The following is a 57,671-nucleotide window of genomic DNA, read 5'->3' on the forward strand; positions in this document are numbered from 1 at the left end:
GCTATTGGAAAATTTATTAGTGAAGAGGCAAAATTTCCTTTAAAATACAACGATGCAAAAAATAGTGATGTAGAGTTTGATAAATTATTAACTTATGATCTTATCGAATCTGTTGGCGGTGGTTGGCTTGTATCCGATAGATTAGTCAATATTATTGATATGAATTTCCCGAAAGAAGTCCAATTTTTTAGATCTACCTTTAATTATAAGGATAAAATATGTGATAGTTACTCGGCCATAAATATTTATAACAGAGTGGACTGTTATGATCTGGATAAAAGTGAATTTGTAAAACATCCTGTTGATGGTTCATATAAATTTTCGAAAATAGCACTAAAAAAAGAGCCCCTTGAAGAATATGGAATGATGTACAACATTGTACGAAATTCTTTTGATAACAAAGTTGTGGCATCAGAGCTTTTTGTTGAACGTATAAAATCAAATAAAATAAATAGCATTACTTTTAAGAAGGCGTAACATTTTAAACTATGATTGAGGTTGTAAGCAATACCTGTAGTAATAATGAAAAGGGCTTTTTAAATTAAAACAAAAAAAATGGAAAAACAAAATCCTTACGAAGCTTTCCAAAAAGAATCTCCTGAAGTATTTGAAGGTTTTAATGGTTTGGTGGAATCACTCATGAATACCAAAGCACTTGATCAAAAAACTAAGCAGTTAATTTATCTTGGCATTAAGGTGGCTCAGGGAGATCAAACAGCAGTCATGTTTCACGTACCAATGGCAAAAAAACTTGGTGCCACTAGGGATGAAATAAAAGAAACGATTCTACTTACATTGACTGTATGTGGCTTGAAAGGTGTAAATACATGTTTGGCGCAAGCATTGGATATCTATGATAATGATTTACAAAATCCTATACTTTATTAAAATAGACCAGACATTAGAATTAATTATAATTAAAGGCGGCATTGAAAGGCTTCCTCCTGGGCCCTCGCTCAGAAAACCCATTATAACTTGATTTATGATAAGAGTAGGCTACATAAGAAAAAACGCAAAAAGAAACCAGGGAAGTCGTTAAAAAGGCTGGTGACAAATTAAAAGAATATTGGGATGAAATATTTTAGCCTTACTTTCTTATTGCTGGCCGTATTCTTTAGCGTGGAATCCTGCCAAAACAAAAAAACAAATAGGAGTTGGGAGTTAATAGATTTTAATAAAATACCGGGAGAAACACTCCTCAACAATTTCTTTGATGCGTTAAGTAAATACCGTTTCAACCAGATTTTAGTACTCAATAAAGACCAGGTCATTTTATTGGGCGATAACAGTGGTGATAGCGATGAAGATTATTCCGCTAAGGAAAAGGAAGCGGTTGTTTTTGTATCTGCGGATGGAGGAAAGACGCTGAAAAAACATGTTTTGGGTAAAGGTACGCTTAGGGAAGCCGTATCGGCGGGCCATATCGTAGTTTTAGTAAATGAAAACAAAGGCTCCAGTCAGCTGATTAAGGCACTCCCTTCATTTGATAAATGGGAAGTAACTCAGGAATTTAAAAACGAAGAAATCAATAATATCAACTTTTACTCCACAACAATTGGTGTGGCTTCATTTTACCGCGAAACTTCAGATCAGGAAGCGAAAAGCGAGATCAGGTATACTTTAGATGGTGGTAAAACCTGGAAAAATATGGGTCTGTATGTGTCAGATGGTTTTGGCGCGTATGTTTTTGCTTCAGCGAACGAGATCGAATACATCGAAGCAAACCAATTGATAAGGTTTAATTTCATTACCGGAGAACGAACCGTTTCCAGCCAGAAAATCGCTCCTGAAGGATATGTATGTGAGGGCAGTTATTTTAGGGATCCGGTAAGCAGGGAAACCTATACCTATCTGGAAAAGGCATCGAATAAGGAGCTGTCATTAAAAAATTTAAAAACTCAGGAAGTAACGCCATTGCCTAAAGGAAGTGATCATCTGGAAATTTTCGGTGATTATTACTATACGATGGTACAAAAAGGGGCTTACTATAATTATGTTTGGACAGCAGATAAAGGAAAAACCTGGCATACGGAAGAATTACGTGATTTCTTTGTGACTTCAGATCCGATAGGTTATTACGGCAAGGGCTATACTTATGCATTGGTTACGCTCTTTAATGCAAAAACTGAAGCCGAAAAAGGCGGCCGGTTTGCCATCCGGAAACCTAGTCAATAGCGATGCATTCCGTCCGAAGCCCAGATCTTCAAGCAGTTGTCGATTACGTATCCAATATTATAAAAGAAAGATTTATGTATTATAATAAATTGTTAACAGCGCTTTTTCTGATAGTCACTATAAATAGCTTCGCACAGGAAAAAGGGAAACAAAATAAAAAAGTGATGGAAAAAGAGATCATAGAATTTCAAAGCAGAATGTATGACAAAATAAAGAAATTTGATAAGAGACCGCTTTATTCTCTACAGGTAAACAAGAACAACTGCAGGGTATTGGTTTTGTGTAATGACATTCCACATTGGCTTACTTTTTACGAGAATTATGGAGAAAGTATGAGCCTTTACTTAAATAACTACATTCCAAAATCAGGTACGCAAATGATTACTGTACAGGTGTTTCCAAAGGAGGGAGAGGAGTATATTGCCGCGAATGCCGACCTTGATCTAAAAGTGCGGTATGCTGCTGATAAAGATGAAGGCGTAGACGCCCATCGTGTCCTGGCGGGCGCTGAGTTACCTGAAGACATTGGCGACAGAAAATTAAAGTACTTTGAAATAAAGATACCTTTTAAAGCAAAGGTCCCCTTTGATTTCAGCAAGGATCTGGAGAATGCTCAGGAGCTGAAAAATATAGCGGACATAGAACAAAAAGTGGTAAAAAAGTACCAGCTGCTTAAGGAACTTTTAGTAAAAGGTGATGGCTTGTCTTTTGCAAAAGAATTTGAATACAGTGATTTAAAAAGTTGCACCTATTTATATGCAAATAAAGCGGAACTGATCGCCGTAGATAAAAGTGATAATGCTGACATTAACAGAGCAAGATTGGATGTTAAAAATAGAAAGGTACATCCGATAGCAAATTATGAGATGGTATTTTTTGCTGGCGGGAAATTAGTGCTTCTAAGGACGGCTAAGGATAAGAAGGACATGCTAAGACTTGAATATGATACAGAAGCCGGAACAGATGGTGATGAAAAACCAGCTATTTTATACCTGCCGGCCGGAAGCACTGAATTGAAGGTCTGGTAACATATTGAACGTTTGGTAACATATATAAAAAAACTGTTTGAAGAAAGATACTGAAAAAGCGGGTATAGATTCGCTCGATAGAAATATTTAAAGCAATATCCTAACTACTTTTAAACTGATCAAGTACTGTAAACAGTATTGTGCCAACTATAAAAATGATATAGTATAACATAATTTAAAATTTGTTTGAATTATTTATTTGTTAGGAATGTAATTTACTAGGTTTGTTTCGGTTGTTGGAAAATGCATTATTCTAATTCCGAAACCAGTGTTTTTTTGACTTTCACGAACCAAAAAATGTATGTCTTAAATTTTTTTAATGGATCAACTAATCAGCTTCTTTGTTGCGGGAACAACATTATTACTGGCATTTTTAATCTTTGCCAATATCAATCAAGTAAACAGTAAGGCTAATCGATGGTTTGGTTCTTTTATTTTATGTATTTTTTTTATTCAATTTAATGATCTATTAGAAAAAACTGAGTTTTTGAAAATGAGAACACTCATAAATGATTGGCTGGGAATAACGGATTTTATAATCGCACCCGTTTTTTATTTTAGCGTAATTTATTTTGTTCAACCTGATAGAAAATGGAGGGCAAGAGATAATTTTCATTTTGCATTTGTTTTTATAATGTTACTTTTACTTTTGCTTTCTCTCCTGATTGAGGTGCCACCACCTAAGACTGTCGATAAAAAAAATGCCGATATAATTATTAATGTTTTTAACTTAATTTTTTACCTTCAGGTTATTTCATATTGTATTGCGGCTTGTAGAAAAATTGTTGCCTATCAAAAGAATCTGTTATTGTATAGTTCCAATACAGATGCAATCAACTTAAAATGGTTACAGAGAGTAGTCATTTGTGTGTTGTTCTTAGCAGTTCTTTGGTTAATTGATAATGTCTTTAAATTGGCAAAAACCAATGTTTTTTTTGACCATCTTGCCAGTCTCATTTATCTGTTCGGGATCTTTTTTATTGCATATTTTTCTTTAAAACAAAAAGAATTTTTTCAGTTTAATAAAAAAGAAAAAGAAGATATTGACCTCATTATAAATGAAACTTCAAATTTAGAACTAAACCGGAAAAAAATAGTTTCAGAGACAGATTTACAAGAAATTAAATCTAGCTTAATTCAACTAATGGAAAATAAAAAACCTTTTTTGGATGCTGAATTAAGCCTGTTCAAGTTGGCTTCTCAATTAGATGTTTCATCTCATACACTTTCTTACATCATTAATCAGGGTTGTAATGAAAATTTTTATCAATTTATCAATAGATACCGCATCGAAGAAGCAAAAAAAATGATTCAGGATCCTAACATGAAACATTTAAGTTTAATAGGAATTGCTTTTGAAGTTGGCTTCAATTCTAAAACAGTTTTTAATACTACTTTTAAGAAAATGACCAATCAAACTCCTTCTGAATTTAAAAAAGCAAATCTCCCTATGTCGCAAATTGTTTTATAATATTTTGTGTCTTTTTGTAAATAGTAAATTTGCGGGTTAAATTTTGTTTTTTAAATAGGTTCGGATTCATAAATCAGAACTTTAGGATGCTAAGAAATAGTAATATTTGTATCGAATTTACTTTAAAAAATTAAAATAGTCCTGATGATATTAAAAAACGCATTGCAAAAATTAAATCTAAACAAAGCCAATACAATTAGACTATTATATGTTTTCATAGTCACTATTTCTGCTCTCTTTTTTACCTCCTGCTCAGACGATGATAAAAATTATGCTTTAGAACATCCTGGAACTGAAGTAGATTTGGGAACGCACAGACTGATGGCATACACCATATCTAAAAAATCAAAATATTTGGTTGTTTTTGAATCTGGTCTCGGCAATGACCATACGTCTTGGTATAGTACCGGAAAATCCTCGGAAATTATATCCATATCTAATTTTTTAGATTCTGACGTTTTATTATATGATAGAGCTGGCTATGGGAAATCAGAATCTGATACTGAACCTAGAAATATCAATAAATTAAGGAGTGAACTTGAAACAATTGTAAATAAATTTGCAAATGGAAGAAAAGTACTGCTTGTAGGGCATTCATTGGGAGGATTGATTATTAGAGATTTTGCCATAAAGAATTCTAAGAAAGTTGCAGGCTTAGTATTTGTTGATGCTTCTCACGAAAAGTACAACCGTTTTTCGCAGCGTCAGATAGACTCTCTTTATAATGCTTTTAAAGCTGATTATGGCGCAAATTCGGGAATAGCGTCAGAAACCCTTCAATTAATCGAGGATTTTAGATACATGGCAGGACTGCCGAATTTGCCTGATGTTCCGGTTATCGCAATAAATAGCATGAAAATTGATCGTGAACATGATATAGCCGATAGACAACTATGGTACGATGCTCAGGAATCACTTAAGGCCGGAGTAACGGATTTCACACATATAACAACAATAAAGGCAGGACATTTTATCCAACTTGATGAGCCTGAACTTGTTTTAGGTAATATCAGACTAATGTTGTCAAAACTACCTTAAGATAACCTATTTGCTTAAGCCCGGCATAGGTCAGCTTATCCATAATGGCTCCGTCAAAGCAGACAGTTTTAAAGGCACGATAAGATCTGTTTGTTACGGAAAAAGGTAGACGGAATGATACGTTCCTGAGCGTTGCTCCCGTAAATGAAACGTCGTTCAGAGCAGACTTGTCAAACTGGACACCAATGAAGGTATGCCCGGCAAAATGCATTTCCCGAAGGTCGGAATATTTGAAATCCACGCCGTTAAAGACGCAATTCTCAAAGATTGTTTTTCTAAGGTCAATCATGGTTAACTTAACGTCGGTCAGTTCTACGTCTATAAATTTTGTTCCGGCCAACAATGACTTGTTAAAGTTGGTAATTACCAGAACGGATTTGTAAAAACTTGCACCCACAAGGTCAGTCATGGAAAAGGTACAGTCTGTCAGATTTGCACCGTCAAAATTGGCTTCACGTGCATCACTGACCTCAAACAAGCTGCCGGTCAAGTCAGCGCCAGCGAAGTTAGCTCTGCACAACGGGCTCGCTTTGAATTTTCCTTTGTGTAAAATAACGCCTGCAAAATCACTCTCTTCCAGATTGACCGCAGTGAGGTTTATCCGTAACTGTCGCTCCTGAGTGGGTGAGAGATTAGTAACCTCCTGTGTCGTTTGTTCAATGTCACTGGTACTATCAACTTTAAAAACCGTTTCATCATCATCAGATTGGGGATTTTCTGAAAAATAGTTCAGGTCAACACCCAGAATTTCTGCGAGCCGGTTAAAAGTAGTGATGTCCGGCATTGATTCTCCCCGTTCCCATTTCCCAACTGCTTGCGGGCTGATAAATAGAAACCCAGCAAGTTGCGCTTGAGAAATATTTATTTTCTTTCGTCCTTGGTAATTTTATTGCCGATCATTTTAGTATTTAACATAGACTAGCTTTTTATTGTTTTTTCGATACTGCAAAGGTATATGGGTGCATTTCCCGAATCAAAAAAACGCAAATACTTATGGTTGTATTTACGCTACTTATAGTGTATATTTAGTAAAATATAAGTACCTACCTGAAATATGGAAGGATGGCCATTGCCATATCCGGTTCTGTAATACTATAAAAGAGATGGAGGGTGTAGAATCATTAACAATTGATAGTTTAAGAATATCCAATAATGTAGTTTCGATAAAGTAAAATAGTGTAATTTTGATGCAAATTAATCACTATGAAAACCGATGCTTTATTAAAAACCTTACTGCTAACCTGCATTTTGTCTTTATTTATGGCAGGTTGCAGCGTTCATCATTCATCTTCACGATCTGGGAAAATCCCTCCGGGTCAGGCTAAAAAGATGTCGGGGAGCAAAAGCGCAAAACCTTATGCACCAGGTCAACAGAAAAAACAAAAATAGCTTTGACTATATTGATTTTGGGTTCTGTCTACAGGAATTCTAAGTGCTATATACAAGCCTTTTAAATGGCACATAGCATACCACAGAGATGGCACATTATCAAATCGTATTATAGTGTTCTTTTTAAATACAGTCAGCTTCGTGCAGAAGCCTATTAAAAATATAAGATGAGAATTGAAGACTAGGAACTGTCATCTTTCATTGCACGGTTGAAATTTGGGAGCTTACCAAGCTTTTAAACTGTTTGTGGCACCTTAAAACAGTCAAAAAGCGGCCTTAAAATTACTTTTGAGACGATAATTCGAATCCCTCTTCCTCTGCAAAATGCAATGCTACCCCTAAAAGGTGGCATTTTTGCATTAAATGAAAGTTTGTGGCAGAAACATGGCAGAATCACTTTTGATCAAAGCAAATAGCCGCTGGCAAGGGATTTAACCGCAAAGGTTCGATTCCCTTATCGCCCCAAACCAAGACAAACAATGCCATTGGAATCCAATGGCATTGTTTTTTGTTAATATACATTATAAACTGCTCCGCTTAATTGTTTATTGTCTTAAAAACAGAATACTACGATTTATTAAAAAAAATCAATCGTAGTATTCTGTTTTTTGTGTACTATTGTAAAAACTTGCACTTGATTACCAAGCGTAAATGCACCTATAATTAAGGTCGATATAAACTATAAGTAGCTTGTATATAAAGTTATAATTTGTTTCAGAAATCTTCGAGTATAAATCAAAGTTCTGATACTTTCTAAATTTAAAAATTATATTAAAATGAAAAATTTTTACGCAATTGCTAAAGAAGGTGATGAGCCACATGAATTTGAAATTAAATTTTTCGATGATAAAATAAAACATAACAGAGTTACCAATGAAGGTTTAGGAGCTATCAACATCGAATCTTATTTAAAGCCTGCAACTGATGCTGAGTACGACATGAAATTTCGTGAAGCAATGTATGCAATAAAACCAATTTATAAAGTTCCACATTTTTTAGATTACCAATTTTCTCGTTATGAAGGCGAAAAAACTGAATTTTTAGCACAAATTCGTTACGTAATTCTTCCTCGTTCAAAAAATGGAAAACCTGCCCATGCAGAAATCATTGAAAAGTGGTTGGAATCTAAAGAAGAAAAAAGCGCAAGTATTGGAACATATACCATTCAAACTGGCGACGTCCATGCTCCAATTCAAATTCAACAAAATTCAAATCATTCATCTCAAAAACAAATTATAAATTACACAACATCGGAAATTAATGATGTTTTTTCTGCTTTAAGAGTCGACATTGAAAAACTTGACAAATCAATTCGAGAAGATTTTAATCTAGAGATTAATTATGCAGTAAAACAACTTGAAAAGGAAAATGATATAAAACCACAACTTTTAAATATTGGAAAACTTATTTCGAATGTAGGTTTACCAATTTTTACAAATCTTATTTCGTCTGGAGCATTTGAAGCAATCAAGCCACTTTTTGGAATACAATGAAACGAATTGCATATTAAAAACACACATTTCTGTACTTATTTTAACTCATAAAAACTAAAAAATGACCAAAAATAGCATTAAAGAATCACTTGATTTGATTAGAAACGAATTTATAAACGACGCGATAAAACCTAATTTTAAATCGATAGCTCTAAAAGAAAAGTGTGAAATACTTTATGACATTGCACAAAAAGAATTACCTGAAGATCATGAACTTCTAAAGGAAGTACTTAAAACTAAAATTGCTTTAAGCAACAAATGATTAAAAAAGCAAATGCTTTTGAATTTCCAAATCTAACCAAAAGAAATTTATCCCGAATTTACTCTATCCTGTCATTTCAGATGTTTATTTTATATTTTCAAAAAATGTTAAAATAGGGATTAGGTGTTCGATTACAAACCCTGACAGCCCACGAAATTTATAAACCTCCAAAATCAAATGACTTTGGAGGTTTTTTATTTTTATACCTACAGCTAGAAAAGATTCAAGTTTTGACTTTTTTTGTCGCATTGCTGTGGTAATTTATATTATAAAAATTCATTCGGTCTTTTATTTAGTATTTGAAAGAAGCTGGAACTGAATGCGGGTAAACTTTTGTAACCCACAAGATAGGCTACCTGTGATACTGTATATTTTCCGGTACTTAAAAACTCAACTCCTTTTATGACCCGAACCAATTGAATATATTTTGACATTGTGATTGCTGTTTCTTTCTTAAATATCCTTTCTAAGGATCGCAACGACATATTGTTGCTTTCTGCTATTATACTCACCTGTAAATCACCACTAAAATTATCAATAATGAAATTACTTATTGCTAACAGTCGCTGATCATTTGGAACCGGAATATTTAAAGAAATGGCTTCTTTAAAAAAAGTAGGCAGACCTACCAAAATTGCATTTAGAAAGGCTTCTTCTTCAATAGAATGTTCTTCTATTTTATTCCACTTGGATGAGTACGAGATAATTTCCCGTAGTACGGGTGGAACAGAAAATATCCTTACTTTATCATAGAAGTTCCCTTCTTGAGTAATGGTGTAAAAAATGGTTCTCAAGTTTATATTATCTGAAACGGCTGTAGTTCTATGTGGAAGATTGGATGGTATCCATGCAGCATGGTTTTGAGGCAGCAGGTAGATATGCCCATCTACGTGCAGGTACTGAAACCCTTTTTCTACATAGACTAGCTGTGCTCTTTTATGAAAGTGCTCTTTAGTATCGTGTACCCAATTATCCTCAAACCAGACATAGGCTTTTTTTGCAATGTAATCTACTAATTCGTTTGCCTCTTCATACTGTAACCCAGGCTCCATAGATTGTCGTTTTAGATTAAATATATGGCAAATTTAATTATAGTATTCATTTTAAATTTGCAAAACAAAAAAAAGTATATGTATAAAATTAAAATAAAAAGTAAAAAAAATGCAGGATTTTCTTTTGGAATCTTGCTGCCTTTCCTGGGGATATTAGTACTTGGCTCTACATTACGTGCTCCAATAACGGCACTCGGGCCGGTAATGACCGAGATCAGTAAATCTTTGGATCTCTCAAATAGTGAGGCAGGATTACTGACAACGATTCCTTTAATGGCATTCGCATTACTATCGATTTTTGTGGGACAGCTATCGAGAAAACTCAATATAGAAAAGTTTATTCTATTTTCAATTATCTTACTGCTGGTTGGATTGTATGTAAGGGTAGTGGGTACTGTGACAACCTTATTTTTAGGATCGGCAATACTGGGTACTGCAATATGTATTGGGAATGTTTTAGCTCCCGGCTATATAAAGAAAATATTTCCTGATAGAGCTGGAATGATTATAGGATTTTATTCCGTTTTTATGAGTCTTACAGCTGCCCTTGCTTCTGGTTTAAGTATTACTATTGGTAGGGAAACAGGACTTGGTTGGAAAGGTTCTTTAGGAATATGGATATGGGTTAGCCTGCTTTGTTTGTTGTTATGGCTGCCTCTTGCATTAAAAAGATCGAAGGGTGTAGAAAAAAAAGGAATTGCAAAAAGAGATAAAAACATTTTTAAATCATCATTAGCATGGCAGATTAGTATCTTTATGGGACTTCAATCCTTACTGTACTATTGCATTGTGACCTGGCTTCCTATGCTGCTGCAGGATTTTGGTATGGCAAAAGAAGAAAGCGGATGGGTTCTGTTTTATATGCAAATGGCAATGCTTCCTATTACTTTTCTAGGGCCTATTATTGCCTCTAAACTTTCCAATCAAAAAATGTTGGTTTTAATTGTTGGGGCAGGAATGTTCAGTAGCATCTTATTGATACTGCTTTTTCAATTGCAGTATATTTATAGTGCGGTTATACTTTTTGGGATAGCTTCGGGATTGGCTTTCAGTCTTTCAATGATGTTCTTTGTATTACGTACCAGAGATAGCCACACAGCAACAAGTCTATCTGGTATGGCGCAATCGATCGGGTATCTCCTTGCAGCATTTGGACCTCCTGTATTTGGTAGCTTATATGAGTTTGGGAAAACTTGGGATTTCTCTTTGTGGTTTCTTTTAGTTGTTATAGTACTACTGATTTTTACAGGTTTGAAGGCTGCTGCAAACCGATTCATAGATTAAAGCTTCATCACTATAAAATTTATAAATTCAGAAAACTCATCGCTTAAATAAAAGGATAATCGAAAGGTTATCCTTTTATTTAATATTAAAATTGTAGAAAAGATTTTTTTTTAAAGTTAGAAAACAATTTAAATTCTATATTTATATTGAATAAAAATGAAATTAATTATAATAATAGTATATGGGATTATTTGATAAATTAAGAAATGAGTTTATTGATATTATTGAATTCATCGATAACAGTAACAATATAATTGTAGCAAGATTTGAACGATTTCAAAACGAAATTAAAAACAATGCTAAATTAATTGTCAGGGAAGGACAACAGGCTGTTTTTATAAATGAAGGTAAAATTGCAGATATTTTTAATCCGGGTACTTATACGCTTAATACTCAAAACTTACCAATATTAAGTACTTTACAAGGATGGAAGTATGGGTTTAATAGTCCTTTTAAGGCGGAGGTATATTTTATAAATACCCGTAATTTTATTGATCAAAAATGGGGTACTAAAAATGCTATTACACTTAATGATGACCGTTTTGGGATGTTGGAAATTCGTGCATTTGGAACTTATACTTTCAAGATTACAGATGCTGGAAAATTCATAAAAGAAATTGTAGGTACAGATGGACAGTTTACAACTGAAGAGATTGTTGAACAATTAAAAAGTATAATAGTAAGTCGTTTTACAGATGCTATTGGTGAAGCTAATATGCCAGTAGAGAGTTATGCCGCAAATTTGAATGAACTTTCAATGGCTATTTTTAGTTATATGAAAGATGATTTTGCTTCTTATGGTATGGAGGTCAGCAAGTTTTTACTTGAAAATGTTTCAATGCCGGAAGAAATCAAAAAAGAAATATTTGAACTTAGCAGGTTAAATAAAATTGATTTTAATAAGTTAACCCAATATAAAGCAGCTAAAGCAATAGAATTGGCTGCAAATAACCCTTCGGGTATAGCAGGAGCGGGCGTTGGAATGGGAGCTGGATTAGCAATGGGAAACCAAATGGGCCAAGCTTTTAATCAATCTCAACCTGCACAAACATTTAATACTGCACAAAATCAACAAATTCCACCTCCATTGCCAGTAGAAGCAAAATATTTTATTGCTCTCAATAACCAACAATCAGGACCTTTTAGTTTAATTCAACTTATAGAAATGACAAAAACCGGACAACTTACAAAAGAGACTTTAGTTTGGAGTCACGGAATGACCGGATGGGAAAATGCCGAAACAGTTACTGAATTGCAAAATATTTTCACACAAACCCCTCCACCTTTACCGGGCAACTAATTATTCTAATGGAATCGATTGAAATAAAAGAAAAAGAATTAAACATTTTTAAATGTTCAAATTGCGGAGCAGGACTTAAATATAAACCCGGGACTACAACTTTGATATGTGATTATTGTGCGACACAAAATGAAATTCATCAAGAAAAAACAATAATTGAAGAATTAGATTTTAATGATTATCTTGAAAAATCTGAATCTGAAAGTCTTGAATTAGAAAAAATAATTCGTTGTAAAAATTGTGGATCTGCTTCCTCTATAAATGAAAGTTTAAAGTCATTACATTGTCCTTATTGCAGTTCTCCTTTAGTTGAAGATGATATTAGCGAGGAACGATTTATAAAGCCGGGTTATGTACTTCCTTTTAATTTAGATACTCCAAAAGTTTATAATTTACTTGCTAATTGGGTAGACAGTCTATGGTGGGCTCCTAATGATTTAAAGAAAGCAGCTCTTTCTCCAATTGGACTGACTGGTATTTATGTTCCGTATTGGACTTTTGATGTGAATACCTTTAGTGTGTATGTGGGAGAAAGAGGCGAAAATTATCAAGTTACAACAGGAACTGGTGACAATAAAAGCACTGAAACAAGGACACGATGGTATACTGCTACGGGTACTATTTCTATTTTTTTTAATGATGTTATTACTCCTGCATCCGGAAATATTGATTTGATTTCTTTGAAAGAATTAGAACCATGGGATACAGATGCGTTAATAAAAGTTAATGATCAATTTTTGAGTGGTTTTATTACTGAAAAGTATAAGATTAAATTAAAAGAAGGCTTTCAATCAGCGAAAATTGTTATGGATGAAAAAATTGTACAAGAGATCCGTCATGATATTGGTGGAGATAAACAGCGTGTAAGTTCGGTTAACACACAGTACGATAACATACATTTTAAACACGTTTTACTACCGGTATATGTAAGTTCATATCGTTATAAAAATAAAATTTATAACTTTTATGTAAACGGAAGAAATGGGAAACTCATTGGAAACAGACCTTATAGTACGGTAAAAATCATTTTTACGATTATTACAGCTTGTATTTTAATTGGGATTTTAATTTTAATGTTTAATGGGAATTGATGTTTTATTCAATTGATTATAAGTAGAGGCGATAATTTAAATGTCGTCCTAAAACAAAAGAGCTTCAGTTTTAATTGAAGCTCTGCTTATGTCTATTTACTTTATACTTTCCGGAATATTCCTGTTCAAAACTATCTCTTTTTCGGATTGAAAATATAGAAGATTTGGACTACATTCTATATTTTAAACAATGTAAAGTAAATGGTTGCCAGGTAACCAAATTTATTATGAATTGATAGTTTGTAAGCTTTATTATATTTGCTGCTGAAAACGGCTCGAAAATTGTTATAATAAAAACGGCAATTTTTTTATGCCTACATCATTTAAAAGATTGGATATACTAATGCAGAATACAATTTTCAGGATATTGTGTGGTTTAATTGCTTTGCAAAGCCTCATTTTTGCTTTCGACTATCCAATTGCTTATACCACGAATTCTATTGAGGATTTAGTTTTTAATGAACTTGAGACAGTGGATGATAAATCGACGAAGGATATTTTACATATAATAGATATTTTCCCTGAAAACAGTGACCGTGATTCTGAAACTATGGATTATGAGTTTTTTCAGATGGTATTATCTTTAAAAACAAGCAGCTTTTTCTCTTTTTTTAAAACAGCACTTCATACGGAGTATAAACAGCCATATTTTCCTGAAAAATATTCTAAGGTGTTTAATCCGCCTCCTGAACATTATTGTTTTTCTTAGTTTTTTGTTATCTGCCAGTGCAGATAATGGTTTAATTATATCTATAAAAGAAAAAACAAAACAATATGTTTTATATAAAATCAAAAAGCATTTCATTATCAATTGCTTTATTGTCTGTTATTATACTTACCTCATGTAATCTGAAAAATGAAATTGAAGGTAAAATTGAAAGTGAGATCCAAAATGAGTTCGAAAACACATTAGGTACAGACTCTATTGAAGAGGACATCACTAAGATGAAACAATCAGCTGAAGAAATTAAAAACCTGCTTAATAAAGACTCACTCAACGGTGAGCTGGATAAATTAAAAGGAGATTTAAAAGATTCTGCTATAAAAGCTAAAGACAGTGCGGTTTCCAATGCTTATAATAGTTTACTGGATAAACTCAAAAATTAGTTGTATAAGAAAAGGCTTCTGTTAATTTAGGAGTCTTTTTTATTATTTGTTATTGTCTAATTTATTATTAAGATTAGATTAAAACAATATGTTTGACCTTCAAAAATATATCATTGGTTGATAAATTTAGTTTTATCTAACAAATCATCAATGAGATGTTGCTTTTTTCAACAAGATAAAGTGTTATGTATTTTAATATCCGTACTATATTTGCCATCGGATTTTGGTTACCATTTTTATGGTATTAAAAGGGAATCGGGTGTAAATCCCGGACTGTTCCTGCAGCTGTAATCTTCATAAAAAAAAATAATATAAATGCCACTGCCAGATAGGGTGGGAAGGCTTATTATTTGAAGAGAGTCAGAAGACCTGCCAACTTTCATTTTTTCGATGCTTTCAGGATAAAGGCATAGAAAGCTAAACTTTTCCTTTGCGGGTAAGGCCATGCCTTCTATTCTTTATTCTTGCGATTTAATGTATATTAATTAATAAATCATAGAATGAAAAGAATTTTTACTATTGGTCTTTTACTATTTTTACTAACGTTTTCGTCAAAATTATGCGCTCAGTTTACCGAAACAGATATTAAGTTTTGGGTAGGTGAGGGTACAAGTACTGCCGTATTGGTTGTAGATTTTAGAGATGGAAGCAGTGATCCGTCTTTTGCGTGGGGCTACCGTTACAACGAAGGAACCGGGTTAACATTTAAAGATATGCTGGAAGCCATGGCTGCAGTTGAACCAAAATTTATCATTAAGCTGAGCAATATTGGTTTTCTTGAAGATATAACCTATAATAACCATGCTGGTCTTGCCGGACATCCTGATTGGTGGAGTACATGGTCTGGAGACAATCTTCAGGAAATGTATATGAACAGTGGAGTTAGCGAAGAACTGTTAAATGGAAGATGGTATGGAGTATCTTATGGGTTTATGCCTGAAACTGTAGCACCAACAGTTACATACCCTGCTTATAGTTCTACCTGGTTTAATGCTGAAAATGTTACGTATTGGATTGGTGACGGTCAAAACAAATCGGTTATTATTATTGATTTTAATGCAGAAGGTACTGAGCCTGTAACCTATGCATGGGGTATAAAATACAACGGTGTTATTACTGCTGCAACTGCACTTGCTTTAATAGATGAAGCAGATACAAATCTTAACATTACAATTACAAACAACGAAATAACTTCAATTGTTTATAAGGATCTAACAGGTGTAGAAGCAGATGGGAATTTGTGGAATACTTTCAAAGGAACTAATATGTCCAATTGGGTTATAAACAATAACATATCAACTGAACTAACAAATAACAAATGGTTTGGAGCTACGTTTGGTACTGCATCAGCAAGAAGGCCATTTACTCCAATTCCGGCTACAGAGATTGTAAATGGATTAACTGAAAATAACAAGATAGCTTTTACAGTCTATCCTAATCCGGTAGCATCGTTTTTAAATATTAAATCAGATGATGCTGTTCAAAAATCAGAAGTATTAAATATTACCGGACAGACTGTTTTAACGGTTCTAAATTCTAATAGTATTGATTTAAGTAATATTAATACAGGTATATACTTAGTTAAGGTGTATACAGAAAATGGTATGGCTACACAAAAAATAATAAAGCAATAACAACTAAGATTAATGTTTTAAAAACCCGTCTTTTAGGCGGGTTTTATATTTTATAGAAACTTATTAGCTGCCCCAAACACGGTTCTTAAAAATATCGAAAGTTTGCTTCAAATGTCGGTTTACCAATAGAAAAACAACAAGAGCTGCTAACCCATATCCTATAATAGTAAATATTTCCATGTTAGATAGCAGGATAGATTGTTTAGAAACTGATCCGGTAAGTTGCTTGAACGCCAGTTTATAAGCATCGTCTGAATTGTAACCTTTAGCAATAAAATTTTTTGTTATTTGTTCAATGCGGTTTTGCGTTTCGGGATCTTCAGGTATAACAAATTGAGAAAGTTTGGTAAAGTGAATACGCTGTAAATAGACCTGTGTATTTTGGATTATGCAAAACCCTATAGTACTTCCCCAAAATCGTCCGGATACGCCTATAACACCTGCGAAAGGTGCGTATTTATCAGGAACAGATGAGACTGTAAACAATACTAAAGGAACAAACAATGTTCCTACTGCTACACCTTGTAAAATATATGGAAGCGCAATATCATACAACGATGCATCTGGCACAAAAAGGAATGTGAACCAAAAATGGTATATGGCAAATATTGAGAAACCAATTATGAATATAATTTTTGATGCCACACCTTTTGCAGCCATAATGGCTGCAAAAATCATCCCGATTATATTCCCGGCTAAATTGAGGTACTGCACATGTGCAACTCTTGACGGCTCCCAGTTCCAAACCATGTGCATAGTACTATGACACATGTTTAGCGTTGCCCTTGCAATATAGAACAGCAAAAACATGAAAAATCCGGTCCTTAGATTTGCAAACCGAAATACATTCATATCCAGCGAAGGTCGTTTAACCAATATCTGACGCATAACAAAAAGACCTCCCGTTATCATAGCGATAATAAGCGCTAATGTAATTTGAGAAGAATCGAACCAATATTTTTTCTCTCCATAAATCAAGAAATAAGTACCACATAAAATAGAGGTAAGGATAAGCACATAGCTCGCCCAATCAATTTGGTATAAAGGCATTTTTTTATGAAATCGGGTATCATTGAAAGTAAGCATTACCAGGCCTACACATAAAATTTGAAAAATTGCAGAACCATACGCCATATAACTCCAATCATAATTTTCTAACAGCCACACAGCAATATTCATTATAAAAGGAGAAGCAAGAAGTAAAGCTGAGTAATTAATTGTAAAGCCTATAATTACGGCATTTTTAGATTTAAAACGGGTAATAAGCAATTGCCTTAGTGGAATCCATGGCAGAGCCATTAAAACGCCTTCAGCCATTCTTAAAATAATGAACAAAGAAAAGTTCTCTGTATAGACATTAAACACAAAGGTTAACGCCGCAAGACTGTAAATTACGAGAAAATACTTTTTTGGAGGAAAGAATTTAAACAGTCTGCTTTCTATGAGTATTGTAGCCAGAAATGTACCGTAGGTAACACACAAAGAGAACTGTAGATCTTCTGCTTCAACATCAAGGAAGCTTGCAGAATACGTAATGTTAGATGTATATACACCCAACAAAACCATAGAATGTAGCATACAAAAAAACAGGATCGCAATAATTGCCCAGTTGGGAACCCAAGGCTTGAACACACTTGTTGCAGACATAAGGTTATTTGTGTTTTGCGACCACAAGTACATTCATCCCTGCTCTTAGGAAATCAGTCTGTTCATCGCTTGCCCATTTTATTCTGACAGGTATTCTTTGTTCGATCTTTATAAAATTGCCGGTTGCATTATCAGGAGGCAGTAAAGAAAAACGACCGCCACTGGCCGGAGACAATGATTCTATCATACCTGTAAACGCTTTGCCGCTTACAGCATCTGCTTTTACTTCGACTTCCTGACCTATATACAGGTATTCTATTTGGGTCTCTTTAAAATTAGCAGTTACCCATTTCTCTTTGCTAACCACAGAAAGTAATGTTTGTCCTTCTTTGATCATTTGTCCGGGTTGAATTGTTTTTCTTCCGGTCCATCCGTCATAAGGGGCTGTGATTACTGTATAGGAAAGGAATAATGAAGCATTGTCAGCAATAGCTTGTTTTGATTTAATTACCGATTCTGCCATTGGAATTTTAGACGATGCCTCAGAAGTACTTAACGAAGTAGAGTGGATAGCATTAGAAATTTCCTGATAGCGGGCCAGGGCCAGTTCATAATTTGCTTTAAATTTCTCTACCTGCTGTTCGGTAGCTGCGTCTTCTTTTAATAAAGCTACATATCGTTTGTATTCCTCATTAGATCGCCATACTTCAGTTTTTGCAGCCTCCAGTTGCGATTGTTTTACAGAGGTATTACTGCTTGTTGTAGCAACATTTTTCTCAATAGCATTGATACTCTGTTTTGCATTTTCAACATCTGCTAAAGCCATATCCAAATGAGCTTTATATTCACGATTGTCTATTATAATAAGTGTATCTCCTTTATGGACAAATTGATTTTCTTCATAACGGGTTTCCAGTACATACCCTGTAATTCTGGACATGATAGGTGTTACATATTGGTCTACCTGCGCATCATTAGTTTCTTCATGGTTTCTGTGAAAAATATAGAACCATATAGCTAATGCAATACCGCTTGTTACCAATACTATTGAAATAACGGTTATAACTGTGTGGAACGACTTTTGAGCTTTTGACGATTTTTGAGTTTTCATTAATAGATCAGTAAGAATTTAAAATAGAATTATTTATTTAAAATACCGGCAGTGTGCAACAATTCATATCGTTTTACCACGACATCTATATTCAGGGCAATTTTATTATATCTTGCTTGTAATAAGGCATTATCGGCATCTACCATCTCTGTAATCAGTACCAATTGATTCAGATACTTTAATTTTACAATCCGGTAATTTTCGATAGCAAGTTCCAGTGCCTTATCTGCTACTGGAAGCTTGTCTGCTATTTCCTGATGTTGGGTATAATTTTTAAAAAGCCTGTTTTTTTCTTCATTCTTTATAATTTCTAATTCTGTTTGTTGAGCAGCTATTTTTAAGTTGGCCGATTTTACACGCGATCTGTTTTTATACAATCCGGATAGGTTATAAGTCAGTTCGATTCCTACTTGTCCTAAACTATAGAGGTAGGGACTGGGAGGGAAAAACATATAGTTGGGATACCTTAGGTTATAATTTCCGAAAAAACTGATCTTAGGATAATAATTACTTTTGACGATATCTCGTTCTGCTTTTCTAATTTCAATTTCCTGACCTGCAATCTGCATCGGTTCGTTCTTCATTGTTTTATCCAGATAGTAATTATACTCAGAGATCATTGCTTCAGATTCAAGAACAGCAGTAGTATCAATGACCATTTCCTCATCTTCAGGTAATTGCAGTAATGTCTTGAGTTCAAAAAGAGCGATCGACATGTTCTTCTCATTAGTTAACGCATTTAATTCCCTGTCAGATAATTGCAATTCAGCTCGTAGCACTTCATTTTTGGTTACAGTCCCATGTGTATTGAAAGCCTTAACTTCTTTTAGTCGTTCCTGTTCTTCTTTTATGCTTTCTTCTATAATTTCCTGAAGTTTTATCATCTTATAGATCTCCAGAAATATAACGGCAACTCCTAATTGAATGTCGTTTTCAGTTTTTTCGACATTAAGATTCGCAATCTCACGTTCATATTTCGCTTTCTTAATAGTATTATTTATTTTATTACCTTCATAAATAGGCATTCTAAAAGATGAGCTTATATCATAAATTTCAGGAATAGTTTTAATGACAGCTTTGTCTTGTAAAAAGCCACCTTTAAACTCTGTTAAGTTGGTAATACGGGAATAAAGTCCATGAAGGTCAATTTCAGGAAGTCTGAGGTTTTTTGTTTCAGTGATATTATCTTCTGAAAGTTCTTTATTGATTTGGGATTTTAGTATCACTTGATTGTTTGCTTTTGCAATACTTAATGCTTTTGCAAGAGAAATTTTGTGAGGCTGCTGTGCCCGAAGTTGGGTAGAATAGGTGACGCTAAGAAAAATCGACAGCGACGCTAGTGAACAATAACTTTTTAATGACCTTGGAATAATCCAATTTTTAGGATACATAATGTTATCTAATGAATATGATGCAAAGTTCCGCTATTTTATTTGAGACAATAAAACGACTTAAGTCAAACATATATTCATTTCAGACAAATGTTAATGCCAAGGCATTTAGTAGCATTTTTTTGATATATTTTAAATGTAACATCTATCTATTTAGATAAATAGATGTTTTTGTTTCCAATAATAGTAAAGGATTTATAGGGTTTGTGTTATCCTTTTTTCAGGATTTCTTTACCGTTCAGATAATCAGAAGGACGCTGGCCCAAAACTTTGAAAAATGTATTACTGAATGTAGTTACACTACTATAACCTACGGCTTGTGCTACTTCGCTAACAGGAACTTTTTTCTCTAACAATAATTCTATAGCTTTTAAAATTCGCCTGATAGTAAAATATTGGATAAACGACATTCCTAAATCTTTTTGGAATAATCTGTTTAGTGAGCGTTCACTGAATCCAAATCGTTTTGCCAAATCAAAAAACAAAATTGTTTCGCCTAAGTTGGCATCAAGCCAGGCAACAATATTTGTTAAACGTTTGTCTTTGGGAAAGGGTAATGATAATGGAAGATTTGTGAAGCAGACTTCAGGTAAAATAGCCTTGATCGCATTAGCAATAATAAAATTGCGGCCCCCAGGTTTTAAGTTGCCGTTCCACCGGTTGGTGAAAAGCATCATTTGCAACAATAAATCATTAACAGGGTAGATACCCTCATTCTCATAGAATAGATCTTCTTTAGAATTTACGGGAAAATATAAATTCCGCATTATAACTTCTGTAGAATTCGGATGAATACTGTGTGCTATGCCTGCAGGAAGCCAAATAAAATGACGTGCCGGAAGAAAATAGGTTTTTGTCTCGGTAGTAACATGAACAATTCCACCTTCGGTATAAAGCATCTGAGCTTTTTTATGCCTGTGTGTAGGTATCAGTAGTTCTCCCATCAAATCATGGTGACAATAGATACTTTTTATGTCCTTGTCAACATCCTTAATGTAGTATTTATCTTCGGGAGTAATAATAGCATCCATTGTGTTCGTGATGAGGTTTATATCACAATAAAAACTTCGCTTATTTATTAAAATACGATGAGGTTAATGTCTCTATAGGATAGAGAGAACCAGTCAGCAATAGAACGGTTCGTTAATAGACCATGATAGCAGTAAATCCCATGTTTAAGTCCGGCATTACAGCGTATAGAACTTTCTATGCCACCGTCTTCTGCCATTTGTAAAAGAAACGGACTGATAATGTTACTAATTGATATGGAAGCTGTTTTAGAGTAACGTGAAGGAATGTTAGGTACACAATAGTGTATCACGTTATTTTTTACAAATGTAGGTTTCTCATGCGTTGTTACTTCCGATGTTTCAAAGCAGCCACCGGTATCGATACAAACATCAATAATAACAGCGCCTCTTTTCATGTTCTCCACCATTGTTTCACTAACAACAATAGGAGTACGGTTTTTACCGCGCATGGCACCAATTGCAACATCGCATCGCATTAAAGCTTTAAGTAGCGATTTTTCCTGTATGGTTGAGGTAAAAATACGTTGGTTAAGTGCATTTTGAAGGCGGCGTAATTTTGTAATAGAGTTGTCAAATACTTTTACACTTGCACCCAGTCCTAATGCAGTTTTTGCTGCAAACTCGGCTACAGTTCCTGCCCCAATAATTACAACTTCGGTAGGAGGGACTCCTGTTATATTACCCAAAAGCAACCCTTTACCTATTTTTTGGTTAATCATTAGTTCAGCTGCAATAAGTACAGATGCTGTTCCTGCAATTTCACTAAGTGACTTTACAGCCGGGTAAGACCCGTCTTCGTCCTTTATAAATTCAAAGGCCAGAGCTGTAATCTTTTTTGAAGCCAATGCTTCAAAATATTCTTTCTTTTGTGTTTTTAGTTGTAATGCAGAAATGATTAGCGTTTGAGGATTCATCATTTCAATTTCTTTTGTAGTAGGCGGTTCGACCTTAAGTATTACCGGGCAGCCTAATACTTTTTTCGTATCCTGGGTTATCTCGGCTCCCGCGTCACTATATTCCTTATCTGTATAGCTTGAACTCATGCCTGCACCAGCTTCTATCATTACACGATGACCATGTGCTGTAAGCGAATTAACAGCATCAGGGGTAAGGCTTATCCTGCGTTCCTGATAAGATGTTTCTTTTGGTATACCTATAAAAAGTTCACTCTTTTGACGGGTAACTTCAAGTTTTTCTTCCTGTGGCAGTAACTGCTGTTTAGTGAAAGGGGTTAATGATAATGACATGGTTTAGCGGAATATTTGGCTCTAATTTACAAAAAAAACTCTAGTTACTTAACTATTTCACAGTAAGATGACGCCTGCCGTCAGGCAGTTGTTTTATCGTTATAGAAGTATGGTCAATAGGGATTAGATTAGGTGTTTTTTCGGGCCATTCTATTAGGCATAGATTACCCGAATAAAAGTATTCGTCCAGTCCCATATCATACGCTTCTTCTTCCGTATTTATACGATAAAGGTCAAAGTGATATAGTATTTCGCCATTTTCTGTTTCATACTCATTGACTAATGAAAAGGTAGGGCTTGATGTCATGTCTTTAACACCAAGCTGGCGTGCTAAGGCTTTAATGAATGTAGTTTTGCCTACACCCATACCAGCATGAAAGAGTATTGTTTTTTTTATATTTTGCGCCAGTATCTGCTGTGCTGCATTGTCTATTTCCGCCAGGGAAAAGGTAATCTCCATATGATTGGCCGTTATTTTGGATTAAATACTAAGAACGGAATAATCATTTCTTCAAGCGATATACCACCGTGCTGATAACTGTTTCTGTAATAGCTTACGTAGTGGTTATAATTATTTACATAAGCCAGGAAATAGTCATTCTTTGCAAAGATATATGAACTGCTCATGTTTATAGTAGGCAGCTGTATGGCTTTAGGATCTTTAACGTGGTATACATCTCGGTCTTCAAAAGTAAGGCTTCGTCCGGTTTTATATCTAAGGTTAAGGCTGGTATTTTTATCGCCTATTACTTTGCTTGGGTTCTTTACATTTATAGTACCATGATCGGTTGTTAAAATCAATTTAAAACCCATTTGCTGTGCCTGCTGAATCATTTCCAGTAAAGGTGAGTTCCTGAACCAGCTAAGAGTAAGGGAACGGTATGCTTTGTCATTACTTGCCAGTTCTTTAACTACGTCCATTTCTGTTTTAGCATGAGAGAGCATATCAACAAAGTTGTATACAATTGTAGTAAGGTCGTTATCTTTAAGCCCTTTAAAATTATCTACAAGTTTTTTACCGTCTTTATAATTAGTGATCTTATAATACTCCTGTTTTATATTAATTCCAAGACGTTTTAAATGCTCTGTAAGGAATTCGCCTTCAAAAAGGTTTTTACCACCTTCATCTACATCGTTTTTCCAGTACTGCGGATATTTCTTTTCCATTTCAAGGGGTGTAAGTCCTGAGAAAATGGCGTTACGTGCGTATTGTGTTGCTGTAGGCAGAATAGCATAGTATGCAGCTTCTTTTTCCAGTTTGTAGTGATTTGCTACGACACTTTCAAAAGCTTTCCATTGGTCATATCTAAGGTTGTCTATTACAACAAAAAGAATAGGCTTTTTCTTTTGGATCTCAGGTACAACAAGTTCCCTGAAAAGATTATGGGAAAGAACAGGCTTGTCTGCTTTTGGCAAATACCAGTCTTCATAGTTTTTCTCGATAAATTTACCAAACTGGGAGTTTGCTTCCTGTTTTTGAGATTCGAGTATTTCAATCATACTTTGATCTTCAATGTTTTCCAGCTCCAGTTCCCAAAAGATAAGTCTTTTGTACATGTCCACCCAGTCTTCAAAAGAGTTAACCATGCCCATGTCTATAGCGATCTTTCTAAACTCTTTTTGATAATCCAAAGTAGTTTTTTCAGATACTAAACGCGAGTGGTCAAGGTTCTTTTTAAGTGAAAGTAATATCTGGTTTGGGTTTACCGGCTTAATAAGATAATCGGCAATTTTGGATCCAATAGCATCTTCCATTATATATTCTTCCTCACTTTTGGTAATCATAATTACTGGTGTAGAAGATTTTTTTTCTTTTATAAGAGCAAGGGTTTCAAGTCCGCTAAGGCCTGGCATATTTTCGTCAAGAAACACAATATCAAAGTTTTCCTCATCGAAAATATCTAATGCATCTTGTCCATTATTAGCAGTTGTAACCTTATAGTTTTTCTTTTCCAGGAAAAGAATATGTGGTTTGAGCATGTCTATTTCGTCATCTACCCAAAGTATCTTTATCTCATTCATTTTATGAGGGAGTATTATTCGTGAATTTATCGTGCAAGTTAATGGAAAGTAAGGAAATTAAACCTAATTTTTTTATAAAAATGATATACTAAAAACAAGTAAAAGTGTAAAATAGTATGGCATTAAGTGTAAAAATAAAAAAAGGCCTGCAAATATGATTTACAGACCTTCTCCTTCAATAACCTAAAGTAACAAAAAATAACGTTATTATTGTTTTCCAGGCCGTGTTGAAGTTTTTTTAATTGAAGATGTGTTAATTGCATTCGATTTTCTACTATTATCTTCTTCTTTTTTTGCTTTTCTTCTTTCACTGCTTTTTTTTGCCTCTTCATGTTTTTTTGCGTTCCTGTTGAGCCATTAGCGCATCTTTTTCAACCTGTGCCTGGGTTATGGTTCGGGGTTGCCGCAGTGTTTTATCGTGTTTCTCCTGTGTTGCAGCAAATGCATTTAATGCAAAAACTATACTCAGGTTTAACACAATTTTTTTCATAGCAGCTATAAAATTTATTTTCGTAAAATTAGGTATTATGTTCTTATTCAGTTGGCTGCGTCTAAATGATTAACCTATGTTTAACGCTTATTATTAATTTACGTTAATATATCTTACAGCATACAGTAAAAAAGAAGATAATCGCGCTTTTGAGACTTCGTTAATTATTATATTTGTTTAAAATTTAGCAGTACTGTGAGCGAAATAAACAAGCTTAAAATATTAAATGACCCAATTTATGGGTTTATTACCATTACAAATCCGCTGGTATATGACCTTATCCAGCATCCTTACTTCCAGAGACTGCGCAGAATATCGCAAATGGGTATGTCTTACCTTGTTTATCCCGGAGCACATCATACCCGTTTTCATCATGCACTAGGCTGTATGCACATTATGCAAAAAACCATCCAGGTATTAAAATTTAAGGGAACGGATATAAGTACTGAAGAAGAAACCGCACTTAATATTGCCATTTTATTACATGACATTGGGCATGGCCCTTTCTCGCATGCTATGGAACATAGTATTGTTGAGAATGTAAATCATGAAGCTATTTCGTTATTGTTTATGGATAGGCTGAATCAGATTTTTGAAGGCAAATTAACGTTGGCTATACAAATTTTTAAAGGAGAATATCATCGAAAATTTATGCTGCAGCTAATTTCCAGTCAGCTGGATATGGATCGTATGGATTATCTTAAGAGAGATAGTTTTTATTCGGGTGTAGCAGAAGGTAATATTAATTCTGAACGGTTGATCCAAATGTTCGATGTTCAGGATGATATGCTTGTTATTGAAGAGAAAGGAATTTATTCTGTCGAGAAATTTCTTGTAGCGCGCAGGTTGATGTATTGGCAGGCTTATTTGCATAAAACCAGTGTAGCTGCTGAACTTATCCTTACCAAAATTCTTAAAAGAGCTAAAGAACTCACTCAACAAGGTGTAATCTTATCTTCAAGTGATCCGCTTCAATTCTTTTTACAGAATAAGATTAATCTGGAAGATTTTAATGAAGAGGTACTTACTAAATTTTCGTACCTTGATGACTTCGATATCATGGGGGCTATTAAATCATGGCAGTTTAACGATGATTATGTATTAAGTGAATTAAGTAAAATGATCATTAATCGTGATTTACTTAAAATAAAAATGCAGGCCGAAAAAGTAGATAAGTCTCAGGTGATAGAATTACGTGATCGTTTAATGAAATTGAATAATTTATCAGAAAAAGAAGCCGATTATTTTGTATTTAAAGGTAAAATCAAAAATCAGGCCTACAATAAAACAGGTGAACCGATACATATATTAAAGAAAGACCGTACCATAGAAGATGTTGTTGATGCATCTGATCAGCTGAATTTAAAGGCATTGTCTAAACCCGTTACTAAGTATTACCTGTGTTTTCCAAAAGTGCTTTTGGAAAAAGCAGCATGTTAATTTAATTTTATATTTTTGTCGGGATGAAATTTACAGCAGAACAAATAGCAGGCATACTAGAAGGCGATGTTGTGGGTAACCCACAAGCCGAAGTACATAAGCTGGCTAAAATAGAGGAGGGGACAGAAGGTTCACTTACTTTTTTAGCTAACCCAAAGTACCTGCACTATATATACTCTACACAGGCAACCATTACTATTGTAAACAGGACCTTTGAGCCCGAAAGTGAAATAACAACGACTCTTATTAAGGTAGATGATGCCTATAAATCTTTTTCTAAGTTACTTGAATACTATAATCAGGTGAAACTTATGAAGTCTGGAATTGAGCAGCCATCTGTACTATCCGAGAATGTAACATATGGAGAAAATCTATATCTTGGAAGTTTTTGCTATATTGGCAAGAATGTAAAAATTGGTGATAACGTAAAAATATATCCTAATAGTTTCGTAGGAGATAATGTAACCATTGGCGATAATACTATTCTTTTTGCAGGCGTTCGTGTTTATTCGGAAACAGAAATAGGTAAAGGATGTACATTGCACTCAGGATCAATTATTGGGTCAGATGGTTTTGGTTTTGTACCAAATGAAGAAGGTGTATATAGCAAAATACCACAAATTGGCAACGTTATATTAGAAGATAATGTAGATGTAGGTTCATGTACAACAATAGACAGAGCTACATTAGGTTCTACAATTATTAAAAAAGGGGTTAAACTGGATAATCAAATCCAGATTGCTCACAATGTTGTAATTGGAGAGAACACCGTAATAGCTTCCCAAACAGGTGTAGCCGGCTCTACTAAAATTGGAAGCGGATGCATTATAGGTGGACAGGTGGGCATTGTAGGGCATATTACGATTGGTAATAATGTACGCATTCAGGCACAATCGGGTGTTGGGAAAAGTATTGCCGATGGAGAAACCGTTCAGGGTAGTCCTGCGTTAGGATATTCTGATTTTAATAAATCGTATGTTCATTTTAGGAATTTAACTAAAATTGTAGCCGATATAGAGGAATTAAAGCAACTAAGCAAACAATAAATTAAAATAACAGATAATGGTTAAACAAACCACAATCAAAAGTGATATTTCATTAAAAGGTGTTGGCCTGCACACAGGAAAAGAAGTTACAATGACTTTTAAACCGGCACCTGTAAACAATGGATATTCTTTTGTAAGGGTCGATTTAGAAGGACAGCCTGTTGTTGAGGCAGATGCTAATTATGTAGTAAACACACAGCGAGGTACTAATCTTGAAAAGAAAGGTGTAAAGATTCAAACATCAGAACACGTCCTTGCAGCATTTGTAGGCTGTGATGTTGATAATGTAATTATTGAACTGGATGCTTCTGAACCGCCTATTATGGATGGATCTTCTAAATTTTTTGTAGAAGCTATAGAAAAAGTAGGTGTTGAAGAGCAGGATGCTGAGCGTGTAGTATATGTAGTTAAAGAGGTTATCTCTTATACTGATGAAGCTACAGGGAGCGAAATCATAGTAATGCCTTCTGATGATTATCAGGTTACAGCTATGGTAGATTTTGGTACTAAAGTTTTAGGAACCCAAAACGCTACTCTTAAGAATATGGCAGATTTTAAAACAGAAATTGCTGATTCACGTACGTTTAGTTTTCTTCATGAGCTTGAAGCACTTTTACAAAACGGCCTTATTAAAGGTGGAGACCTTAACAATGCTATTGTTTATGTAGATAAAGAGATTTCTCCGGAAACTATGGAGAGCCTTAAAGTTGCATTTGGTAAAGATAGTATTACTATTAAGCCAAATGGAATTCTGGATAACCTTACGTTGCATTACCCTAACGAAGCTGCACGACACAAACTGCTTGATGTAGTTGGTGATCTGGCACTTATCGGGACAAGAATCAGAGGCAAGGTAATAGCAAACAAGCCAGGGCATTTTGTTAACACTCAATTTGCTAAAAAAATGTCTAAGATCATTAAGACAGAACAGCGTAACCAGGTACCGGTGTATGACCTGCACAAGGAGCCGCTTATGGATACAGTAAAAATAATGAGTATACTGCCTCACCGCTCTCCATTCTTACTAGTAGATAAAATACTGGAAATGAGTGATAGTCATGTGGTAGGGCTTAAGAATGTGACAATGAATGAAAGCTTCTTCGTAGGTCACTTTCCGGGTGCTCCGGTAATGCCGGGTGTACTTATAGTTGAGGCTATGGCTCAGACAGGGGGGATTCTTATCCTTAGTTCTGTACCGGATCCGGAAAACTACCTTACTTATTTTATGAAAATAGACAACGTGAAATTTAAGCATAAGGTACTTCCTGGCGATACGCTTGTATTTAAGTGCGATCTTATTTCTCCTATCAGGAGAGGTATTTGTCACATGCAGGCTAACGCTTATGCTAATGGAAAACTAGTTGCCGAAGCAGAACTAATGGCACAAATAGCCAAAAACAGTTAAAAAAAAGATTGTATGAATCAACCGTTAGCATATGTACATCCGGGCGCAAAGATCGCTAAAAATGTAGTGATTGAGCCTTTTACCACTATCCATAACAACGTAGAAATAGGTGAAGGAACGTGGATAGGATCTAATGTTACTATTATGGAAGGTGCCAGGATTGGCAAAAATTGCAATATATTTCCGGGAGCTGTAATCTCTGCAGTACCTCAGGACCTTAAATTTGGAGGAGAAGAATCATTGGCGATAATTGGCGACAATTGTACTATACGAGAGTGTGTTACTGTAAATAGGGGAACTATAGCATCCGGACAAACAGTAATTGGAAAAAACTGCCTTATCATGGCAACTGCTCACGTTGCACACGATTGTCATATTGGAGACAATGCAATCATTGTAAATGGTGTGTTGCTTGGCGGACACGTAACCATAGGAAACTATGCGATTATTGGTGGTTTATCTGCCGTTCACCAATTTATTAGTGTTGGAGACCATGCCATGATTTCTGGAGGTTCTTTATTAAGAAAAGATGTTCCGCCTTATACTAAGGCTGCAAAAGAACCACTTTCATATGTGGGTATTAATTCTGTAGGTTTAAGAAGAAGAGGTTTTTCTCCTGAGAAAATCAGAGAAATTCAGGATATTTACAGAATATTATACCAAAAAAATTACAATACCACTCAAGCTTTAAGTATTATTGAAGCTGAAATGGAAGCAACTCCTGAGCGTGATGAAATAATCATGTTCATCAGAAATTCTACAAGAGGTGTAATGAAAGGATATACAGGGATTTATTAAATCCATAAAAAGAAAAAAATAAACAAACAAACAGTAAAATGGCAAGTACATCAGATATCAGAAACGGATTATGCATTAAGTTTAATCATGATATATATAAAATTATTGAATTTCTTCACGTTAAACCAGGTAAAGGCCCGGCTTTCGTAAGAACCAAACTAAAAAGCCTTACTAACGGAAAAGTATTAGACAATACATTTTCTGCGGGACACAAAATTGAAGATGTAAGAGTTGAAACACACAAATTCCAATTCTTATACCCAGAGGGTGATCAGTACCACTTTATGCATGTTGAATCTTACGAGCAAATATCTCTTCATAGAGATATTCTGGATGCTCCGGATCTTCTAAAAGAAGGGGAAATGGTTATGGTTATCATTAATACTGAAACTGATGCTCCTCTATCTGTAGATATGCCGGCTTCTGTTGTTCTTGAAGTTACTTATGCCGAGCCAGGTGTTAAAGGAAATACAGCTACAAATGCAACTAAGCCTGCTAAGGTTGAAACGGGTGCATCTGTAAACGTACCTTTATTTATTAATGAAGGCGATAAAATTAAAATCGATACAGCTACAGGTCAGTACATGGAGCGCGTAAAGGAGTAAATTTATTTTAAAAGCTTGAAGATGTAATAATTTTCAAGCTTTTAAATTATAATATTTTTCAAATAGTAAGTATGAAGTTCCCAAGTGTTTTTCCTTTAAAAGAAATTGCTGCCATTATTGACAGTGAATATGTGGGTGATGATAATTTTCCGGTACATGGCATGAATGAAATTCATGTTGTTGAGCCAGGCGATATTGTTTTTGTAGATCATCCGAAATATTATGACAAAGCATTACAGTCGGCAGCGACTATAGTACTGATTAATAAGCAGGTTGATTGCCCTGCAGGAAAAGCATTATTGATTTCAGATGATCCATTTAGAGATTTTAATAAGCTTACAAGACATTTTAGACCATTCCAATCTTCAAATACATCTATTTCAGCAACAGCTCAAATAGGAGAGGGAACCGTTATACAGCCTAATTCATTTGTAGGTAATAACGTAAAAATTGGCTCTAATTGTTTAATCCATTCAAACGTTAGTATCTATGATAATACGATTATTGGTGATAATGTAATTATCCATGCCGGTACGATCTTAGGTGCTGATGCATTTTATTATAAGAAAAGACCTGAAGGTTTCGACCAGCTTTTATCTGGTGGCAGGGTAATAATACATGACAATGTTGGTATTGGCGCTTTATGTACTATTGATAAAGGAGTTACAGGAGATACCACTATTGGAGAAGGTACAAAAATAGATAATCAGGTTCATGTTGGACATGATACAGTTATTGGTAAAAAATGCTTAATTGCATCACAAACAGGCATTGCAGGTTGTGTTGTTATTGAAGATGAAGTTACATTATGGGGTCAGGTAGGAGTTGCAAGTGGCATTACCATTGGTAATAAAGCGGTTTTAATGGCACAATCAGGTGTTAGTAAATCCTTAGAGGGTGGTAAATCTTACTTTGGATCACCTGCGGAAGAAGCTAGAGAAAAAATGAAGCAGCTTACCTATGTAAAGCGTATACCGGAAATATTGGAAAAACTTAAATAAGATGAGTGCAAAAGAACTTGTAGCAGAATATTATGAATCCCAAGCTTTTCGAACTGCCGAGGGTATAGGTCGTTATATACATGAAGAAGTTGTTGTGCAATGGCATAGTTCTAAAGGTTATCTTCAACTGGAAAAAAATGATATTTTAACCTTTGCTGCCGAGCTTGATAAGTCATATAGTGCCCAGCGTTTATTCATATCTCATATAATTTCAGAAGGCGATGCCGTTACAGTACGTTACACGCATTATGTTAATCCTTTTGAGAGTCCTGCCGATGAAATGATTCTAGCTCATTTTGTTATCATCTGGGAAATAAAAGACAAACAGCTTTATAAAGGCTATTTAATGAGTCAGCTAGGTTAAGTTCTTATTTTTTTAGTAAAATATGTTTATAAAAATAGGCCAAAGCTTTAATTATATTTTACAAAAAGCCTATTTTTGCATCACGATTTAAAAATAATTTAAAAAATATATCATGAGTGTTTTAGTTAATAAAGATTCCAAGATAATTGTTCAGGGATTTACAGGAAGCGAAGGAACTTTCCACGCTACCCAAATGATCGAATATGGTACTAATGTAGTAGGAGGTGTAACGCCAGGTAAAGGTGGTACTACTCACTTAGATCGTCCTGTATTTAACACTGTAAAAGATGCAGTAGAAATTGCTGGTGCAGACACAACTATTATTTTTGTTCCGCCTGCTTTTGCTGCAGACGCAATTATGGAAGCTGCTGAAGCAGGTATCAAAGTAATTATTACTATTACTGAAGGTATTCCTGTTGCAGACATGATTAAAGCTTATGACTACATACAAGATAAAGATTGCCGTTTAATAGGCCCTAACTGCCCGGGTGTTATTACTCCGGGAGAAGCTAAAGTAGGTATCATGCCTGGTTTTGTATTTAAAAAAGGTGAAGTAGGTATCGTTTCTAAATCAGGAACTCTTACTTATGAAGCTGCTGACCAAGTTGTAAAACAAGGTTTAGGTATTACTACAGCTATCGGTATTGGTGGTGATCCAATCATAGGTACAACCACTAAAGAAGCTGTTGAGCTATTAATGAATGATCCGGAAACTAAATGTATCGTTATGATTGGCGAAATTGGTGGGCAACTTGAAGCTGACGCTGCTAAGTGGATTAAAGCTGATGGTAACAGAAAGCCGGTTGTTGGTTTTATCGCTGGAGAAACTGCTCCTAAAGGCCGCACAATGGGTCACGCTGGTGCTATCGTTGGTGGTGCTGATGATACAGCTGAAGCTAAAAAACGTATCATGAGAGAGAATGGTATACATGTGGTAGATTCTCCTGCTGAAATTGGTAAAAAAGTAAAAGAAGTTTTAGGTTAATCCCTTTCTTCTTCTAAATATAAAAGCTCCATTTATGGGGCTTTTTTTATGTTTTATTGTAAGTCGTATTTTATTTCATAATAGAGTAAAAATCGATTTTAGACTTCAAATTAAATAAGAAACCCAGTAATAATAATTGTTATTACCGGTTTTCTTATTTTTATAAATAGGTGAGTACATTTTTTACGATATAATTATTATCTATTTATATGATTCGGAAGTATATTTACGATGGTTGTGTTACAAATAAAATTTATGAAAAAAGCTTTTCCTCCAATAATAGATATAGATTCTAAAATTTTAATATTAGGTACTATGCCTGGAGAAAAATCATTAGAGTTACAGGAATATTATGGAAATAGAGGTAATCAATTCTGGAGGCTTTTATTTGGATTAATGAGTAAAGAATTGAGTCTTGATTATGCTATTAAAAAACAGTTGTTAAAAGAAAATTATATTGCTCTTTGGGATGTACTTGAATATTGTGAGAGGGAGGGAAGTCTGGATAGTAAAATAAAGAATGAAATTCCGAATGATTTCAAATCCTTCTATAAAAGCTATCCTAATATTAAGAACGTGTTTTTTTCAAGTAAAAATGCGGCAATTTATTATGATAAGTATGTAGGTAAGAATAAAGATATAACTTATGAAATTCTGCCATCGCCCAGCGGGGCAAATGCGACAAAATCCTTTGCTGAAAAATTACAAATATGGAGGGAAAAAATTTTGCCGCTAATTGGGTAATTAACGGCAAAATTTGTTTAGACAATTTTTAAGACGTAAAATATTTTCTCAGTCTTTTCTGCTTATAACTTCTTATACGGTTATTTACAAAAAGTTTCATTCTTAGCTTAAAATTACCCCAATTCATCTACTCTTCATTTATGGTTTGTGAGTGCAAGTTCATCATTTGAATTTTATTTGCGTAAAAAAATATGTTAAAAATATAAGATTTAATAAATAAATTATAAAAAATTAACCCTGCTTATTTGTAAACAATATGTTTGTTAATTGTTAATTTTTTATACATAACACATGGTTTAAATTCATTTAAAGCTTCTGATTTATTTTTTTATGATATTTTAACTTAAATTAATGTTTTGTGCTTATTTTTTTATATATTTATGTAATAATTAACAGGTTAGAAGAAGTGTTTGGCTTCGAGTTTTATTATTACTTACCTAATTTTTTAGTTTTGTTTATGAAAAATAGTTAAAACTGAAAGTGCTAACACCTTATAGTCCTTTCAAATGTATCTTGAAACTAACAGTTTAAATCACTGGATTATGAGAATGTTTAATTTTATTGCTTCAGTAGTTGCCTTTGTTGCAGCTTTATTTTATCTAATTTTAGATTTCCCCAATTTGGATAATTTTAATGGTGTAATCTATTTTTTATTGATGATAATATTACTTGTTATTTGTATAACGGGAATTATTTTTAACGCACCGGTTGTTCCTAAATCAATAAAGAGAGTAAAGAATAGCTATTGATAAACACTTATGTGAATATTGTTTTTAGTTGTAAATTTTTATAAAAAAGGCCGCTCAATTTGAGCAGCCTTTTTGTTTATAATACAAAAGTTATAGATTATTTACCATTCTTTTGGTTTTTCATTTCTTTTTCGATCATATCATAGAACTGATCGATTTTTGGCAATACAAGAATTCTTGTTCTTCTGTTTGTAGATCTGCCTTCAGCTGTGTCATTACCTGTTAGTGGCACATATTCACCACGACCAGATGCAACAAGTCTTTTTGGATCGATACCAAAATCGTTTTGTAGTATCCTTACGATAGATGTAGCGCGCTTAACACTTAAATCCCAGTTGTCTTGTAGTACAGGGTTTTTAATTGGCACATTATCTGTGTGTCCTTCAACCATACATTCAAAGTCTGGTTTGTCAAGAACGATTTTAGCAACTTTACCTAAAATTTCTTTAGCTCTGTCTGTTACCTGGTAGCTTCCGCTTTTAAATAACAATTTGTCTGCTAAAGAGATATAAACTACACCTTTTTCAACATTAACTTCAATATCCGGATCGTTAACACCCACTGCTCTTTTGATACTTGTTACAAGAGCAAGTGTTACAGAATCTTTACGGGTTAATGCATCCTGAAGTCTTGTAATTTTAAGATCTTTCTCTTTTAAGCTTTCTAATGACTTTTCGATGTTTTCTGCTCCCTTAGAAGAGAGAGTGGTAAGGTTACCAACAGTACTCATAAGTTCAGATTTATCTTTTTTAAGATCATTGAGATGGTTTGCCATTGCATCCTTTTCAGTAAGACAGGTGTTCAGTTTAATAGTAGCACTATTTAGCAAATCCTGGATTTCTTTATTTTTAGATTCCAGTTCGGCAATTTTTTTCTTAGACCCGCATGAAGTCAGCGTCATTGCTGATAGCGTAAGTAATAAAATGGCTCTTCTCATAAAATTCAAATTTTAAATTTTAACAAAATTAAGTATTAATAAAAAAATAGTAACGCGTTTGACTATAAACTATTGTTAAAATTTTTATCAAATATCTTGCCTTTTGTTATATAATACAAGTAAATAATACTGGTTGTTTTATAGTAATTTCGGTACTGCTTTGACTCTCTTTTGTTTAAGAAATAAAAAAGTTTTAAATAAAAATATAAATGAGCTTTTAAAATAGCTAAAAGATGTTTGAATTCACCTTTTAGAAGAAATCGTATACCTGCCAGTCCATCCATAAGCATCCTTATAAAAAGAATGGGGATTAATTTTGACGCAGGAAGATTTTTAATCATCATCCAAAGTGAATTCCTGAAATTTAAAAAAGTCTTTTTTGGATTACCGGCAGTGAGAGTTGCTCCACCTATATGATAAATGACCGAATTGAAGCAAAAGCGAACTTTAAAGTTCTTATTAAATGCACGCCAGCAAAGATCTATTTCTTCCTGGTGGGCAAAAAAGTCTTCGTCAAAACCATTTAGACTATGGTAGACTTCTTTACGAATAAAAAAACAAGCTCCTGAGGCCCAAAATAACTCTATATTAGTATCATACTGACTTTTATCTTCTTCAAGTGTTTCAAAGATACGACCGCGGCAAAAAGCGAATCCATATTTATCTATAAATCCACCTGCTGCACCCGCATATTCAAAATGGGTCTTGTTATTATAATCCAGAATTTTAGGTTGTATAATAGCTGTTTCAGCATCTTTGTCAAAAAGCTCTATTGCAGCAGTGATCCACCCTTCAGTTACTTCTACATCTGAATTGACCAATACATAGATATCTTCTTCGACTGATTTCAATGCTTCATTGTATCCCTTTGCATACCCAAAATTACCTTTGTTTCCAATGACCTTAATATCTGGATAAGTCGTGCTTATAAATTCAATAGAATCATCAGTAGAGGCATTGTCTGCTACATATATCACTGCTTCCTGCGAATGTTTTACAACTGATGGTAAAAACTGCTCTAATAGCTTTTTACCATTCCAGTTTAAAATTACAACGGCTATACTTTTCATTTGGCTGGTTTATATTCGGGAAGATCCTGCAGGAAAAAGTATTTTTCCTGTTCGTAATCCATTTGGCAAAAGTAATGATTTAGCCCATTTGTAACCATCATATGCATAGCATTTAAAGACATGTTGTAGCGGGCGATCTGATCAAAAGTACTTTGGGAAATCGTTATACCCGGAGCTTTACATTCAACTAATAAAAAAATAGATCCATCAGGCTGAAATACAACAATATCATATCGTTTTGTTAGTCCGTTTACCTTAACTGTTTTCTCCACGTTTACATGCGATTTTGGATACATTTTTTGTTCAAGTATATATTTAACAACATGTTGTCTTACCCATTCTTCAGGAGTAAGAATGATAAATTTTTTACGGATTTCATCAAAAATAGCGACCTTATTTTCACTATTTTTGAAACGGAATGTATAATCGGGAAAATTCAACTTTTGCATCAGGCAAATTTAAGTTTTTTGGTTATACATACAGTAGAAATGTTATAAACACCAGCTGACTGTGGATGAAGTTGTAAAGATCGTTAATGAAATTAAACAGGGTAATATAAAACCTATTTATTTTTTAATGGGTGAAGAGCCTTATTATATTGATAAGCTTACCGAATATATTGAAAATAATATACTGACTGAGGAAGAGAAAGGCTTTAACCAGATGGTTTTGTATGGAAAAGACGTATCTATAGAAGATGTTATATCTAATGCTAAACGCTATCCAATGATGGCAGACAGGCAGGTTGTTATTGTTAAGGAAGCTCAGGAGTTATCGCGCACCATAGAGAAGTTGGAGAGCTATGCTGAAAATCCACAAACTACAACGGTATTGGTTTTTGCTTATAAATATAAAACACTCGATAAACGTAAAAAAGTTACCAAAATGCTTGAAAAAGCAGGGGTTGTTTTTGAAAGTAAAAAGATGTACGACAATCAGGTAGGGGATTGGATCAAGCGTATACTGTCGGGTAAAAATTATGGAATAGAACCAAAAGCGGCAGCTATGCTTGTTGAATTTTTAGGTACAGATCTTAGTAAAATAAGCAATGAACTGGATAAACTAATGATCATTCTTCCAAAAGGTAGCACGATCACGCCTAAAGTCATTGAAGATAATATAGGGATCAGTAAAGATTATAATGTTTTTGAATTGCGTAAAGCAATAGGAGAGAAGGATCAGTTAAAAGCGTATAAAATTGCCGATTACTTTTCGCAGAACCCTAAGGATAACCCTCTGGTTATGACTACAGGCCTTGTGTTTGGTTTCTTTTCGCAATTATTACAGTATCATGGGTTAAAAGATAAAAATCCATCTAATGTTGCAAAACTATTAAAAGTCAATCCTTATTTTGTAAAAGATTATGATATTGCATTACGTAATTATCCTATGAAAAAAGTAAGCGCTATTGTGGCTACGCTACGCGATATTGATGTTAAAAGTAAAGGTGTTGGCGTTACTGCTATACCACAATCTGACCTGCTGAAAGAGATGCTTGTAAAGATTTTTAATTAAGCTTTTAAATCACGATATTTGCAGGCTAAAATTTGAATGAGAGAAACATGGGAATGAATAAAAATACTATCTTAGGATGGGCTGCTTTTATAATGGTGTTGATGGGATTGCTGCTTATTAGCCTAGGTGCTTTTAGATATGATGATGTTGCTGGATGGGGCTTTGCTGCCGTAGGTATTGGATTCTTTGCTATTGCATGGGTGTTCAGTTCACTAAAAGGTAGGGTATAATAAATTTGAAACTTGAAATAAATAGAATATGTCAGACGATAAAAAAGTAATATTTTCAATGTCCCGGTTGTCAAAAACCTATCCGGGAGCTCAAAAACCAGTATTAAAAGATATTTATCTTAGTTTTTTTTATGGAGCTAAAATTGGTATTCTTGGTTTAAATGGTTCTGGTAAATCATCGCTATTAAAAATTATTGCCGGTGTAGATAAAAACTACCAAGGCGATGTAGTGTTTTCTCCGGGATATACTGTGGGTTATCTTGAACAGGAACCACAGCTTGATGAAAACAAAACTGTAATTGAAATAGTTCGTGAGGGTGTTGCTGAAACAGTTGCACTGCTTGACGAATTCAATAAGATAAATGACCAGTTCGGACTTCCGGAAGTATATGAAGATGCAGATAAAATGCAGAAGCTGATGGACCGTCAGGCTGAACTTCAGGATAAGATTGATGCTTCTGGGGCTTGGGAGCTTGATACAAAATTGGAAATTGCAATGGATGCTTTACGTACACCAGAGCCTGATACCCCAATTAAAGTGCTTTCTGGTGGTGAAAAAAGACGTGTTGCATTATGCCGTCTTTTATTACAACAACCGGATGTATTATTATTGGATGAGCCTACCAACCACTTGGACGCAGAAAGTGTACTTTGGTTGGAACAACATTTGGCTCAATATGAAGGGACTGTAATTGCAGTAACACACGACCGTTACTTCCTTGATAATGTTGCTGGCTGGATTTTAGAACTTGACAGAGGAGAAGGTATTCCATGGAAAGGGAATTATTCTTCATGGCTTGATCAAAAATCGAAACGTATGGAGCAGGAAGAAAAAACAGCATCTAAACGTAGAAAAACACTTGAACGAGAGCTTGATTGGGTAAGACAGGGTGCCAAAGGCCGTCAGACCAAACAAAAAGCGCGTTTACAAAATTACGACAGGCTTTTAAATGAAGATCAGAAAGAGCTTGACGAAAAACTAGAAATTTATATCCCAAACGGGCCAAGGCTTGGTACCAATGTTATCGAAGCTAAAGGCGTTGCTAAAGCATATGGAGATAAATTATTATATGATAATCTTAACTTCACACTTCCTCAGGCAGGTATTGTAGGTATTATTGGTCCTAACGGTGCTGGTAAAACGACTATCTTCAGAATGATCATGGGTGAAGAAACACCAGATGCAGGAGAGTTTACAGTAGGTGAAACAGTGAAGATTGCTTATGTAGATCAATCGCACTCTAACATCAATCCGGAAAAAAGTATATGGGAAAACTTCTGCGATGGTCAGGAGCTTATAATGATGGGGGGAAGACAGGTTAACTCACGTGCTTATTTAAGCCGATTTAACTTTAGTGGAAGTGATCAGAACAAAAAAGTAAATACATTATCAGGGGGTGAGCGTAATAGGCTTCACTTAGCCATAACGCTTAAAGAAGAGGGTAACGTGTTGCTTCTGGATGAGCCTACCAATGATCTTGATATTAACACACTTCGTGCGCTTGAAGAAGGTTTAGAGAACTTTGCAGGTTGTGCGGTAGTAATTTCTCACGACAGGTGGTTCCTTGACAGGGTATGTACTCACATACTTGCATTCGAAAGCAATTCAGAGGTATATTTCTTTGAAGGCAGTTTCTCTGAATATGAAGAGAACAGGAAAAAACGTCTTGGCGGCGATCTGGCTCCTAAACGTATCAAATACAAAAAATTGATAAGAAACTAATTGAAATAGAAAAACCCCGCAATTGCGGGGTTTTTTATTATAAAATCAACATTGATTTTTAAAATCTGTATCTTACACCAAGTGCAATATCCGGACCAAAGTTATCTTCTCTGTAATCATCTCCAAAGTAAACTTCTGGTCTAAAGTCAAGAGATAGCTGTAAAGGGAAATCGAAGTTATATTCGATACCTATATCTCCTGCAATGAATAAGAATGTTCCGCTGTCATCATTGCCTTTAGCCCATGGCGGAAGGTCATCATTGAATTCCCATGTTCCTAAACCTCCACCTACACCGGCATACCAATTAAAGCCTCCTTCAATGTTCCATACCCATTGGTATAAACCAGCAAGTTTTATGGCATCATAATAATCGGTATTACGCCATCCCAAGTCAAATTCCAATCTGTTTTTTGTAGAAAGACTTCTTTGATAAGAAACTTCACCGCCAAAACCGTCATTATCCCCAAGGCGTAAACCAATAGCGTTTTTTCTGTCCTGTGCATTTGAGCTAAATGCTAATCCAATTAGCAAAAAAGCCGATAATACTAATTTTTTCATAATGATTTATTGGGTTATTATGATTCAAAAATAACCCCAATGTTCAGCATGAATATACGACTGTTAAATTTTTAACTGTTATGATTATGTTAAAGAATTAATCAACATTGTAGTTTACCAGTGTTTCTACCTGATGCTCAGTGCCTGACTGAGGTATTGGTAATTGAAAATCAGGCAGAGGAATTTCTTCCAATTCATAATTAATATCTGTAGTTGCATTAACGACACCTATGTTTTCTGCATAATATTGGGTAGAAACTACTACATTTTGAGGTTTCAAAAGAGGAAATGCTATAGGGAAACCAGACAGTCCTGCAGTAATTTCTAAGTTAAGCGTAATTTCTACAGGCCTAACATTACTGTAATTTTGCTGACCTGAAGTGTAATTTGCTAATGTTGCTTTTGTTTTTGAAGTAAGTTTGTAATTAAATTTTATTTTGAATCCTTCAATTTCCTGTTCAAGAGTTCCGCTTACTGTTCCGAGTTCTGTGTTTTCTGCGGCATTTTGATCGAAAATAATAAAATTTGATACAGCGATATTTATTGGTAAATCTGCAGCAAAATCTAGTCCGGCATTGCCGGTAAGGTAAATTTTACCATTATCATATCTTATTGCATTTTTATTTAATGCATTTGAAAAAAATCCGAAAGGTTGGTCTTTGGTTCTTAATTTTTGGAAAGTACTACCATTGATAATAGTGTCATTTGCGACATACAATGAATCCCTTCCGCTTATTGTTGAATTTTGAACATCATACACCCAGTAATTCCCAATATTAGATGGAAGGAAAGTATTGGTTGGAGTGGGGTTATTGTTGTTTCCATTATCGTCATCACTTGAACAGGAAACAATAAAGAGACTTAAAATAAATAATAAATAAGTTTTTTTCATGGTTGTAATAGTTTGATTAGGTGTGCTAATATAACTAACAATTTTTAAATGAAAACTTATTTGTCTGTAAATAATAAGGTTGCAATAAGCTGATGACCAAGTTTGGTTTCAAATTCAAAATAATCTTCTTCTTCAACTTTTTCAACATCGGCATGACGGTACATTTTCCATCGTTTCTTATTGTACTCCAGTGCAGTAAGGTTTTCTATCCAGTCACCCGAGTTTAAATACATTACACTGCCTTTCTTGTTTTCTTTACGTGTAATTACAGGTTCATGTATATGCCCGCAAACAACATAATCATAATTGTTTTCTATAGCTAAATCTGCTGCTGTAGTTTCGAAATCAGATATGAACTTAACGGCCTTCTTTACTCCCGATTTTATTTTTTTGGATAGTGAATATGGCTCTTTCCCCATTTTCATTAAAACCCAATTAATAAGTCTGTTCAAAAGTATAAGGTAATCATAGCCAATGCCTCCCAGTTTTGCGATCCACTTAGCATGATGTACAGAGCTATCGAAAACGTCACCATGAAAAAACCAAGCTTTTTTTCCGTCCAGTTCCAGTACTACTTTATCTACTATTGAAAAATTACCCATTGATGTATCGCTAAATTTACGTAACATCTCATCATGGTTACCTGTTATATAGTATACTTTAGTTCCCTTTGAAGCGAAATCAAGAAATTTTTTTACAACTTTTAAATGATTTTTAGGGAAATAGGATTTTCTAAACTGCCAAATGTCAATAATATCACCATTAAGAATTAGGGTTTTGGGCTTAATTGTAGAGAGGTAGGCTAAAAGCTCTTTAGAATGGCAGCCGTAAGTACCTAAATGTATATCAGACAAGACTACAAGATCAACATTCCTTTTTTTCATTGAGGGTGTTTTTTCTTCTGCAAAGTACTCCTATATATATAAAGGTATGTTTAAGCGATTGTTATTAAAATATCATAAATCCTAAATTGGAGTTAAGCTTATAACTGAACTATTTATTTTAATTATTAAGCGGAAGGAATTACATTTGTTAAAAATAGTACACATGGCAGGAAATACATTTGGAAATATATTTAAACTAACAACTTTTGGCGAATCACATGGTGATGCTATTGGAGGGATCATAGACGGATGTCCTCCGGGAGTAACTCTTGATATGGATGCAATACAGTATGAACTTAACAGAAGAAAACCTGGTCAGTCGGCTATTGTGACACAACGAAAAGAAAATGATAATGTTCAGTTTCTGTCAGGGATATTTGAAGGGAAGACAACAGGAACACCGATTGGGTTTATAGTACCTAACACAAACCAGAAATCAGATGATTATTCTCATATAAAAGATGTTTACAGGCCTTCACATGCTGATTATACCTACGATAAAAAATATGGTATAAGGGATTATAGAGGTGGAGGAAGAAGTTCTGCGCGAGAAACTATAAGTCGTGTTGTAGGTGGGGCAATTGCTAAGCAGCTTATGCCGGATATTAAAATTAATGCTTTTGTGTCTTCGGTTGGGGATATCTTTATTGATAAGCCCTATCAGGCTCTTGATTTTTCACTTATAGAAAGTAATGATGTTCGTTGCCCAGATTTGGACACTGCAAAGAAAATGGAAGATTATATCAAGCAGATAAAAAAAGAAGGTGATACAGTAGGAGGAACAATTACTTGTGTTTTGCAAAATGTCCCTGTTGGTTTAGGAGAGCCAGTATTTGATAAACTACATGCAGAGCTTGGTAAAGCTATGTTGTCAATAAATGCAGTAAAAGGTTTTGAATATGGCAGTGGTTTTTGTGGCGCAAAAATGAAAGGAAGTGAGCATAATGATTTGTTTAATCCTGATGGAACTACAAAATCAAATCTTTCAGGCGGGATTCAGGGAGGCATTAGCAATGGAATGGATATTTATTTTAGAGTTGCTTTTAAGCCTGTCGCAACAATTATGCAAAAGCAAATTTCTATTGACAATATGGGTAATGAAGTCGAAATGCAAGGAAGGGGGAGGCATGATCCATGTGTTTTACCTCGTGCGGTGCCTATTGTAGAAGCTATGGCTGCATTAGTATTAATTGATAAGATGTTGTAATATTAGAGCTATGTATTAATTATAGCTTTATTGCTATAAAAAAGTCTAAATATTTCTTAATTTTTTTTAAAAACATTTTTAAAAACATTTTTTTTTAGTATTTTTGAAAAACAATTAAAAACTATAATCATGAAAAAAACTTTACTTTTAGGAGCCATGTTAGCTGGTTCTTACTTTACGGCTTCTGCACAACAAATCTTTTCAGTTGATTTCAGCAGTACTCAGGTACTAATTGATAACAACTGGTTGTTGATTGATGGTGATGGAGATGAACTTACATGGCAAGTAGATACAGCTGGTTCTACAACAACTGTAGGGAATGGATTTACTGGTGGTGTAGCTCTATCTGCATCTTTTGATAATGAATCAGGGCCATTAACACCGGATAATTCACTAGTTACTCAATCTTTTGCTGTTCCTGCAAATGGTGCAACACTAACTTTTAAAGTTGGTGGTATGGACCCTGAGTTTTCTGCAGAGCATTATGCAGTTTATGTTATAAATGCTGCAGATGTTACTGAGACTACTACTGTTGGTGAGTTCCTTGCATTACTAACTTCACCAAAATTAGAAGAAACTTTAGGTGGTGCTACAGCTGTTAACAAAACTGTAAGTTTAGCAGGTCATGAAGGACAAACAGTACGTATTGTTTTTAGACACTATAATATTACTGATCAATTTGTAATTGTTCTTGATGATGTAACTGTAACTGCAGGAAATGTAACTGGTGTAAACGATGCTTTAGCTTCTCAATTATCAGTATATCCAAACCCTGTTAACAATGTAATTAACATTGCTAATGCTGGAAACATTCTTGTTAATGGAGTAGAAATTGTTGACCTTAACGGACGTACAATTAAATCTTCTCAGTTTGATGGTGTTGCAAATGCTGAAATCAATGTTTCTGATCTTGCTTCAGGTGTTTATATGATGACTATATCATCAGATAAAGGTACAACAACTAAGAAAATTGTAAAAAACTAATTAGTTTTCAATATGTTAAGAAAAATAGGCCTTTTAGGCCTATTTTTTTTTTGAAATAAATTTGTAGGAGAGAATTTAATTCCTATTTTTGAGAAAAATTAAAAACTATTATCATCATGAAAAAACAATTACTTGTAGGAGCTTTTATGTTAGCTTCTTTTTTAACTGCGCAAGCGCAGGAATCTTATTCTTTCGAAACTTCTGAAGGCTTTGCTATTGGTGCTATAGATGAACAAAATAACTGGGGTGCTTCTTTAGCTGAAATGGTTGTAGCTGCTGACGCTTCTGCAACTAATGGTGCAAACGTATTAGTAGTTGGTACTACTGGTGCAGGTGTGCCTGTTACAACTCCTGCTACTCCTCGTCCAGGTGTTTTTAGCCCAACGTTTACTATTGCTGGAGATATCGAAGTATCTTACGATATTAAACTTTCATCTATAGGTGAAAATGCTGCAAGTTTCTTTGCTGCTGCTCAAGCTCCTACTGCTCAGAAAGCTACTTCAAATGTAGGTTTCTTTAATGATGGACAAGTTGGGGTTGTTGCAACTGGAAATGATAACACTTTAGGTTATTTCTTAGCTGGAACTGGAGAAGGAACTGCTTTTGTACCTTTTCAAACTGTAGCTAATCAGTGGTACAATGTACGTATAGTACATAATTTCTCTGCAACTACACCTAATATCGAGGTATTTATTGATGGTGTTTCAGTGTTTATTGGAGATGTTTGGGGTGCTACAAAAGTTGAGCAATTAGTTGTTACTACAGATAACCTTCCTGGTAGCGCTAAAATTGATAATATCAAAGTTAAAGTTGCTGGTACTGCTGGTGTAAATGAAAACACATTAACTTCACTTTCTGTATATCCTAACCCTGCAAATGATGTTGTTAATGTTACTAACGCTGAAAACATTCTTGTAAACGGTATTACAGTTACAGATCTTAACGGTCGTACAGTTAAATCTTCTAAATTTGATGGTGTAGCTAATGCACAAATCAATATTTCTGATCTTGCTTCAGGTGTATACATGATGACTGTATCTTCTGATAAAGGTTCAATGACTAAAAAAATCGTGAAAAACTAATTATTAGTTTTCTTACAATATTAAAAGCCTCCATATTGGAGGCTTTTTTTTTGAATAAATCTTTTTTGAAGTAAAAAATGTTATAAGAATTTGGCTTTCATTTCTGGTGTTGGCAGCATACATTCGTCTTTCTTTCCATACCACTTATAACGATTACGGGCAATATAATCATACACTTTATTAGTAAGCCATTTTGGTAAAATTGAGAATATACTAATTAAGGAATATACTCCTCCAAGCTCGTTTGCTATTTTAAATGCAGCTTCTGATTTGTAGAGATATGAAAGTCCGGGTTCATAAAGAATAATGGAATCGGTTTTAGATCTGTCTAATCCAATGTGTTTGATTATTTTCTCTCCAAATTTTGATTGTAATGCTACAAATCTAAAAATATCTTTTTTATCATGTTTAATGATAAACTGAACGGTACTGTCGCAAAGATTGCAAACCCCATCAAATAATATTATTTTTTTGTCTTGAGGCAAATTTTCCATCACAATAGTTTATTTCTTTTTAGCTTCAACTAATTCTAGCGATTCAATATCAACTTTTGACGTAAATATGCCGTAGTTCACAGTAACCTTCTTTTTTTCGATAACATCTATAGTTCCTACAGCTTTACCATCTAGCATTCTAACCCTGTCACCAACTTTAAGAATGGCTTTTGGTTTATTGGCTTCTTGTTTTATAGCCTTTAGTTTCTTCTCTTTTTTCTCAACTCGAATTTCTTCAACCTTTTCCTGAACTTCTGCAATTACTTGTTTTTGAATTACTTCTTTTTCTTTTTTCTCTTTTGGGGTAGCTTTTTTACGTTTTGAGTTTTCAATCTCAACTATTTTCAGAAATTCTCCGATAAGGTCTTTTTTATTCTTACTGTTGAAATATTTTTCACTAATATCATCTAACTTTTGCCCAATATAAATTAGTCGTTGGTTAGCATCATATAATTCTTGATAACTTTCTAATTTCTGTTGAATTTTGGTATTGATGTTTTCCATCTTTTTACCTTCTTCACGTGCTTTGGTCTCTTCTTCTTTTAAAGTTTGGGAAGTTTTTTCCAGTTTAGATCGCTCTTTTTGAAGTGTAGCAATAGTTTTATCAAAACGCACCTTACTACCTTCAATTTTCTTTTTAGCACGATTTATGAGTCCATAGGGTATTCCATTTTTCTGAGCAACTTCAAATGTGAAAGAGCTCCCTGCCTGGCCAAGTATTAATTTATACATTGGTTCTAAAGATTTTTCATCAAAAAGCATATTCGCGTTAGTTGCAAAAGGCAGCTCATTAGCTAATATCTTTAAATTGGTATAATGTGTTGTAATGATACCAAAAGCTTCACGATGATAAAATTCTTCTAAGAAAGTTTCTGCTAAAGCACCACCAAGTTCAGGGTCAGATCCTGTACCAAATTCGTCAATTAAAAATAATGTTTTATCATTACACTTCTTAAGAAAATAATTCATATTCTTAAGGCGGTAGCTGTATGTACTTAAATGATTTTCAATGGACTGATTGTCGCCAATATCAGTCATTATTCTGTCGAATAAAAATGTTTCACTACGCTCATGTACAGGTATGAGTAATCCGCTTTGCAACATTAATTGTAGTAATCCAATAGTTTTAAGTGTGATACTTTTACCACCGGCATTGGGACCCGAAATTACAATTATACGATTCTGTTCTGTCAGTTCAATGGTTTGCGGATATGTAACTTCTCCTTTTCTTTTATTGTTTGAATAAAGGATAGGATGGAAGGCTTCTCTGAAAAATAGCCTTTTCTCCTCTGTTATATGAGGTAATAGACCATTAATTCTTTTTGCATATTTTGCCTTACCGGATATCACATCAATGTCAGTTAAGAATTCCTGGTATTCGATTAATAAAGGAACAAAAGGGCGTATTGTATTGCTTAATTGTAACAATATGCGCTTTATTTCTTCTTTTTCTTCATATTCGTAATTATTCAGCTCACGAGAATATTTAAGAGTAGCTTCCGGTTCTATATAAGCTATACTTCCTGTTTTAGAACTTCCCAGAATTGATCCCTTTACTTTTTTACGATACATAGCAGAAACAGCTAAAACCCTGCGGTTCTCAACTACACTTTCTTTTATGTCGTCTAAATAACCCAATCCGTTGTATTGACTTAAGGCTGAAGTGAAACTTTGGTTTATCTTAGCTTTAACTAAATTCATCTCTCTGCGTATATTTTGCAGTTCAGGAGATGCATCGTCTTTTATTTCACCATATTTATCTACAACTTTTTCAATATTTTTCAATATTTCTTTAGTGTACTCTACCTTTTCAGCTCTTGAATTAAGGTTGGGATAGTAATCATTGAATTTCTCAAGAAATTTTATAAGTGTATTAACGGTGTCAGATATGACTGCAATCTTTCTAAATGCCGAAGCTTCCAGGTAGCTGTCTTCGATAGCAAGAAATTTTATTTCGTTAGCTATTGGGTCAAAACCGTGATTAGGCAGTGCATTGTTATTATCAAAGGATGATACATATTCTGATGTTTGTAAAAGCGATTCCATCAGTTCCTCTTTATTTTTAAAAGGAGTGATCTGTAGTGCTTTTACTTGTCCGGGTTCTGTAGTACAGCTTGATGCAACAGCCTCTAGCACAGTATGGAATTCTAAATCTTTTAGGGTTTTATCTGTGATACTTATCATTGTAGTTCTAAAGCAAATTTTATACAAAAATACTACATATTTAGCCGAATTGAACATATACATATAAAGTTTCGAAAGCTTTATAATTGTATACTATGCAATGTTTATATTTGTAAAAAAGAAAATATAATGCAGGTAAATATAGAATCTTCCTGGAAGGAAGTACTTTCTTCTGAATTTGAAAAACCTTATTTTAATAATCTTATTGATTTTGTAAAAACAGAATATACTCAACAAACCTCTTATCCTAAAGGAAATCAGATATTTTCTGCATTCGATCATTGCCCATTTGATAAGGTTGAAGTTGTTATATTGGGCCAGGATCCTTATCATGGACCAGGTCAGGCTAATGGATTATGTTTTTCTGTAAATGATGGTATACCAAATCCTCCTTCTCTTCAAAATATATTTCGTGAAATTCAGACTGATTTAGGGAAGCCATTTCCCCCATCGGGTAATCTTGAGCGTTGGGCAGATCAAGGAGTACTTTTATTAAATGCTGTACTAACAGTACGTAAAGGAGAGGCTAACAGTCATCAGGGAAAAGGATGGGAAGCGTTTACTGATGCTGTAATTCAAAAAATATCAGATGAAAAGAAAGATGTTGTTTTTCTTTTATGGGGTGGTTTTGCAAAAAAGAAAGGTGCACGTGTTAATAAAGAAAAGCATTTAATATTAGATTCAGGACATCCTTCACCTTTAAGCGCAAATAAAGGGCATTGGTTCGGTAATAAGCATTTTAGTAAAACAAATGCTTTTCTGGCAGAAAAAGGTAAAAAACAAATAGATTGGTAATTTGGTTAGTTGAATGTTAATGCGCCTAGTATTTCTTCACTCATAAAAGGGCCTCCAGGATAGGTAGCGGTATAATCAAGATTAAGCCATACCTGTCCTCGTTCATCAATATGATAATGGACTTCTTTACCTCGGCTTTCCTGTATAAAAAGCACTTCTTTTATAAGGTAATTTGCTGTTTCTAAGTCAGCTTTAGTGCCTACAAGCATTTCTGGATATAAGTGCCCGCCTGTATGTATTATTCTTGGTGTTCCGCCTACAGCGCGTATTGCAGCTGCCATAAGTATAGCGTGATCGTCACAATCTCCCGAAAAATGTTGTAGTGATTCACTAGCAGAAGCTATGTATTCACGTCCTTTGGGATCGTTTACATAATTCCATCTGTTTTTTATTTCTTTAAATACAGCAAAGCATTGTATCATTAAGCGTTGTTTATGATACCCTTTAATATCTCTAAAATATTTAGTTGTTGCCATAAGAGCAAAGTTGCGAACCAAAGGGTTATCATAATCTACAGCAGCAATAATCTTAGATTTATTAGGGAAAGGAAGCAGTTTTGAAATGATGATATCCTGCGGATTAGCATCATCAGCCATTGTGTAAACCATAGATCTATAGTCTTCATAAACAGCATTAAAACCATAATTCCCAAATACAGAACCATAAAGCAAAGCAATGAGGTAAAAGAAGATACAGATAATGAGTACTGTTTTTAGTAATCGTAGCACGAATTGTATGGCAACAATAATAACAATGAAAATCAATATCCTGTCTAAGTGAAAAGGCCATTCAGGGTCTATTAAGTTTTGGTGAACAATGATACACAGGGGAATAGCTATAAGTATATTCAGTACAAAAATGATAATGGAATCCCATGGCTTCTTTATTTGAAGCTTAGCTTTTAGATTCTTTAAGGTGGTAGCGTCCAGTTTTATCATTGTGCACTAAATAAAACATCGTGTTTTATCCTGCCGAAGTTTCAAATGCAGTTTTCGTTTCTATAATATTAAGTTCAAATAATTGGTCTTGTACTTTATCAAACGTCTTTTTATCAAGTTTCTTTTGCGACCATTCCGTTATTTTAAGCCATTCATTAATATCCTCAATCTTTTGTTCATACCTTTCAGAGAGTGTTCGGTCTATACTAGGAATTTCCTTAAAATCAGAGGTGGTTTGATTGATAATATCCAAGATGGTTTCAATTGCCTTGGGATTATTCTTAAGTACTTCATTGCGTACAGCTATCACAAAGCATGGCCATGGAGTAGGGCAGTCGTCAATTCGCCTAAAGATACCTCTATCTACAATGGGTTTTGTCATAAAACGTTCCCACATAAAATAGTCGGCACGTCCTTCGGTTAATGCTTCTACGGCGCCGTCAAGCGTATTTATAATTTCAAATTCCAGTTTTTCAGTATTCCATCCTTGTTTTTTAGCATTTACAAAAGCCATAAGATGAGATCCTGATCCGTATCGGCTAATGGCTACTTTGCCATTTTCGATATCGGCCAGTGTTTTGTAATTAGAACCTGCAGCTACATGGATACCCCATACTAATGGAGATTCTACATATACCTGAACAATAGTACTGTCGTTACCGGCAGCAATATCTTTAATGATACCTTCGGTCAGTATTACAGCAATGTCTGTCTCGCCATTTCGAAGCATATGACATAGTTTACCTGTACCTTCAGGAACATCGGTCCATTCAAGCAGTATACTTGCATCTTCAAATTCAGCATTTTCAATGCATAAATGCCATGGAAGATTAAAATGTTCCGGAACGCCTGCTATTTTTATCGGTATCATAATATAAATCTAATTAAAGGATAAAGGTAATAAGAGTAAATTTAATATGTATAATGATTTAGCATATAGCTATAAAAAAATCCCTAAAACAGTGTTATAGCTGTCTTAGGGATTCTTAAAGCAGGAATGATAAATTTATATTGTTTGTAAAACAGATGCTTTTTTCATTGTTCCTGAATTTATATACTGCTGGTGCCATGAAAGAGCTTCTTCCAGGATATGTGGTGTATGTCCTTCTCTTTCGCAAGCTCTTTCAAAGTAACTTCTTAATTCTTCTTTATATTCGGGATGTGCGCAGTTTTCAATGATAACTCTGGCTCTTTCACGAGGTGCTAAACTTCTTAAATCAGCTAATCCCTGGTCTGTCACCAAGATATCAACATCATGTTCTGTATGGTCTGTATGAGACACCATAGGAAGTACATGAGATATAGAATTGCCATCTTTTGAAGCAGCTTGTGTAACGAAAATGCTTAGGTAGGCATTACGGGCAAAATCACCCGATCCGCCAATACCATTCATCATTTTTGTACCGCTTATGTGTGTGGAGTTTACGTTTCCATAAATATCAAATTCAATTGCGGTATTGATGGCTATAACGCCGAGTCTTCTGATTACTTCGGGAGAGTTACTGATATTTTGCGGACGCAAAACAATTTTGTCTTTATAGAAATCAAAATTGTTGAGTATTTTTTTATGACATTCGTTTGAAACTGTAATTGAGGATGCAGAAGCAAAGTTCATTTTACCATTGTCAATTAGTTCAAAAGTACTATCCTGTAAAACTTCAGAATACATAGTAAGGTTTTTAAAATCACCTTTTGATAATCCGGAAAGCACAGCGTTAGCAACTTTTCCAATACCCGCCTGAAGCGGCATAAGTGCTTGTGTAAGTCTGCCTGCAGTGATTTCCTTTTCAAAGAATTTAACCAAGTGAGCGGCTATAGCTATTGTTTTTTCATCGGGAGCAGTTACTTCTGCAGGGCTATCCGGTAATTCTGTAAATACAATACCTGCAACTTTTTCAGGATCTACAGTAATATAATCAACTCCAATGTAGGTGCACGGTTTCACAATTGGTATGATCTTTCTGTCTGGATATTCTCCAGGAAGAAAGATGTCATGTATTCCGGTAAATGAAACAGGTACTGAAGTGTTTATTTCGATAATGATCTTCTTAGAGAGTTGCGCAAATGTAACGGAGTTACCAATGGAAGTGGTGGGTATAATGTATCCATTTTCATCAATTGCAGAAGCTTCGATTACGGCATAATCCATGGCAGGTATGTGACCATTCGCTAATAGTTCTGCAGTTTCGCTAAGGTGTTGATCTATAAAGAGTATAGTTCCCTTATTTATTTCTTTTCTTAAAACAGGATCAACCTGAAAAGGCATCCTTTTATTGAGGGCATGGGCGCCGGCTAAATCACTATCTGTAGTATGTCCTAATGAGGCACCGGTAATAAGTGTAACAGCTATATTTTCGTTTTGTGCTCTTGCAGCAAAAGCAGGTAGTACGGCTTTGCTATCGCCTGCTTTTGTAAATCCACTGGAACCAATAGTCATTCCGTCTTCAAATAGTAAGGCTGCCTGAGTGGCTGTTATAATTTTGTCTTTGTAGTTTTCAAATCGAATTCTTTCCAAAATTTATAATTTTAGTAAAAAATGATAATCTTTATTTAACAGCTGTTAATTATTAGATTATTACTTTAAATATTATATAGCAATTTTACGAAAACGTTTGATTGTCATGCGATCAATAAAAGTCAAAAAAATATTCATTTAAGACAGGGCTGACACTATTGGATTTAGTTTAAACTCTATCCGCCAACTCTTTTTATCTTATAGCCTTCTTTAGCTAAAAAATCCATTATTTTATTCCTAAAATCTCCCTGAATAATTATTTCTCCATCTTTGGCAGAACCACCAACACCACATAAGGTTTTTAATTGCTTTGCAACAGCTTTAAGGTCATCATCGCTGCCTTCATATCCTTTTACGATAGTTGCAACTTTACCGCCTCTGTTTTTCTTGTCCAGATGCGCTTCTAATTTCTGTTGATTGTTTGGCAGGGTTTCCTGCTGCTCGTCATTACTTTCTAATTCAAAGTCTTTATTGGTGGAAAAAACAAATCCGCCTAAATCATCTAAACTGCTTAATTTCTTTGCCATAGTGTTTGAATTATAAAATAAAGGCATCGGATTATTACAGCCAATGCCTTAGTATGGTATAAAATTATATATTATTTTTTGATTAATCCCAGTTCTACAAGGCGTTCATAAAGAAAATCACCTGCAGTTATATCATCATATAATTTAGGGTGTTGTTTATTGACACAATTCTCTAGACAGTTTAGCTTCATTTCAGCAACAGGATGCATAAAGAAGGGAATTGAATAACGGGATGAACCCCATAGTTCTCTTGAAGGATTTACAACCCTGTGGATGGTTGATTTTAGTTTGTTATTCGTGTGGCGTGAAAGCATATCGCCTACATTGATAACAAGTTCATCCGGCTCAGCTATAGCATCAATCCATTCGCCTTCGTGATTTTGAACCTGTAGGCCACGACCCTGAGCACCCATTAGCAGGGTTATAAGGTTAATGTCGCCATGTGCTGCAGCTCTAACAGCATCTTTAGGTTCGTTTGTAATAGGAGGATAATGTATTGGGCGTAATATGCTATTCCCTTCATTTACATAATCGTCAAAATAAAACTCATTTAGGCCTAGGTAGATAGCTAATGCACGTAGTACATATACCCCCGTTTTTTCAAGCATTTTATAAGCTTGTTCTCCTGTTTTATTAAAGTTAGCCAATTCGTTGACCGATACATTATCATGATAGTGTGGATGCCCCTTATAAATAGAATCCTCAGCAAGATACTGTCCGAAGTGCCAAAATTCTTTTAGATCACCCTGTGTGTGTCCTTTGGCCTTTTCTTTACCAAAAGAAACATAACCACGTTGCCCGCCAATGCCAGGGACTTCGTATTGTTCTTTGACTTCCAGAGGAAGGATAAAGAAGTTTTTTACTTCATTGTATAGATCGTTTACTAAAGCTTCATCAAGAAAATGTCCCTTTAGTGCTACGAAACCAATTTCTTCATACGCATTACCAATTTCATTGATGAATTTTTGTTTTCTCTCAGGGTTATCAGATAGGAAATCGTGTAAATCTACACTGGGAATATTTTGCATAAATAATTGCTGTTATAGTATGTATAATGGGCCAAAGCTACAGAAATACAAAAGTATAGAATAATTATATTTCTGTTATGCTTAAGTTATTAACACTTCAAAAGTCTGGATTAAATTAGAGGTAAAATTATTTCTATAACATTTATAATACAATCTGTTATTTTATTACTTTTGGATGCGTTTAATAATGATTATTCAAAAATCACCATGAATTTCGATAGAAAAGAATTAACCAACGAACAATTACTCGATTTATATAAGAAATTAATAAAGCCAAGGCTTATAGAGGAGAAGATGCTTATCCTTATACGTCAGGGTAAAGTATCCAAATGGTTTTCAGGTATAGGTCAGGAAGCTATTTCAGTAGGTGTAACTGCTGTTTTAGATAAAGATGAATACATATTACCTATGCACCGTAACCTTGGTGTATTCACGGGAAGAGATATTCCGCTTTCAAGACTTTTTTCTCAATGGCAGGGAAAAGCTAATGGCTTTACAAAAGGACGTGACCGTTCTTTCCACTTTGGTACACAGGAATACAAAATTATAGGGATGATATCTCACCTTGGTCCACAGCTAGGTGTTGCCGATGGTATCGCTTTGGCTCATAAGCTGAAGAAAGAGAATAAAGTAACTGCTGTATTTACAGGAGAAGGTGCTACCAGTGAAGGTGATTTCCATGAAGCATTGAATATTGCTGCTGTTTGGGAACTTCCGGTATTGTTTATTGTAGAAAATAATGGTTACGGATTATCTACACCAACCAATGAGCAGTATCGTTGTGAAAACATAGCGGATAAAGGTATTGGTTTCGGGATGGAGTCTCATATTATAGATGGTAACAACATCCTCGAAGTGTTTACTAAGCTTACAGATATTGTGGCTTCATTACGTGAAAATCCACGTCCGGTTTTACTGGAATTTAAAACATTCAGGATGCGAGGCCATGAAGAAGCGAGTGGTACAAAGTATGTTCCGCAAGAGCTTATGGATATGTGGGCTATTAAAGATCCTGTGACTAATTATATGGATTTCCTTAAAGCAGAAGGTGTTCTTACTGAAGAGTATGATACCCAACTTCGTGCTGAATTAAAGAAAGAAATTGACGAAAATTATCAAAAAGCTTCTAACGAACCTGCTATTGAAGCAAGTTTGAGCGAAGAGTTAAATGATGTATACAAATCCTATAAATATGAGGAAGTTACTCATTCTGAAAAGAAAGATAATGTTCGTATGATCGATGCTATTTCACAAGGTCTTAAGCAATCTATGGAGCGTCATGAGAATCTTGTGATAATGGGGCAGGACATTGCCGAATATGGTGGTGCTTTTAAAATTACCGATGGCTTTGTTGCTGCATTTGGAAAAGACCGTGTTAGGAATACTCCTATATGCGAATCGGCTATCGTTTCTACAGGAATGGGACTTTCTATTAACGGATACAAATCGGTTATAGAAATGCAGTTTGCCGATTTCGTTTCTACAGGTTTTAACCCTATAGTAAACTATCTGGCAAAAGTACATTACAGATGGCAGGAAAATGCAGATGTTGTAGTACGTATGCCTTGCGGAGCAGGAGTACAGGCGGGTCCTTTCCACTCTCAGACTAACGAAGCATGGTTTACAAAAACACCTGGACTTAAAGTGGTGTACCCGGCATTCCCGTATGATGCTAAAGGGCTTTTGGCAGCAGCAATAAACGACCCTAACCCGGTTATGTTCTTTGAACATAAAGCTTTATATAGAAGTGTTTATCAGGATGTACCACCAGATTATTACACAATTCCTCTTGGAAAAGCGGCTCTGTTAAGAGAAGGCAGCGATGTAACTGTGATTTCCTTTGGAGCAGGTGTACATTGGGCGCTGGAAACATTAGATAAAAACCCTGATATAAAAGCAGATCTTTTAGACCTGCGTTCACTACAGCCATTAGATACTGAGGCTATATATGCATCAGTTAAGAAAACAAATAAGGTGATCATCCTTCAGGAAGATTCATTATTTGGTGGTATAGCAAGTGATATTTCTGCTATGATCATGGAAAATTGTTTTGAATATCTTGATGCTCCTGTAAAGCGTGTTGGAAGTCTTGAGAGTGCTATACCGTTTGTAAAAGCACTGGAAGACCAGTATTTACCAAAGCAACGTTTTGAAACTGCTTTAGCAGATTTGATTGCATATTAATATTATAATATATTTTGTTTACAAGGCCACGCTTAAATCTGTTTGAGCGTGGTTTTTTTTATGCGATATACTCGATACTACTATAAATAAAATCATTAGTAAACTCTCAATCCTGATTAGTGTTTTTCTTAACTTTGGTATATGAGAACATCAAAAATATTTGTTACGGTCGATGCCGTAATATTCAAAAAGACAGACTCAGCATATGACATCCTTTTTATAAAACGGAAAAACGACCCTTATAAAGGTAAATGGGCTTTACCCGGTGGTTTTGTAGACGAAAACGAGGACTTGTTTGATGCTGCTAATCGGGAGCTATTAGAGGAGACGGGAGTTAAAGTAACCAGGCTTGAACAATTAGCTGCTTTTGGTAAACCTGGGCGTGATCCAAGGCAACATATAGTATCTATAGCTTATACAGGTTTTGCGGAAGAAAACACTAACGCTGTAGCTGCAGATGACGCGGATGAAGCAAAATGGTTCTCAATCAAGAAACTTCCGGAATTGGCTTTTGATCACGCTGATATAGTTAAGTCAGCACTAGATAAACACAAATTATGAGATTTCATACAAGAAAATGGGTGAAGCCAGAAGATTTGAATCCAAACGGGACATTGTTTGGCGGTAAGTTATTAGCATGGATAGATGAAGAAGCTGCGTTGTATTCTATAATACAACTCGAAAATCAGAGAATCGTTACCAAGCATATGTCGGAAATTAATTTCATGAGTTCAGCAAAACAGGGTGATATTATTGAGATAGGTATTGATGTAGTGCGTTTTGGAACAACATCAATAGTCTTGAAATCTGAAGTGCGTAATAAAATGACTCAGGAAAAGATCATTACAGTAGATAATATTACTATGGTAAATCTGGATGGCTTAGGAAGGCCATCAGCTCACGGCAAAACAAAGATAGAATATGTAAAAGACAGAATTCTAAAACCTTAGCTGTCAATATAGCCTTTGCCGGAAGGTAATTCAAATATTTCAAGATCAAAGTAAGCAACAGAAGCTATGATATGGTCAAAAATATCGGCCATAATGTATTCGTAGTTAATCCAGCGCTTGTCTGATGTGAATACATAGATCTCAATAGGTATACCTTTTTCTGTTGGCTGCAGGTGACGGCACATAATAGTCATATTCTTATTCACACCCGGGTGTGTTTCTATATAACTATTGATGTATTTACGGAATAAACCTAAGTTGGTTAAGTTTCTGCCATTAATCGACAATGATTTGTCTACATTGTTTTGAGCATTATATTTGTCGATATCAACCTGACGTTGTTCTAGGTAAGCGGATATAAGCTGGATCTTTTTAAGATCATTCATTTCATCCCTATGGATAAAGCGTACACTATTTGCTTTAATAAGAATGTGTCTTTTGATGCGTCGTCCATCAGATTGCTGCATGCCTCTCCAGTTCTTAAAAGAATCGGATATTAAGCTATAGGTTGGAATTGTAGTATTGGTGTTGTCAAAATTACGAACCTTAACCGTTGCAAGATTAATTTCGATAACATCGCCATCAGCGCCGTATTTTTCGATGGTAATCCAGTCGCCAATGCGCACAATATCG

Annotated in this window: 58 protein-coding genes and 1 riboswitch (1 of these 59 running past the window's edge); of the genes, 34 read left to right on the plus strand and 24 right to left on the minus strand. The window is 34.6% G+C overall.

Features of this window, described 5'->3' with window-relative positions; genetic code table 11:
- The 6 genes from EPI11_RS18955 to EPI11_RS08570 all read left to right on the plus strand — a co-directional run.
- Positions 1 to 477 (plus strand): imm11 family protein (locus EPI11_RS18955; protein ID WP_164879134.1); only part of this gene is annotated, 477 nt, incomplete at its 5' end.
- Between the two features lie 78 nt (positions 478 to 555).
- Positions 556 to 888 (plus strand): carboxymuconolactone decarboxylase family protein, encoded by a 333-nt coding sequence (locus EPI11_RS08550; protein ID WP_128389547.1) that lies wholly within the window; start codon positions 556 to 558, stop codon positions 886 to 888.
- A gap of 183 nt (positions 889 to 1,071) precedes the next feature.
- Entirely contained in the window at positions 1,072 to 2,175 is a 1,104-nt protein-coding gene (locus EPI11_RS08555; protein ID WP_128389548.1) for a hypothetical protein, read from the plus strand.
- Between the two features lie 164 nt (positions 2,176 to 2,339).
- Positions 2,340 to 3,203, plus strand: a complete 864-nt coding sequence (locus EPI11_RS08560; RefSeq protein WP_128389549.1) for a hypothetical protein — start codon at positions 2,340 to 2,342, stop codon at positions 3,201 to 3,203.
- A gap of 319 nt (positions 3,204 to 3,522) precedes the next feature.
- Entirely contained in the window at positions 3,523 to 4,674 is a 1,152-nt protein-coding gene (locus EPI11_RS08565; protein ID WP_128389550.1) for a helix-turn-helix domain-containing protein, read from the plus strand.
- Positions 4,675 to 4,818: 144 nt separating this feature from the next.
- Positions 4,819 to 5,712 carry an alpha/beta fold hydrolase gene (locus tag EPI11_RS08570; RefSeq protein ID WP_128389551.1) on the plus strand — a complete coding sequence of 298 codons (894 nt, stop codon included), beginning with the start codon at positions 4,819 to 4,821 and terminating at the stop codon, positions 5,710 to 5,712.
- Here EPI11_RS08570 and EPI11_RS08575 read toward each other — a convergent pair.
- Complete coding sequence (locus EPI11_RS08575; protein WP_317125637.1) at positions 5,684 to 6,577, minus strand: pentapeptide repeat-containing protein; 894 nt, start codon at positions 6,575 to 6,577, stop codon at positions 5,684 to 5,686. The two genes, EPI11_RS08570 and EPI11_RS08575, sit on opposite strands and share 29 nt — an antisense overlap.
- A 338-nt stretch (positions 6,578 to 6,915) precedes the next feature.
- Between EPI11_RS08575 and EPI11_RS08580 the strand changes: the two genes are divergently transcribed.
- The 3 genes from EPI11_RS08580 to EPI11_RS08590 all read left to right on the plus strand — a co-directional run bounded on the left by EPI11_RS08580 (position 6,916) and on the right by EPI11_RS08590 (position 8,856).
- Positions 6,916 to 7,101, plus strand: a complete 186-nt coding sequence (locus tag EPI11_RS08580; protein WP_128389552.1) for a hypothetical protein — start codon at positions 6,916 to 6,918, stop codon at positions 7,099 to 7,101.
- A 776-nt stretch (positions 7,102 to 7,877) separates the two neighbouring features.
- Positions 7,878 to 8,594 carry a hypothetical protein gene (locus EPI11_RS08585; RefSeq protein ID WP_128389553.1) on the plus strand — a complete coding sequence of 239 codons (717 nt, stop codon included), beginning with the start codon at positions 7,878 to 7,880 and terminating at the stop codon, positions 8,592 to 8,594.
- A gap of 61 nt (positions 8,595 to 8,655) precedes the next feature.
- Positions 8,656 to 8,856, plus strand: a complete 201-nt coding sequence (locus tag EPI11_RS08590; RefSeq protein WP_128389554.1) for a hypothetical protein — start codon at positions 8,656 to 8,658, stop codon at positions 8,854 to 8,856.
- 266 nt (positions 8,857 to 9,122) lie between these two features.
- Here the strand turns inward: EPI11_RS08590 and EPI11_RS08595 are convergent, their stop codons facing one another.
- Positions 9,123 to 9,908 carry a helix-turn-helix domain-containing protein gene (locus tag EPI11_RS08595; RefSeq protein ID WP_128389555.1) on the minus strand — a complete coding sequence of 262 codons (786 nt, stop codon included), beginning with the start codon at positions 9,906 to 9,908 and terminating at the stop codon, positions 9,123 to 9,125.
- Between the two features lie 78 nt (positions 9,909 to 9,986).
- On the opposite strand from EPI11_RS08595, the gene EPI11_RS08600 reads away from it, so the two are divergent.
- From EPI11_RS08600 to EPI11_RS08625, 6 genes are all read left to right on the plus strand, one after another.
- Positions 9,987 to 11,192 carry a CynX/NimT family MFS transporter gene (locus tag EPI11_RS08600; RefSeq protein WP_128389556.1) on the plus strand — a complete coding sequence of 402 codons (1,206 nt, stop codon included), beginning with the start codon at positions 9,987 to 9,989 and terminating at the stop codon, positions 11,190 to 11,192.
- A 181-nt stretch (positions 11,193 to 11,373) separates the two neighbouring features.
- Positions 11,374 to 12,492 (plus strand): SPFH domain-containing protein, encoded by a 1,119-nt coding sequence (locus EPI11_RS08605; RefSeq protein ID WP_128389557.1) that lies wholly within the window; start codon positions 11,374 to 11,376, stop codon positions 12,490 to 12,492.
- 8 nt (positions 12,493 to 12,500) lie between these two features.
- Positions 12,501 to 13,583: a hypothetical protein gene (locus EPI11_RS08610; RefSeq protein ID WP_128389558.1), complete on the plus strand. Its 1,083-nt coding sequence runs from the start codon at positions 12,501 to 12,503 to the stop codon at positions 13,581 to 13,583.
- Between the two features lie 343 nt (positions 13,584 to 13,926).
- The gene (locus tag EPI11_RS08615) at positions 13,927 to 14,292 is read left to right on the plus strand and encodes a hypothetical protein (RefSeq protein WP_128389559.1); all 366 of its coding nucleotides are present in this window, start codon (positions 13,927 to 13,929) and stop codon (positions 14,290 to 14,292) included.
- 65 nt (positions 14,293 to 14,357) lie between these two features.
- Positions 14,358 to 14,690: a hypothetical protein gene (locus EPI11_RS08620; protein ID WP_128389560.1), complete on the plus strand. Its 333-nt coding sequence runs from the start codon at positions 14,358 to 14,360 to the stop codon at positions 14,688 to 14,690.
- 207 nt (positions 14,691 to 14,897) lie between these two features.
- A riboswitch (cobalamin riboswitch) is annotated at positions 14,898 to 15,081 on the plus strand.
- A 109-nt stretch (positions 15,082 to 15,190) separates the two neighbouring features.
- Positions 15,191 to 16,324, plus strand: a complete 1,134-nt coding sequence (locus tag EPI11_RS08625) for a T9SS type A sorting domain-containing protein (protein WP_128389561.1) — start codon at positions 15,191 to 15,193, stop codon at positions 16,322 to 16,324.
- A gap of 63 nt (positions 16,325 to 16,387) precedes the next feature.
- Here the strand turns inward: EPI11_RS08625 and EPI11_RS08630 are convergent, their stop codons facing one another.
- From EPI11_RS08630 to EPI11_RS18960, 8 genes are all read right to left on the minus strand, one after another.
- Complete coding sequence (locus EPI11_RS08630; RefSeq protein WP_128389562.1) at positions 16,388 to 17,971, minus strand: efflux MFS transporter permease; 1,584 nt, start codon at positions 17,969 to 17,971, stop codon at positions 16,388 to 16,390.
- A 4-nt stretch (positions 17,972 to 17,975) separates the two neighbouring features.
- Positions 17,976 to 19,022: an HlyD family secretion protein gene (locus tag EPI11_RS08635; protein WP_128389563.1), complete on the minus strand. Its 1,047-nt coding sequence runs from the start codon at positions 19,020 to 19,022 to the stop codon at positions 17,976 to 17,978.
- Positions 19,023 to 19,051: 29 nt separating this feature from the next.
- Entirely contained in the window at positions 19,052 to 20,413 is a 1,362-nt protein-coding gene (locus EPI11_RS08640; RefSeq protein ID WP_128389564.1) for a TolC family protein, read from the minus strand.
- 209 nt (positions 20,414 to 20,622) lie between these two features.
- Positions 20,623 to 21,444, minus strand: coding sequence for an AraC family transcriptional regulator (locus EPI11_RS08645; RefSeq protein ID WP_128389565.1), 822 nt, complete (start codon positions 21,442 to 21,444; stop codon positions 20,623 to 20,625).
- A 47-nt stretch (positions 21,445 to 21,491) separates the two neighbouring features.
- Entirely contained in the window at positions 21,492 to 22,691 is a 1,200-nt protein-coding gene (locus EPI11_RS08650; protein WP_128389566.1) for an alanine dehydrogenase, read from the minus strand.
- Between the two features lie 52 nt (positions 22,692 to 22,743).
- Positions 22,744 to 23,151, minus strand: a complete 408-nt coding sequence (gene tsaE / locus EPI11_RS08655; RefSeq protein WP_128389567.1) for a tRNA (adenosine(37)-N6)-threonylcarbamoyltransferase complex ATPase subunit type 1 TsaE — start codon at positions 23,149 to 23,151, stop codon at positions 22,744 to 22,746.
- A gap of 11 nt (positions 23,152 to 23,162) precedes the next feature.
- Positions 23,163 to 24,713 carry a T9SS response regulator signal transducer PorX gene (gene porX, locus EPI11_RS08660; protein ID WP_128389568.1) on the minus strand — a complete coding sequence of 517 codons (1,551 nt, stop codon included), beginning with the start codon at positions 24,711 to 24,713 and terminating at the stop codon, positions 23,163 to 23,165.
- 328 nt (positions 24,714 to 25,041) lie between these two features.
- Positions 25,042 to 25,203 (minus strand): hypothetical protein, encoded by a 162-nt coding sequence (locus EPI11_RS18960; RefSeq protein WP_164879137.1) that lies wholly within the window; start codon positions 25,201 to 25,203, stop codon positions 25,042 to 25,044.
- A 195-nt stretch (positions 25,204 to 25,398) separates the two neighbouring features.
- On the opposite strand from EPI11_RS18960, the gene EPI11_RS08665 reads away from it, so the two are divergent.
- The 9 genes from EPI11_RS08665 (at position 25,399) to EPI11_RS08705 (ending at position 33,591) form a co-directional block, all read left to right on the plus strand.
- Positions 25,399 to 26,643, plus strand: coding sequence for an HD domain-containing protein (locus tag EPI11_RS08665; RefSeq protein WP_128389569.1), 1,245 nt, complete (start codon positions 25,399 to 25,401; stop codon positions 26,641 to 26,643).
- A gap of 23 nt (positions 26,644 to 26,666) precedes the next feature.
- Positions 26,667 to 27,689 (plus strand): UDP-3-O-(3-hydroxymyristoyl)glucosamine N-acyltransferase, encoded by a 1,023-nt coding sequence (gene lpxD / locus EPI11_RS08670; RefSeq protein ID WP_128389570.1) that lies wholly within the window; start codon positions 26,667 to 26,669, stop codon positions 27,687 to 27,689.
- Between the two features lie 16 nt (positions 27,690 to 27,705).
- Positions 27,706 to 29,094 carry a bifunctional UDP-3-O-[3-hydroxymyristoyl] N-acetylglucosamine deacetylase/3-hydroxyacyl-ACP dehydratase gene (locus tag EPI11_RS08675; RefSeq protein ID WP_128389571.1) on the plus strand — a complete coding sequence of 463 codons (1,389 nt, stop codon included), beginning with the start codon at positions 27,706 to 27,708 and terminating at the stop codon, positions 29,092 to 29,094.
- Between the two features lie 12 nt (positions 29,095 to 29,106).
- Positions 29,107 to 29,892, plus strand: coding sequence for an acyl-ACP--UDP-N-acetylglucosamine O-acyltransferase (gene lpxA, locus EPI11_RS08680; RefSeq protein ID WP_128389572.1), 786 nt, complete (start codon positions 29,107 to 29,109; stop codon positions 29,890 to 29,892).
- A gap of 38 nt (positions 29,893 to 29,930) precedes the next feature.
- Positions 29,931 to 30,497, plus strand: a complete 567-nt coding sequence (gene efp, locus EPI11_RS08685) for an elongation factor P (RefSeq protein WP_128389573.1) — start codon at positions 29,931 to 29,933, stop codon at positions 30,495 to 30,497.
- A 71-nt stretch (positions 30,498 to 30,568) separates the two neighbouring features.
- Positions 30,569 to 31,498 carry a UDP-3-O-(3-hydroxymyristoyl)glucosamine N-acyltransferase gene (locus tag EPI11_RS08690; protein ID WP_128389574.1) on the plus strand — a complete coding sequence of 310 codons (930 nt, stop codon included), beginning with the start codon at positions 30,569 to 30,571 and terminating at the stop codon, positions 31,496 to 31,498.
- Position 31,499: 1 nt separating this feature from the next.
- The gene (locus EPI11_RS08695; RefSeq protein ID WP_128389575.1) at positions 31,500 to 31,862 is read left to right on the plus strand and encodes a nuclear transport factor 2 family protein; all 363 of its coding nucleotides are present in this window, start codon (positions 31,500 to 31,502) and stop codon (positions 31,860 to 31,862) included.
- A 112-nt stretch (positions 31,863 to 31,974) separates the two neighbouring features.
- Positions 31,975 to 32,847, plus strand: a complete 873-nt coding sequence (gene sucD, locus EPI11_RS08700) for a succinate--CoA ligase subunit alpha (protein ID WP_128389576.1) — start codon at positions 31,975 to 31,977, stop codon at positions 32,845 to 32,847.
- A 255-nt stretch (positions 32,848 to 33,102) separates the two neighbouring features.
- Positions 33,103 to 33,591 (plus strand): DNA-deoxyinosine glycosylase, encoded by a 489-nt coding sequence (locus EPI11_RS08705; RefSeq protein WP_128389577.1) that lies wholly within the window; start codon positions 33,103 to 33,105, stop codon positions 33,589 to 33,591.
- An 846-nt stretch (positions 33,592 to 34,437) separates the two neighbouring features.
- On the opposite strand, the gene EPI11_RS08710 is transcribed toward EPI11_RS08705, so the two are convergent.
- The 3 genes from EPI11_RS08710 to EPI11_RS08720 form a co-directional block, all read right to left on the minus strand.
- Positions 34,438 to 35,277: an OmpA/MotB family protein gene (locus EPI11_RS08710; protein ID WP_128389578.1), complete on the minus strand. Its 840-nt coding sequence runs from the start codon at positions 35,275 to 35,277 to the stop codon at positions 34,438 to 34,440.
- Between the two features lie 62 nt (positions 35,278 to 35,339).
- Positions 35,340 to 36,347, minus strand: a complete 1,008-nt coding sequence (locus tag EPI11_RS08715) for a glycosyltransferase family 2 protein (RefSeq protein WP_128389579.1) — start codon at positions 36,345 to 36,347, stop codon at positions 35,340 to 35,342.
- Positions 36,344 to 36,796: a type I restriction enzyme HsdR N-terminal domain-containing protein gene (locus EPI11_RS08720; protein WP_128389580.1), complete on the minus strand. Its 453-nt coding sequence runs from the start codon at positions 36,794 to 36,796 to the stop codon at positions 36,344 to 36,346. Before EPI11_RS08720 ends, EPI11_RS08715 begins: the two co-directional genes overlap by 4 nt.
- Positions 36,797 to 36,857: 61 nt before the next feature.
- Between EPI11_RS08720 and holA the strand changes: the two genes are divergently transcribed.
- The 3 genes from holA to ettA are packed head-to-tail and all read left to right on the plus strand — an operon-like array spanning position 36,858 to position 39,815.
- A complete protein-coding gene (gene holA, locus EPI11_RS08725; protein WP_128389581.1) occupies positions 36,858 to 37,862 on the plus strand; it encodes a DNA polymerase III subunit delta in 1,005 nt (334 codons plus the stop codon).
- 47 nt (positions 37,863 to 37,909) lie between these two features.
- Positions 37,910 to 38,092 (plus strand): CAL67264 family membrane protein, encoded by a 183-nt coding sequence (locus EPI11_RS08730; protein ID WP_128389824.1) that lies wholly within the window; start codon positions 37,910 to 37,912, stop codon positions 38,090 to 38,092.
- Between the two features lie 28 nt (positions 38,093 to 38,120).
- A complete protein-coding gene (gene ettA, locus EPI11_RS08735) occupies positions 38,121 to 39,815 on the plus strand; it encodes an energy-dependent translational throttle protein EttA (protein WP_128389582.1) in 1,695 nt (564 codons plus the stop codon).
- Positions 39,816 to 39,873: 58 nt separating this feature from the next.
- Here ettA and EPI11_RS08740 read toward each other — a convergent pair whose 3' ends face one another.
- The 3 genes from EPI11_RS08740 to EPI11_RS08750 all read right to left on the minus strand — a co-directional run bounded on the left by EPI11_RS08740 (position 39,874) and on the right by EPI11_RS08750 (position 42,150).
- Positions 39,874 to 40,374 (minus strand): outer membrane protein, encoded by a 501-nt coding sequence (locus EPI11_RS08740; protein WP_128389583.1) that lies wholly within the window; start codon positions 40,372 to 40,374, stop codon positions 39,874 to 39,876.
- Between the two features lie 97 nt (positions 40,375 to 40,471).
- Positions 40,472 to 41,266: a hypothetical protein gene (locus EPI11_RS08745; RefSeq protein WP_128389584.1), complete on the minus strand. Its 795-nt coding sequence runs from the start codon at positions 41,264 to 41,266 to the stop codon at positions 40,472 to 40,474.
- Between the two features lie 56 nt (positions 41,267 to 41,322).
- Entirely contained in the window at positions 41,323 to 42,150 is an 828-nt protein-coding gene (locus EPI11_RS08750) for a UDP-2,3-diacylglucosamine diphosphatase (RefSeq protein WP_128389585.1), read from the minus strand.
- A gap of 163 nt (positions 42,151 to 42,313) precedes the next feature.
- Here EPI11_RS08750 and aroC point away from each other — a divergent pair, with 163 nt between their 5' ends.
- The 3 genes from aroC to EPI11_RS08765 all read left to right on the plus strand — a co-directional run bounded on the left by aroC (position 42,314) and on the right by EPI11_RS08765 (position 45,423).
- A complete protein-coding gene (gene aroC, locus EPI11_RS08755) occupies positions 42,314 to 43,357 on the plus strand; it encodes a chorismate synthase (protein ID WP_128389586.1) in 1,044 nt (347 codons plus the stop codon).
- Between the two features lie 129 nt (positions 43,358 to 43,486).
- Positions 43,487 to 44,341: a T9SS-dependent choice-of-anchor J family protein gene (locus EPI11_RS08760; RefSeq protein ID WP_128389587.1), complete on the plus strand. Its 855-nt coding sequence runs from the start codon at positions 43,487 to 43,489 to the stop codon at positions 44,339 to 44,341.
- Between the two features lie 116 nt (positions 44,342 to 44,457).
- Positions 44,458 to 45,423, plus strand: coding sequence for a T9SS type A sorting domain-containing protein (locus EPI11_RS08765; protein ID WP_128389588.1), 966 nt, complete (start codon positions 44,458 to 44,460; stop codon positions 45,421 to 45,423).
- Positions 45,424 to 45,503: 80 nt separating this feature from the next.
- Here the strand turns inward: EPI11_RS08765 and EPI11_RS08770 are convergent, their stop codons facing one another.
- Entirely contained in the window at positions 45,504 to 45,917 is a 414-nt protein-coding gene (locus tag EPI11_RS08770; RefSeq protein WP_128389589.1) for a thiol-disulfide oxidoreductase DCC family protein, read from the minus strand.
- A 9-nt stretch (positions 45,918 to 45,926) separates the two neighbouring features.
- Positions 45,927 to 48,101 (minus strand): endonuclease MutS2, encoded by a 2,175-nt coding sequence (locus EPI11_RS08775; RefSeq protein ID WP_128389590.1) that lies wholly within the window; start codon positions 48,099 to 48,101, stop codon positions 45,927 to 45,929.
- Between the two features lie 129 nt (positions 48,102 to 48,230).
- Here EPI11_RS08775 and EPI11_RS08780 point away from each other — a divergent pair, with 129 nt between their 5' ends.
- Positions 48,231 to 48,896: a uracil-DNA glycosylase gene (locus tag EPI11_RS08780; RefSeq protein WP_128389591.1), complete on the plus strand. Its 666-nt coding sequence runs from the start codon at positions 48,231 to 48,233 to the stop codon at positions 48,894 to 48,896.
- Positions 48,897 to 48,901: 5 nt separating this feature from the next.
- Here the strand turns inward: EPI11_RS08780 and EPI11_RS08785 are convergent, their stop codons facing one another.
- The 5 genes from EPI11_RS08785 to EPI11_RS08805 all read right to left on the minus strand — a co-directional run bounded on the left by EPI11_RS08785 (position 48,902) and on the right by EPI11_RS08805 (position 53,904).
- Positions 48,902 to 49,834 carry a transglutaminase-like domain-containing protein gene (locus EPI11_RS08785; RefSeq protein ID WP_128389592.1) on the minus strand — a complete coding sequence of 311 codons (933 nt, stop codon included), beginning with the start codon at positions 49,832 to 49,834 and terminating at the stop codon, positions 48,902 to 48,904.
- A 25-nt stretch (positions 49,835 to 49,859) separates the two neighbouring features.
- A complete protein-coding gene (locus EPI11_RS08790; RefSeq protein ID WP_128389593.1) occupies positions 49,860 to 50,705 on the minus strand; it encodes a substrate-binding domain-containing protein in 846 nt (281 codons plus the stop codon).
- Between the two features lie 135 nt (positions 50,706 to 50,840).
- Complete coding sequence (locus tag EPI11_RS08795; RefSeq protein ID WP_128389594.1) at positions 50,841 to 52,352, minus strand: succinate CoA transferase; 1,512 nt, start codon at positions 52,350 to 52,352, stop codon at positions 50,841 to 50,843.
- A gap of 173 nt (positions 52,353 to 52,525) precedes the next feature.
- Positions 52,526 to 52,876: a translation initiation factor gene (locus tag EPI11_RS08800; protein WP_128389595.1), complete on the minus strand. Its 351-nt coding sequence runs from the start codon at positions 52,874 to 52,876 to the stop codon at positions 52,526 to 52,528.
- 71 nt (positions 52,877 to 52,947) lie between these two features.
- Positions 52,948 to 53,904 carry an isopenicillin N synthase family dioxygenase gene (locus tag EPI11_RS08805; protein ID WP_128389596.1) on the minus strand — a complete coding sequence of 319 codons (957 nt, stop codon included), beginning with the start codon at positions 53,902 to 53,904 and terminating at the stop codon, positions 52,948 to 52,950.
- Between the two features lie 207 nt (positions 53,905 to 54,111).
- Between EPI11_RS08805 and EPI11_RS08810 the strand changes: the two genes are divergently transcribed.
- From EPI11_RS08810 to EPI11_RS08820, 3 genes are all read left to right on the plus strand, one after another.
- The gene (locus EPI11_RS08810) at positions 54,112 to 56,088 is read left to right on the plus strand and encodes an alpha-ketoacid dehydrogenase subunit alpha/beta (RefSeq protein WP_128389597.1); all 1,977 of its coding nucleotides are present in this window, start codon (positions 54,112 to 54,114) and stop codon (positions 56,086 to 56,088) included.
- 141 nt (positions 56,089 to 56,229) lie between these two features.
- Positions 56,230 to 56,649, plus strand: coding sequence for an NUDIX domain-containing protein (locus EPI11_RS08815; RefSeq protein ID WP_128389598.1), 420 nt, complete (start codon positions 56,230 to 56,232; stop codon positions 56,647 to 56,649).
- The gene (locus EPI11_RS08820) at positions 56,646 to 57,038 is read left to right on the plus strand and encodes an acyl-CoA thioesterase (RefSeq protein ID WP_128389599.1); all 393 of its coding nucleotides are present in this window, start codon (positions 56,646 to 56,648) and stop codon (positions 57,036 to 57,038) included. The genes EPI11_RS08815 and EPI11_RS08820 overlap by 4 nt, the downstream gene beginning before the upstream one ends.
- Here the strand turns inward: EPI11_RS08820 and EPI11_RS08825 are convergent.
- A protein-coding gene (locus tag EPI11_RS08825) for a mechanosensitive ion channel family protein (RefSeq protein WP_128389600.1) crosses the window boundary here: on the minus strand, positions 57,035 to 57,671 show its 3' portion. It continues 608 nt past the right edge of the window; the window shows 637 of its 1,245 coding nt (coding positions 609-1,245); its start codon lies off the right edge, out of view; its stop codon occupies positions 57,035 to 57,037. The two genes, EPI11_RS08820 and EPI11_RS08825, sit on opposite strands and share 4 nt — an antisense overlap.

The sequence above is a fragment of the Flavobacterium cerinum genome, from assembly GCF_004028155.1.
Taxonomy (GTDB): domain Bacteria; phylum Bacteroidota; class Bacteroidia; order Flavobacteriales; family Flavobacteriaceae; genus Flavobacterium; species Flavobacterium cerinum.

Excerpts from the sequence above, each read along its gene's own strand:
- EPI11_RS08630 (WP_128389562.1), bottom strand. The coding sequence starts at position 17,971 with ATGTCTGCAACAAGTGTGTTCAAGCCTTGGGTTCCCAACTGGGCAATT.
- EPI11_RS08805 (WP_128389596.1), bottom strand. The coding sequence starts at position 53,904 with ATGCAAAATATTCCCAGTGTAGATTTACACGATTTCCTATCTGATAAC.
- EPI11_RS08760 (WP_128389587.1), top strand. The coding sequence starts at position 43,487 with ATGAAAAAAACTTTACTTTTAGGAGCCATGTTAGCTGGTTCTTACTTT.
- EPI11_RS08785 (WP_128389592.1), bottom strand. The coding sequence starts at position 49,834 with ATGATAAAACTGGACGCTACCACCTTAAAGAATCTAAAAGCTAAGCTT.
- EPI11_RS18960 (WP_164879137.1), bottom strand. The coding sequence starts at position 25,203 with ATGAAAAAAATTGTGTTAAACCTGAGTATAGTTTTTGCATTAAATGCA.
- EPI11_RS08555 (WP_128389548.1), top strand. The coding sequence starts at position 1,072 with ATGAAATATTTTAGCCTTACTTTCTTATTGCTGGCCGTATTCTTTAGC.
- EPI11_RS08710 (WP_128389578.1), bottom strand. The coding sequence starts at position 35,277 with ATGAGAAGAGCCATTTTATTACTTACGCTATCAGCAATGACGCTGACT.
- EPI11_RS08565 (WP_128389550.1), top strand. The coding sequence starts at position 3,523 with ATGGATCAACTAATCAGCTTCTTTGTTGCGGGAACAACATTATTACTG.
- EPI11_RS08690 (WP_128389574.1), top strand. The coding sequence starts at position 30,569 with ATGAAGTTCCCAAGTGTTTTTCCTTTAAAAGAAATTGCTGCCATTATT.
- EPI11_RS08615 (WP_128389559.1), top strand. The coding sequence starts at position 13,927 with ATGCAGAATACAATTTTCAGGATATTGTGTGGTTTAATTGCTTTGCAA.
- EPI11_RS08625 (WP_128389561.1), top strand. The coding sequence starts at position 15,191 with ATGAAAAGAATTTTTACTATTGGTCTTTTACTATTTTTACTAACGTTT.
- EPI11_RS08715 (WP_128389579.1), bottom strand. The coding sequence starts at position 36,347 with ATGAAAAGTATAGCCGTTGTAATTTTAAACTGGAATGGTAAAAAGCTA.
- EPI11_RS08765 (WP_128389588.1), top strand. The coding sequence starts at position 44,458 with ATGAAAAAACAATTACTTGTAGGAGCTTTTATGTTAGCTTCTTTTTTA.
- EPI11_RS08675 (WP_128389571.1), top strand. The coding sequence starts at position 27,706 with ATGGTTAAACAAACCACAATCAAAAGTGATATTTCATTAAAAGGTGTT.
- EPI11_RS08720 (WP_128389580.1), bottom strand. The coding sequence starts at position 36,796 with ATGCAAAAGTTGAATTTTCCCGATTATACATTCCGTTTCAAAAATAGT.
- ettA (WP_128389582.1), top strand. The coding sequence starts at position 38,121 with ATGTCAGACGATAAAAAAGTAATATTTTCAATGTCCCGGTTGTCAAAA.
- efp (WP_128389573.1), top strand. The coding sequence starts at position 29,931 with ATGGCAAGTACATCAGATATCAGAAACGGATTATGCATTAAGTTTAAT.
- EPI11_RS08600 (WP_128389556.1), top strand. The coding sequence starts at position 9,987 with ATGTATAAAATTAAAATAAAAAGTAAAAAAAATGCAGGATTTTCTTTT.
- EPI11_RS08730 (WP_128389824.1), top strand. The coding sequence starts at position 37,910 with ATGGGAATGAATAAAAATACTATCTTAGGATGGGCTGCTTTTATAATG.
- EPI11_RS08650 (WP_128389566.1), bottom strand. The coding sequence starts at position 22,691 with ATGTCATTATCATTAACCCCTTTCACTAAACAGCAGTTACTGCCACAG.
- EPI11_RS08740 (WP_128389583.1), bottom strand. The coding sequence starts at position 40,374 with ATGAAAAAATTAGTATTATCGGCTTTTTTGCTAATTGGATTAGCATTT.
- EPI11_RS08585 (WP_128389553.1), top strand. The coding sequence starts at position 7,878 with ATGAAAAATTTTTACGCAATTGCTAAAGAAGGTGATGAGCCACATGAA.
- EPI11_RS08770 (WP_128389589.1), bottom strand. The coding sequence starts at position 45,917 with ATGGAAAATTTGCCTCAAGACAAAAAAATAATATTATTTGATGGGGTT.
- EPI11_RS08820 (WP_128389599.1), top strand. The coding sequence starts at position 56,646 with ATGAGATTTCATACAAGAAAATGGGTGAAGCCAGAAGATTTGAATCCA.
- EPI11_RS08590 (WP_128389554.1), top strand. The coding sequence starts at position 8,656 with ATGACCAAAAATAGCATTAAAGAATCACTTGATTTGATTAGAAACGAA.
- EPI11_RS08705 (WP_128389577.1), top strand. The coding sequence starts at position 33,103 with ATGAAAAAAGCTTTTCCTCCAATAATAGATATAGATTCTAAAATTTTA.
- lpxD (WP_128389570.1), top strand. The coding sequence starts at position 26,667 with ATGAAATTTACAGCAGAACAAATAGCAGGCATACTAGAAGGCGATGTT.
- EPI11_RS08745 (WP_128389584.1), bottom strand. The coding sequence starts at position 41,266 with ATGAAAAAAACTTATTTATTATTTATTTTAAGTCTCTTTATTGTTTCC.
- aroC (WP_128389586.1), top strand. The coding sequence starts at position 42,314 with ATGGCAGGAAATACATTTGGAAATATATTTAAACTAACAACTTTTGGC.
- EPI11_RS08790 (WP_128389593.1), bottom strand. The coding sequence starts at position 50,705 with ATGATACCGATAAAAATAGCAGGCGTTCCGGAACATTTTAATCTTCCA.
- lpxA (WP_128389572.1), top strand. The coding sequence starts at position 29,107 with ATGAATCAACCGTTAGCATATGTACATCCGGGCGCAAAGATCGCTAAA.
- EPI11_RS08750 (WP_128389585.1), bottom strand. The coding sequence starts at position 42,150 with ATGAAAAAAAGGAATGTTGATCTTGTAGTCTTGTCTGATATACATTTA.
- EPI11_RS08605 (WP_128389557.1), top strand. The coding sequence starts at position 11,374 with ATGGGATTATTTGATAAATTAAGAAATGAGTTTATTGATATTATTGAA.
- EPI11_RS08580 (WP_128389552.1), top strand. The coding sequence starts at position 6,916 with ATGAAAACCGATGCTTTATTAAAAACCTTACTGCTAACCTGCATTTTG.
- EPI11_RS08640 (WP_128389564.1), bottom strand. The coding sequence starts at position 20,413 with ATGTATCCTAAAAATTGGATTATTCCAAGGTCATTAAAAAGTTATTGT.
- EPI11_RS08810 (WP_128389597.1), top strand. The coding sequence starts at position 54,112 with ATGAATTTCGATAGAAAAGAATTAACCAACGAACAATTACTCGATTTA.
- sucD (WP_128389576.1), top strand. The coding sequence starts at position 31,975 with ATGAGTGTTTTAGTTAATAAAGATTCCAAGATAATTGTTCAGGGATTT.
- EPI11_RS08815 (WP_128389598.1), top strand. The coding sequence starts at position 56,230 with ATGAGAACATCAAAAATATTTGTTACGGTCGATGCCGTAATATTCAAA.
- EPI11_RS08595 (WP_128389555.1), bottom strand. The coding sequence starts at position 9,908 with ATGGAGCCTGGGTTACAGTATGAAGAGGCAAACGAATTAGTAGATTAC.
- EPI11_RS08560 (WP_128389549.1), top strand. The coding sequence starts at position 2,340 with ATGGAAAAAGAGATCATAGAATTTCAAAGCAGAATGTATGACAAAATA.
- EPI11_RS08780 (WP_128389591.1), top strand. The coding sequence starts at position 48,231 with ATGCAGGTAAATATAGAATCTTCCTGGAAGGAAGTACTTTCTTCTGAA.
- EPI11_RS08800 (WP_128389595.1), bottom strand. The coding sequence starts at position 52,876 with ATGGCAAAGAAATTAAGCAGTTTAGATGATTTAGGCGGATTTGTTTTT.
- EPI11_RS08620 (WP_128389560.1), top strand. The coding sequence starts at position 14,358 with ATGTTTTATATAAAATCAAAAAGCATTTCATTATCAATTGCTTTATTG.
- EPI11_RS08645 (WP_128389565.1), bottom strand. The coding sequence starts at position 21,444 with ATGGATGCTATTATTACTCCCGAAGATAAATACTACATTAAGGATGTT.
- EPI11_RS08610 (WP_128389558.1), top strand. The coding sequence starts at position 12,501 with ATGGAATCGATTGAAATAAAAGAAAAAGAATTAAACATTTTTAAATGT.
- EPI11_RS08570 (WP_128389551.1), top strand. The coding sequence starts at position 4,819 with ATGATATTAAAAAACGCATTGCAAAAATTAAATCTAAACAAAGCCAAT.
- tsaE (WP_128389567.1), bottom strand. The coding sequence starts at position 23,151 with ATGGAGATTACCTTTTCCCTGGCGGAAATAGACAATGCAGCACAGCAG.
- EPI11_RS08550 (WP_128389547.1), top strand. The coding sequence starts at position 556 with ATGGAAAAACAAAATCCTTACGAAGCTTTCCAAAAAGAATCTCCTGAA.
- EPI11_RS08775 (WP_128389590.1), bottom strand. The coding sequence starts at position 48,101 with ATGATAAGTATCACAGATAAAACCCTAAAAGATTTAGAATTCCATACT.
- EPI11_RS08695 (WP_128389575.1), top strand. The coding sequence starts at position 31,500 with ATGAGTGCAAAAGAACTTGTAGCAGAATATTATGAATCCCAAGCTTTT.
- porX (WP_128389568.1), bottom strand. The coding sequence starts at position 24,713 with ATGAATGAGATAAAGATACTTTGGGTAGATGACGAAATAGACATGCTC.
- EPI11_RS08635 (WP_128389563.1), bottom strand. The coding sequence starts at position 19,022 with ATGAAAACTCAAAAATCGTCAAAAGCTCAAAAGTCGTTCCACACAGTT.